The organism is Albidovulum inexpectatum (assembly GCF_002927635.1).
GTDB lineage: Bacteria > Pseudomonadota > Alphaproteobacteria > Rhodobacterales > Rhodobacteraceae > Albidovulum > Albidovulum inexpectatum.
The window spans coordinates 170,062-226,134 of record NZ_PRDS01000002.1; the positions used below are offsets into that span (position 1 = coordinate 170,062).

The window sequence follows — 56,073 nt, forward strand, 5'->3', positions numbered from 1 at the left end:
AGCGTGGCGCCGGGCCTCGCGTTCTTCTGTCCGAGATCATCCTGCCGGTCACGGCGGCCAATCAGGCCGACCAGCGCGATCTTGCCCTGCAGCTTGCCGGGCAGATCAGGACCGAGGCCCAGTTCGCCGAGGCTGCGCGCAACTATTCCGCGGCGCCATCGCGCGAAAATGGCGGACGCATCGGATGGATCCCCCTGACCAACCTGCCGCCGCAGGCCCGGCAGGTGATACTGCAGATGGGCAACGGTCAGGTCAGCCCCCCAATTCCGGTTGGCAATGCCATCGCGATCTTCCGGCTGCGCGGCATACAGAACGGCGGCAAGATCGCACCGGGCGCGATCAGTGTCGAATACGCCCAGGCACTGCTGCCCACCGACGGCTCCGCGGTTCGCATCGCGGGCGCTGTCGATACCTGCGACGACCTGTATCGTGTGCTGCCGGCCGAATCCGTGACCCGGCAGACCGTGGTCCAGACAGCGTTGCCCCGCGATATCGCCGACGAACTGGCAAGCCTGGACGACAACGAGATCTCGACCCGTTTGCGGCGCGGAAACGCGACGGTTCTGTTGATGCTTTGCCGCCGTTCGGCGACGCTGGCCATGGGTGAGGAGACAGGCATCCCGGTTGCGGCACCCCGGCCGGATGCGCCGGCGGTCAATCCGGAGCTGGGCTTTGGCCAAGGCCCCAGCCGCGATCAGGTACGCGAGGAGCTGACTAATCAGCGCCTTGCCGCCCTGGCAGCGGGGTATCTGGAGGAACTGCGCGCCAATGCCATCATCGTGCGCAACTGAATGCCGATGCCGGACCTTCCGATAGCGCTGACCTGCGGCGAACCCGCGGGAATCGGCCCCGAGATTGCCTGGAAGGCGCGCCTGGAACTGGGCGCGCGATTGCCCTTCTTCTGGATCGGCGATCCGGGACACCTGCCCCAGGCGGCGAAATGGCGCGAGATACGGCGCGCTGCCGAGGCGATGACGCTGCCTGCCGACACGTTGCCCGTACTGCGCCACGATTTTCCCGCCGCCCGCATACCCGGCCAACCGGACCCGGCGAATGCGGCGGGTGTCGTCGCCGTGATCGAAAGGGCCGTCCAGCTTGTGCGACGCGGCGAGGCCGCCGCCCTGTGTACGGGCCCGATCAGCAAGAAGGCGCTGATCGAAGGCGCAAACTTCGCCTTTCCCGGCCATACCGAGTTTCTTGCCCATCTTGCCCAGGTCGATCGTGTCGTGATGATGCTGGCCTGTCCCGGGCTGAGGGTGGTTCCGGTGACGATCCACGTCCCGCTGGCAAGGGTCCCGGGCGCGCTGACCCCTGACCTGCTGCGCGACACGATCCGCATAACGCATGATGCGCTGCGCCGCGATTTCGGCCTGACATTGCCGCGGATCGCGGTTGCCGGACTGAACCCCCATGCAGGTGAAGGCGGCGCCATGGGGGACGAGGAAATCCGCATCATCGCTCCCGTCCTAGAGGAATTGCGCGCCGACGGTCATGCGATCCGCGGCCCGCTTTCTGCCGATACGATGTTTCACAAGGACGCTCGGGACGGGTATGATGTGGCAATCTGCATGTATCACGATCAGGCGCTGATCCCGATCAAGACGATCGACTTTGCCGGCGGCGTGAATGTCACGCTGGGCCTGCCCTTCGTGCGGACTTCACCCGATCACGGCACGGCGCTGGACATTGCCGGCACCGGCCGCGCCGATCCCGCAAGCCTGATTGCCGCGCTGCGCATGGCGGCCGACATGGCCAGCCGCAGGGGGACGCCATGGCAGGCATAGACGACCTTCCGCCCCTGCGCGCGGTGATTGCCGAACACGGAATCGCCGCGAAGAAGTCGCTGGGGCAGAACTTTCTGCTGGATCTGAACCTCACCGCCCGGATCGCCCGCGCAGCCGGCGACCTTACACAATGCGATGTGCTCGAGGTCGGCCCCGGTCCCGGCGGCCTGACTCGCGGCCTGTTGGCCCAAGGCGCGCGCAAGGTCCTGGCGATAGAGAAGGATGCCCGTTGCCTGCCCGCCCTGGCCCAGATTGCCGACGCCTATCCGGGCAGGCTGGAGGTTCTCAATGCCGATGCACTGGAGGTCGATCCGCTTCAATATCTGACCCCGCCAATACGCATCGTGTCCAACCTGCCCTACAATGTGGGAACCGAGCTGCTGACCCGCTGGCTGTCGCCCCCGGACTGGCCGCCTGTCTGGGAAAGCCTGACGCTGATGTTCCAGAAGGAGGTCGCACAACGCATCGTCGCGCGTCCGGGTGACAAGGCCTATGGGCGTCTGGCGATCCTGGCGCGGTGGCGCACCGATCCGGCCATCGTTCTGACCCTGCCGCCGGAAGCCTTTACCCCCGCACCCAAGGTCCATTCGGCGGTCGTCCATCTGAAAGCGCTGCCTGAACCTCGGTTCCCTGCGGACCCGAAGGTTCTGAATCGCGTCGTCGCCGCCGGGTTCAACCAGCGCCGCAAGATGCTGCGGTCGTCTCTGAAAACGCTGGGGCCGGATATCGAACAGAAGCTGAGCGAAGCGGGAATCCCCCCGACGGCACGGGCCGAGGAGATCGATCTGGAATCATGGTGTCGGCTGGCCCGGGTAATCGCCCGCCAAGACTGATGCGATGGTTCTTCGAATACGCCGCAGCACCAGGCGGCCGACATGAAAAACGGGGCGCAGCAGCGCCCCGTTCGTCATTCATCCAACATGGCCCCTGCCGTCACTCGGCCGCGTCAGCGGGCGTTTCCGGCGAGGCGTCGGGCTTGCCGTCGGAACCTGCGGACTCCTCTGCCTGATCGGACTTGCGCGTACGCGGCTTGCGCGGGCTGCGCTTGCGCACGGGCTTGGCCTCATCGGCTGGCTGATCATTCTTCGCGCCGTCGTTTTTTCCTTCGTCGCCCACCGGCGCAGCAGAGGTCGCGGATGCCTGATTTTCATCGATCTTCGATTCCGGCGTTTCGACCAGAACCTCGTCATCGTCCTTTGTCGAGACGCTTGGCAAAGCGTCATCACGCTGGCGCGAGTCGCGGTCATTGCGGCGACGGTTGCGGCCCCGGTTTTCCTCGCCCGAACCGCCCTGCTGCTGGCTGCCGGATTCGCCCTGCCCGCCCGCGTGCTGATTTTGCTGGTTCTGCTGCTGGTTCTGCTGCTGAGCCTGCCGCGCTTCCTGTTCACGCTGCATCTCACGCTGAGCATCGCTCAGCAAGCGCGTGTAATGCTCGGCATGCTGCAGAAAGTTCTGTTCGGCAACGCGGTCGTTGGACAGCTGAGCATCACGCGCCAGCGCCAGATACTTGTCGATGATCTGCTGCGGCGTGCCGCGTACCTTGCCCTCGGGGCCCGAGGACTCGAACACCCGGTTCACGATATTGCCGAGCGGACGCTGCCTGTTCGATTTCGAGCGCGAACGGTTCTTGGAAGATCTCATAATGCTTTCGTCTGTTCAGGCCATAGGGCTGTAGGTTTCTTGCCCGGCGTCTGTGCCGCACCTGTCAAGTTCGGCTAATCTGCGGTCGTTTTGTGCAGGGCAAACCAGTTCGGGGCTGGGTCAAATCACCGCCCGGAACGGCCTCTTTAATGCACGGCGCCGCGCTGTGAGCAAGCGGAAATTCACCGCATTCCGAAATTGTGGTGGATTTCCGCAACAGTATGTCAGATCGCTGCCCCGATGCGCAAGAACCCGCTGCCCGGTCCGCATCACGATTGCGCGCAGACAACCCGGTCCCGGCCGTCAAGATCGCGCAGCACCTCGATGCCGTGCAAATCCGCATCTGCAAGGATCCTGCAGACATCCGCGGCCTGTGTCGGGCCAATCTCGAGCAGGACCCGCCCTCCGGGCGCAAGAACCCGGCCGATTCCTGCCGCGATCGCGCGATAGGCCTCCAGCCCGTCACCGCCGGGCGTAAGCGCCAGATGCGGCTCCCATTCGCGGACCTCTGGGGACAGCCGCGCCATTTCATCCAGCGAAATATAGGGTGGATTGGAAACGACCAGGTCAAATCGGCCCTGCACATTGGTGAGCCAATCGGACTGAACGAATTCCGCCCTGTCCGACAGGCCAAGGGCCGCGGCATTTTTCCTGGCGACCTGCAGCGCGGCCGGGGAAACATCCACCCCAACCCCTTGGGCCGCTGGCCGATGGAACAGACAGGACAGCAGAATACAGCCGGTCCCGGTTCCCAGATCCAGAACGCGCTGGAACGGTCGCGCCAGGGCGGCTTCGACCAGCAATTCGGTTTCCGGGCGCGGGTCCAGCGTGTCGCGCGTCACGCAAAAGGAAAGGCCAAAGAATTCCCGCCGGCCAAGGATCTGGCTGACCGGTTCCCGCGCGGCGCGGCGCGCGACCAGGCCGCGAAAGGCGTCCGCCTGATCGTCTACCAGATCCTCGGACAGTAGCAGGGTCACGCGGTCGGGCGCCACTCCAGCGGCATGGGCGAGAAGCCGGCGCGCATCCCTTTCAGGCGTGTCGATCCCGGCCGCCCGCAGGGCCCGCACGGCTTCGGCTAGCAGACGCGATGCGCGCTCGGCCACTATGATTGGCCTTCCATCTCGGCCAGCCTTGCGGCCTGGTCGGCGGCGATCAGGGCGTCGGTCACCTCGGTCAGATCGCCCTGCATGATCTCGCCCAGCCGATACAATGTCAGCCCGATACGGTGATCGGTCATCCGGCCCTGCGGGAAGTTGTAGGTGCGGATGCGTTCCGACCGGTCGCCTGTCCCGACCTGGGCCTTGCGTTCGGCCGCACGCTGTTCGGCGGCCTTTCGACGCTCCATGTCATACAAACGGGCGCGCAGGACGGCCATCGCATTGGCGCGGTTCTGATGCTGGGATTTCTCGGAACTGGTGACCACAATCCCGGTCGGAATATGCGTGATCCGCACCGCCGAGTCGGTCGTGTTCACATGCTGCCCACCCGCGCCCGATGCCCGCATCGTATCGATGCGAATGTCGGAGTCGGGGATCTCGATCTCGACATCCTCTGCCTCGGGCAGAACGGCGACAGTCGCGGCCGAGGTATGGATGCGTCCACCCGCCTCGGTTTCCGGCACGCGCTGGACCCGATGCACGCCGGATTCGAATTTCAGTCGGGCGAAGACGCCCTCGCCCGCGATCCTGGCAACGACTTCCTTGATCCCCCCCAGCTCCGTTTCGGACAACTCGAGGATTTCGAAGCGCCATCCCTGCCGTTCGGCGAATTTCTGATACATGCGCAGAAGGTCCGCGGCGAACAGCGCGGCCTCCTCGCCGCCCGTTCCGGGACGGATCTCGAGGATCGCAGGCCGGGAATCGGCCGCGTCCCTGGGCAACAGCGCCAGCTTCAGTCGCTGCTCCATCTCGGGGATACGGGCCCGCAGGGCCGGGATCTCTTCCTCGGCCAGCGCGCGCATTTCGGGGTCTTCCAGCATGGTTTCGGCCTCGGCCAGGTCGGACAATGCCTGACGATAGGCCCGAATTTCGGCCACGACGGGCTTCAGCTCGGAATATTCCCGGCTCAGGCGCGCAATATCCGCCGGATCGGCGCCGGCAGACAGTCGTGCCTCGAGATATTCGAGTCGCTGTACGATCTGGTCGAGCTTGTCATGCGGTATCATGGCGCGGGTTTGGCGTCTGGGGCGTTCCGGGTCAAGGGGTCAGGCTTGTGCATCCGCCAGCCGGGCCAGCCAGTCACGCAGCCGCGCGGCGTTCACGCCCATGTCGCTGTACCCAAAGCGCAGCCGGGCGTGGATCGTCACGATTGCCCCGCCATCCGCAGCGCGCGCCTCGGCGGTGGTGTAATCGGGAAATCCAAACAGGCGCGACCGCGTGATCCAGGTGATCCGCCCCTGCGCGGGATCGCCCGCAAGCCGCACTGTCCGCGGCGTGGACCGCGCGATGGCGTCAAGTTGCGCAAGGGCTTTCTCGGGGGTCACACCCTGCAGTCGGATCAAGGCATGGGCGCCGCCGGTCTGTGGCAGAACGGCCTCTGGCCCCGGCGGCTGCGGGGCAAGGTCGGCCGGCAATCGCGGCGCCACATGCCAACGCGTAGGATCAGAGGGCGCAAGGCGAATCCATGCAAGACCCGCGCCCACCAGGGCAACGACAACTATCAGGACCGGTTTCACGTGCTTCTCCGCATCCACAGATACAGGCAGATCAGTTCATGCGCGACATGGGCACCCGCGATGGCCGTCGCCCCGGTCGTGTCATAGGCCGGAGAGACCTCGACCACGTCGCCGCCCACCAGCCGAACACCCGCGATGTCGCGCAGAATGGCAGCCGCCTGCCACGAGGCAAGCCCACCCCAGACGGGGGTTCCCGTCCCCGGCGCGAAAGCGGGATCGAGACAGTCAATGTCAAACGTCAGATAACAGGGATGGTCACCCACGATCCGGCGGATGCGCCGCGCAACCTCGGCCGCGCCCTCTTCGTGCACGCTGCGTGCATCGATCACGTTCATGCCCATGAAGTCGTCATTATGCGTGCGGATGCCGATCTGAACAGAACGGGCGGGGTCGATCAGACCCAGCTTGATTGCCTTGTAGAACATGGTGCCATGATCGATCCGGCTCATGTCGTCGTCGGGCCAGGTGTCGGAATGGGCGTCGAAATGGATCAGCGACAAGGGCCCAAACCGTTCCGCATAGGCCCGCAGGATCGGAAACGTCACATAGTGATCGCCGCCAAGGGCAATCGTTCCGGGGCCAGCCTGCAGGATGGTACGGACATGATCGGTCAGACGGTCGGGAAAGGCCGCGACATCGGCATAGTCGAAAGCCAGGTCGCCATAGTCGACGATGTCGAATTCATCGAGCGGCGAGAAGCCCCAGCCATAGGGCGGGTCGAATGGCTGCAGTGTCGAAGCCTCGCGGATCGCGCGCGGTCCGAAGCGCGTGCCCGGCCGATTCGTGACGGCCTGATCAAACGGAACACCGGTTACGACCAGATCGACCCCCGACAGATCCTTGGTATAGCGCCTGCGCAGGAAACTGGTCGCGCCGCCAAAGGTATTCTCGAAGGCCAGTCCACGCCGCTCGGGTCGCGTGAAGGCCAGATCGACCTGACGCTTCGCGTCTTCCAATGCCATCCGATTGCTCCGTCATCTGGATGCCCCATCCGTGTGGGGCGGCCGCACCGCCTTGGCCGACCTTTGTCACTGGCGTCATTCGTGCCGGAGACGCCACCGATCCGGTGCGCCAAGCCAAGCGCCGACCGCATTGATTCGTCAAGCCAAAGACACGTTCAGCCGACCCGGTGGACTTCGGCCAATCTGTCGGCTTAGCTGCCGCCAAGATATGCAACAGGAGACAGCAGATGTCTGACAGCAGAAAGACCCCCGGCAAGGAGGCGTCCGATCGTCTGGTCCATGACCCGCAGGGCGGCATCGCCCGGCTGGTCGAGATCATGGCGCGCCTGCGCGACCCCGAGACTGGCTGCCCCTGGGATATCGAACAGACATTCGACACGATTGCGCCCTACACGATCGAAGAGGCCCACGAGGTCGCCGATGCGATCGAGCGTCGTGACTGGCAAGACCTGAAGGGCGAACTGGGCGATCTTCTCTTCCAGTCCGTCTATCATGCGCGCCTGGCCGAAGAGGCCGGCTTGTTCGATTTCGACGCGGTCGTGCGCCTGATCTGCGACAAGATGATCGCCCGCCACCCGCATGTCTTTGGCGATGAGAGTCGTGACAAGACAGCCGAACAGCAGACCCGAGACTGGGAACGTATCAAGGCCGCCGAGCGCGCCAGCAAGGCAAATGCCGGGGTTCTGGACGGTGTGGCCCTGGGCTTGCCGGCCCTGACCCGTGCGGTCAAGCTGCAGTCACGCGCCGCACGCGTCGGTTTCGACTGGCCGGCAACTGATCAGGTACTGGACAAGATCGCCGAAGAGACACGCGAACTTGTCGAAGCCCGGCAGAACAAGAGCCAACAGGACGTCTTCGAGGAGTTCGGCGATCTGTTGTTCGTCATGGCAAACCTTGCGCGCCATCTAAAGATTGACCCGGAAGCTGCTCTGCGTGCGGCAAATTCCAAGTTTACGCGCCGTTTCAAGGCGATCGAGGCCGAACTTGCCCGGCGCGGCAAGACCCCCAGTGACAGCACCCTGGAAGAGATGGACGCGATCTGGAACCAGGTGAAGCAGACAGAGAAGCAGCACCATTCGGACGAGGTCGCTTCCACACCCTGAAAATTTTTCCGATTTTTTTTGTCGGGTATTGACGGGGGAATCCGGCTCGGCAATAACGCCGCCATAACCTGACAAAAGGAGTCGTGAATTATGACCCGCATGCCCATCTTTGCCCTGGCGCTTGCCGCAATTGCCACCCCGCTGGCCGCCGAAGAGGTGAACGTCTATTCCCTGCGGCAGCCCGAACTGATCCAGCCGCTCTTCGATCGCTTTACCGAAAAGACCGGGATCGAAGTGAATGTGGCCACGATCGACAAGGGCATGGTCGAACGTCTTGTCAACGAAGGCGACCGCAGCCCGGCCGATCTGGTCATGACCGTGGACATCGCGCGCCTTGCCGAGGTTGTCGATGCCGGCGTGACCCAGCCTGTCGAGTCAGAGGTCCTGACCGCCAACATCCCCGCGGAATTCCGCGATCCGGGCAACCAGTGGTTCGGCCTGACGACCCGTGCGCGCGTCGTCTATGCCAGCAAGGAACGCGTGGCCGACGGCGAGGTAACGACCTACGAAGACCTGGCCGATCCCAAATGGAAAGGACGCATCTGCACGCGTCCGGGCACCCATGACTACAATCTTGGCCTGACGGCCGCGATGATCGAACATCACGGCATCGACTATACCCGCGAATGGCTGAAGGGCCTGAAGGCGAACCTGGCCAAGAAGCCCGAAGGCAACGACCGCGCGCAGGTCAAGTCGATCTGGGCCGGCGAATGCGACATCAGCCTGGGCAACACCTATTACATGGGCAAGATGCTGGAGGATCCCGAGCAGCAGGAATGGGCGAACTCGGTCCGCATCATCTATCCGGTCTTTGAAAATGGCGGCACGCACATGAACGTCTCGGGCGTGGCCATGACCAAGGCCGCCCCGAACCGCGAGGCCGCGTTGAAACTGATGGAATTCCTGGCCTCGGACGAAGCACAGCAGATCTATGCCGAGCTGAACTACGAATTCCCCGTCAAGCCCGGCGTAGCGCTGTCGCCCGTGGTGGCAAGCTGGGGCGAATTCACGCCCGACACGCTGAACCTGATGGATGTCGCGCGTTCGCGCCCGGCGGCCCTGAAGCTGATGGAAGAAGTGAACTTCGACGGCTAAATTGCCAAAATATTGACTTTTCGGCTCCGGGGGTCACCCCGGGGCCGTTTGTGTCTTCTTGATGTGCCGGATCCGACGATCTTCGACTGGACCCGTGGACAATTCCCCGCACTCGGGGCAGCCTTCGCGCAAATCGACGACAGATACGGGAAACAAGCCACATGACGCGCCCACGCAAGATCATCATCGACACCGATCCCGGTCAGGACGATGCCGTGGCCATCCTTCTTGCGCTCGCTTCGCCCGAACTGGAGCTTCTGGGCATCACGGCCGTTGCGGGCAACGTGCCGCTGGCCCTGACCGCGCGCAATGCCCGGATCGTCTGCGAACTGGCCGGCCGCACGGATATACGGGTCTTTGCCGGCTGCGACCGGCCGATGAACCGCGATCTTGTCACCGCCGAATATGTCCACGGAAAGAGCGGCCTTGACGGGATCGCCCTGCCCGAACCGACGATGCCCCTGGCCGAGGGGCACGCCGTGGATTTCCTGATCCAGACCCTGCACGACGAGCCCGAAGGAACCGTTACGCTGTGCCCGATCGGGCCGCTGACCAATATCGCAACGGCCTTTCAGCGCGCGCCCGGCATCGTCCCGCGCGTGGCGGAAATCGTTCTGATGGGCGGGGCGTATTTCGAGGTCGGCAACGTCACCCCCGCCGCCGAATTCAATATCTATGTCGATCCAGAGGCCGCGCGCATCGTCTTTGGCTCGGGTGTGCCGCTGGTCGTAATGCCGCTGGATGTGACGCACAAGGTCCTGACCACGCGCGCGCGGGTCGAGGCGTTTCGCGCCCTGGGCACGCGGGTCGGCCATGCCGTGGCCAGCTGGACCGATTTCTTCGAACGCTACGACATGGCGAAATACGGTTCCGAAGGCGCGCCGCTTCACGACCCCTGCACCATTGCCTATCTTCTGCAGCCGGACCTGTTTTCCGGCCGCCATCTCAATGTCGAGATCGAGACCGAAGGCCGTTTCACCACCGGCATGACGGTTGCCGATTGGTGGCGCGTAACCGACCGTCCCGCCAACGCCATGTTCATGCGCGACGTGGATGCGGATGGATTCTATCGCCTTCTGACCGAGCGGCTCGCACGCCTGTGACGCCTTTGGCCTTTGTTACGGCCGCGATGGCGCCTATCTAGGCTGCATGACCCTGAATATCGCCTTTGACAATTCCTATGCCCGCCTGCCCGAGCGTCTGTATGTGCGCCAGCGCGCCACCCCCGTACGCGCGCCGCAACTGATCGCCTTGAACGATGACCTGGCCCGGCGGCTGGGGCTTGAACCCGGGGAACTGCGCAGCCCTGAAGGCATCGCCTTCTTGTCGGGAAATGCCGTTCCCGAAGGCGCCGAGCCGCTGGCACAGGCCTATGCCGGTCATCAGTTCGGCGGCTGGGTGCCACAACTTGGCGACGGGCGCGCGCTGCTTGTGGGCGAAGTCGTGGCGCCCGATGGCGCGCGCTTGGACATCCAGTTGAAAGGATCGGGTCCGACGCCGTTCTCGCGGCGCGGCGACGGGCGGGCCTGGCTGGGGCCTGTCTTGCGCGAATATGTCGTCTCCGAGGCGATGGCCGCGCTTGGCGTGCCCACGACCCGCGCCCTGGCGGCATTGTCGACCGGCGAAACCGTCTGGCGCGAAACCGGTCTGCCCGGCGCGATCCTCGTGCGCGTGGCCTCCAGCCACATTCGCGTGGGTACGTTCCAGTACTTCGCCGCGCGCGGCGATACCGAGGCCCTGCGACTGCTGACCGACCATGTCATCTGCCGGCACTATCCCGATGCGGACGGCCCCCTGCAACTGATCGTTGCCGTGGCCGAGGCGCAGGCGCGACTGATCGCGCGCTGGATGGCACTGGGCTTCATTCACGGCGTGATGAATACCGACAACATGGCCGTATCGGGCGAGACGATCGATTATGGCCCCTGCGCCTTCATGGACGTCTATCACCCGGAACGGGTCTTTTCCTCGATCGACCAGTTCGGCCGCTATGCCTATGGCAACCAGCCGCAGATCGCGCTGTGGAACCTGGCCCAGTTCGCGTCCGCGCTGCTGCCGCTTCTGGGTCCCGAGGATCAGGCGATCAAGGATGCGACCGAGGCGATCAACCGCTTTACCCCCGTCTATCAGTCCGAATGGCTTCGGCTGTTCGGCGCCAAGATCGGGCTGGAGAATCCCGAACCGGATGACGCGGCATTGATCGGCGATCTGCTCTCGATCATGGCGGCGCAAGAGGCCGACTTCACGCGTGTGTTCCATGGTCTGGGACATGACACCGCCGCGGGGGAATTCCGCGACCCTGCCCCGTTCCATGAATGGCGGCGGCGCTGGCGCGCGCGGCTGGCGCGGCAGGGTGCCGATCCCATGGCCATCATGCGCGCATCGAACCCCGCGATCATCCCGCGCAACCACCGGATCGAACAGGCCATCAAGGCCGCGCTGGAGGGCGACTTCGCGCCATTTCATCGCCTGTGCGAAGCCACCAGACGCCCCTATGCCCCGCACGAGGAGGACCACGATCTCATGGCCGCGCCGCAGCCGGACGAGATCGTGCGCCGAACCTTTTGCGGCACTTGACGAAAATTTTAGCGTCGAAAGCGCCGGAACTTGTGACGGTTGCGCTGGATGAAGTCCTTGATGAAGAAGGTCAGCCCGCCCAGTTCCTTGCCCTTCAGATAGGCAAACCCGGACATCGCCCCGATCGCAGCCCCGATCGTGTCCACGATCAGGTCGCCCATCGTGTCCATCAGGCCCGACTTCTGCATGTTCGTGCCGAATGTCTGGTCCATGGCGAATTCGAAGATCTCCCACAGGGCGCCTATGGACAGGGCGAAACAGAACCCCATGAAGGCAACGGCCCATGGCGGCGCGGCATAGCGGTCGCCCTCGAACAGCATCAGCATGAAAAGGAAACCGATCAGGCCAAAGCCCAATGCCGATCCGCCATGCAGGGCGATATCCCACCACCAGAACCGGTTGTAGAAATCCATTGCCTCGCCCAGGAAGATCGTCGCGAAGACGAACACGACGATGGCCGCAAAGAAAGACGTCGGCAGGCGGATTCCGAAACGCTGCGTAAAGAAGACCGGCAGCAATGACAGACCAAAGGTCGCCACGGAAACGAATGCAAGCGACCACCGAAACTCCACCAATGCGGCAAGAAAGGCCACGGCAAGAACCGCCCAGATAACCTGGACCACAAGAGGCTGGCGGCGAAGTCGCTTGTACCACATGCGCCCCATCTAGGGGCAGAGCCGGAGATCTTCAACATTCATCGCCGAACGACTAAGTCATTGGCATGCGCCTGCGGCTTGCCTCATACAACCTTCACAAGTGCCTCGGCATGGACCGCAGGCGCAAGCCTGCGCGCAACGCCAAGGTCATCGCGGCGCTGAACGCCGATATCGTCGCCCTGCAGGAAGTGGATCACCGCCTGGGTCAGCGTCCGGCCGCCATGCCCATGGGCTTGCTGGAACGCGCGACGGGCCTGCGGGTGCTGGCTTTCGCGCTGGACGGGCCCAGCCTGGGCTGGCACGGGCAGACGATTCTTGTCCGCCCCGAGATCGCGCCCATCGCGCTGCGCCGCATCGTCCTGCCGGGGCTGGAGCCGCGCGGCGCGGTTCTGGCCGAGCTGGAAACCCGCGCGGGCCCCTTGCGCGTGATCGGCGTGCATCTGGGCCTTGTCAAGCGCAGCCGGGTGATGCAGCTGGCGGCGATCCGGGCCGCGATCAGCCACAGGCCCGTCATGCCGACCGCGATTCTGGGCGATTTCAACGATTGGTCAGCCTCGGGCTGCGGCGAACATCTGGCGCCGGACTTTCGCCTGCACGCCCCGGGCCGCACCTTTCCGGCGCCCGGCCCGATGGGCGCTCTGGATCGCATCGCCGTCGGGTTCGGGTTGCATCTGATCGATGCCGGAACGTTCCAGGCACCACCGGCGCGGATCGCATCGGACCATCTGCCCATCTGGGCCGATGTCTGGATCGGCAGTCCGGATGACTGACCCTCTTGCACGAAGTCATGAGCCGCGATAATGAACGGCCCAGAGGCGGGTGTAGCTCAATGGTAGAGCAGCAGCTTCCCAAGCTGACGACGAGGGTTCGATTCCCTTCACCCGCTCCATCACCCCAAGTCTTTCCAATTGCTCATGTGGTGGGCTTGCGTTCGGCCTCGACCATGACGCACAGGATTTCGAACAAGAGCGATGCCGCCAGCCAGGCCGTTCCCCCCGTGGGATCAAGCGGCGGAGAAACCTCGACGAGATCGGCCGCGACGATGTTCAGACCACGGCATTCGCGCACCACGCACATCGCGTCATAGGCGTTCGGCCCGCCCCATTCGGGCGTGCCCGTGCCAGGCGCGACCGAGGGATCGACGAAATCAATATCGTAGGACAGATAGGCAGGGCCGCTTCCGACGATTTCGCGCGCCTCTGCCATCACGTCAGGGATACCGCGATCAAACATCTCTTCGATCGTGACGATGCGAATGCCGTGGTCGCGCGCGAAATCGCGATCGGCGCTGTCATACATCGTACCCCGAATGCCAATCTGGACCATGCGGCCGGGATCCAGCAGCCCCTCCTCGACCGCCACGCGAAACGGGTTGCCGTGCGTCAGGGCCGAGCCGCCGAAATAGGGTGGAAACAGATCGGTGTGGCTATCGAAATGAACCAGTCCCAACGGGCCATCCGCAGCCAGAGCGCGCAGGATCGGCAAGGTGCACAGGTGGTCGCCACCCACGGCGATGGGCCGAATGCCCCGCGCGCGCAGGCCGGCGAAATGGTCCTGAAACCGGCGCAACGTATCGCCATTGTCAACCGGATTGGGGTTCACGTCGCCCAGATCGGCGCAGTTCACGGCCTCGAACGGGCGCAGGCCCGTGACCGGGTGCTGAGCCCGGACCATAGTGGACAGGTCGCGAATCTGCCTTGCGCCGTGCCGCGCGCCGCTACGGTTCGTGACGCCGCCATCCCAGGGAAGTCCGACAAAACCGATCTGGACATCCCCGATACGCGGATGATCCATGCCCAGATGGGGCAGCCGCATGAAGCTGGGCACACCCGCAAAGCGCGGAAGATCCATCCCTGAAACCGGCTGAAAGAACCGATCGACCATGTGTCCCCCTTTGGCGTTGGCCAGCATCCCCCCGAATGCATACGGCAACGCCGGGAAGCAGATTCAGGCCTCGAGCTCGGCATCCCAATACAGGAAGTCCGTCCAGCTTTCGTGCAGATGGTTTGGCGGAAAACGCCTCCCGATCCTTTGCAGATCCTCGGCCGTCGGGCGATAAGGTTTGCGACGCAAGGTCAGGCCTGACCGCTCCAACGGTTTGTTCGCCTTGCGCAGATTGCAGGGCGAACAGGCGGCGACGACGTTTTCCCAGCTTGTCACACCGCCCAGCGACCGCGGCAGAACGTGATCGAACGTCAGATCGCCCTTCGAGCCGCAATACTGACAGGAAAATTCGTCGCGCAGAAAAAGATTGAAGCGCGTGAAGGCCACGCGCTTCTTGGGTTTCACATAATCCTTCAGAACAACGACCGAGGGTATCCGTATCGCCATCCTCTGCGACCGGACGACCCTGTCATATTCCGCAAGGATCGTCACGCGGTCCAGGAAGACCGCCTTGATCGCCTCTTGCCACGGCCATAGGGACAGCGGGAAGTAGGAAAGCGGCCGAAAATCGGCATTCAGGACAAGTGCCGGATAATGCCGAATGGCGGCGGGATCCCGTACGAATTCGGTTCTGAAGTCCTGATGGGCGCCATCTTGCAGCATGGCATCGTCCTCGTCTGCGCGGGCAGCGGGGACGGACCGGTTTCAGCCGTCCCGGCAACAGCCCTGGGCGGGTTGTCCGAACGGCCCCGGCGGGCGGGTCCGCCCAACTTATCCACAACTATATATGGCGTATGGCGTCTGACAAGCCCCGCCATCTGCGCTATGCTTCTATTCCATGCAGATCACGGGAAGATGACACGATGCCTAGGGTAACCGGAACGCTGGAGGCCGCCCTTTATGCCACCGATCTGGATCGGGCCGAAAGGTTCTACACCGATATCGTCGGACTGACGGTCATCGCGCGCAAGCCGGGGCGGCACGTCTTTTTCGCCGTCGGCCGGTCGGTACTGCTGGTCTTTGATCCCCGCGCAACCCTGTCCCCGCCCCGCCCGGACGCGGCTTTGCCCGTTCCCGCACATGGCGCAACCGGCCCTGGGCATTACTGCTTTCGCGTGGACAGGGACGAACTGGATGCCTGGCGTTTGCACCTGGAACGCCACGGGATCGCGATCGAAGCCGAAATCGCATGGCCGAACGGCGCCAGATCGATCTATGTCCGCGACCCGGCGGGCAATTCGATCGAATTCGGAGAAGAGGCGCTGTGGTTCAGCCCCGGTGCGACAGATGCCCCGGATGACGGCGATCGCTGACGCGCACGGGGACCGGCTGGCTGACCATAGGCGGTAGAGACGCCACGATCCCCGCCCCCACCAGAATGGCTGCGAAAGCGGTCAGCGCGACTAGCAACATTCTTCCGTCTCCCTCAACGTTCTGGTTCGAAAGTTAAGCATCGCCCAGGGGGTTTCAAGCCCCAATTCAGCCCTGCGGCAATTTCTGGCGCAAGAACCCCAGCGCGGCCGACAATCCGTCCGGAGATATGCCATGGCCCGTGCCCTTCATGACATGGGCGTAGGTCTCGAACCCCGCCTGGGACAGCGCCTGCCCCGCGACCTGCATGTCGGCAAAGGGAACCATCGGGTCCTGATCGCCATGACACAACAATACCGGCGGTTTGCTGACGGCTTCCTTTTCAAGCAGTTCGGGGTCAAGCAACCGCCCCGAGAACCCGACGATCGCCGCGACCGGTTCGGGCCGCCGCGGCAGAACATGCAGCGCCATCATCGTGCCTTGCGAGAACCCGACCACGGCAAGCTGATCGGGAGTCATTGCCTCTTCGGCCAGCCGTGCATCGATAAAGGCATTCAGATCATCGACCGATTGACGAAAGCTTGCGCGCGATTCCTCTTCGCTGGAACCGTCCAGCCAGGGAATGGGGAACCACTGATACCCGAAAGGGTTGTTGCGGCACTTCTCGGGCGCGTCCGGTGCGATGAAGACCGTGTTGGGAAGATGCGGCGCCAAGGGATCGGCAAGGCCCAGAAGATCCGCGCCATCCGCCCCATAGCCGTGCAGGAAAATCACCATTGCATTGGCCTGCCCCGACTTTGCCGGCCGGCGTCCGAAACGCAATTCACGAATCATCTGCATTGTCTCCTTGCCTATGCGCGCCCATGGTTTAGGCAAGCGGGCCGTTCGCCGCAACCATGCCCCAAGGGCGGTCTAGACCGGAAGATCGCCCGGCGGGTTCGGCAGCAGCCGGGCCATGACGTCCAGCGCACGCGCAAAATCGGGCTCGGGCACGGCCCCGTTCAGCGCGATCCGCACCGCGTTGGGCGCGTGACCGTCCACCAGCGCGAATTCGTCGGCCGAGCGCACCAGAACGCCCCGCGCCTCGGCCTCACGCGTGAAGGTCGAGGCCCGCCAGCCCACCGGCAGACGCAGCCACAGAAATGCCAGCCCCTTTTGCCACGACAGATCATAGGCCCCCAGCGCGTTGACCGCCATTTCCAGCCTGCGCGCATATACACGGTTCACCCTGTCGCGCAATTCGGTCGCCTCGCCCGTCTCGAACAGAGCCTCGACGATATCGGCCACGGGGCGGGCAAGACCGAAATAGGCGTGTTGCGCGGCCAGCCGCCCCGCTTCGCCCAGGCCCGTCGGACAGACAATCGCGCCAAGACGCAGACCTGCAACCACCGATTTGGAGATCGAGCTGACATGCCACGTGCGCTCGGGCGCCAGAGCGCGCAGCGACGGATCGGTCGAACGCTCGACCGAATAGCAGTCATCCTCGATGATCTGCAGGTCGTGCCTGCGCGCGACTTCGACCAGGGCGGCCCGCCGATCCGAAGACATGCGCACCGCCGTCGGGTTTTGCGCCTCGGTCGTCACCATCACGATCCGTGCGCCCGTGCGGCGGCAGGCGACGTCCAGCGCGTCCGGGCGCATCCCATCACCATCCAGCGCCACCGGAACAAGCTCTGCCCGGTTCAGCCGTGCCGCATGGCGAAAGCCGGGATAGGCCAGTTCTTCGCAAATGACATGAGGCCGCGCACCCTTCAGGCAGCATTGCAGGGCGACGTTCAATCCGTTTTGCCCACCATGTGTCAATACAATATCCTCGGGGCCGATCTGCCCCAGGATGCGGTCGCTCAACCATTCCACATACAATTCGCGCAGCCTGTGATCGCGTCGCAAGCCGGCATAGCCCAGATAGTCCTGACACTTCGCAGCACCCAGGGTCGAAAGGATGTCGGCGATCGCCTGGGCCTGACCGACATCGGGAATCTGCGGCGAGCGAAGTTCGACCACCATTGGCAGATCCGGCCGCGGATCCAGCATAAGCGGTTGATCCGCGCCAAATTTCGGCCGCGTTGAGGCCACATAGGTCCCACGGCCGACGGCGGCCTCCAGAAGCCCCTCTTGCGTTGCGATCTGATAGGCGCGTGCCACGGTTCCAGGCGTAATCCCCAGCTTCCATGCCAGATCGCGCACCGGTGGCAACCTGTCGCCCTCGCGCAACTGACCGTCACGCACCGCTTCACGCAGGGCGCGGGCCAGCGCCAGATATTTCGGGCCTTCGTGACCGGACAGGTCCGGCAACCATATTGTATCAGCCACAATAAACCTCTGGCGCAGAATTTCGTGTCATTGTAGCCTTTCGATACCAATCAATTCACATTGTATCAATACACAGGTTTGCCATGCCTGCTTATGCCAGACACGTCACAGCCCCGATGGGCAGAGTGGGTTTGAACGGCCTTGTGCGATCCATCGCACGGACCCTGTCTCATTGGGCCGCACGCCGGCGTACCCGACTGGCGCTTGCCGATCTGGACGAGACCCTGCTGCGTGACATCGGCATCGACCCCCTGACGCGCGACCGCGAAATCCGCCGTCCCTTCTGGCAATAGGTCAGGTTCCCGTTATCCCCGCGGAACCTCTTCCTGGCCGGGCCCGCGCCCGGCCTTTTTTCGTTTGCACCGAGGCCCGCGGACGCCCACATTGAACCCAGGGAGAGAGCAGATGAAACACCTGCTGGTGATACTCGCGCTTGTTTTCGCGGCAGCGTCGCTGACGCTGCTGGCCGCGTCGCAACTGGTGCCGAACGCAATGGGCGCAGGCGCGATCCTTCCCTTGCTTATTGTTGCACTCGCCATGCGCGCACTGGCCGGATACAGGCAATGACGGACACTCTGCCCGACGACACCACATTGACCGAAGCCGGCCTGCGGGAAACCGGCAAGGGCCGGATCCTGCTGATCGCATGCGGGGCCCTTGCGCGCGAGATCCTGGACCTGAAGAGCGCCAATGGCTGGGACCATATGGACCTGACCTGCCTGCCCGCAAAACTGCATCTCTGGCCCGACCGCATCACCGAGGCGGTCACCCGCGCCGTCGAACAAAATCGCGCCCGCTATGAAACGATCTATGTCGTCTATGCCGATTGCGGAACGGGCGGACAATTGCAGCGGCGCTGCGAGCAGCTGGGCGTCCAGATGGTGCCGGGCCCGCATTGCTACTCATTCTTTGAAGGAAACGAAATCTTCGCGACGCGCGAGGAGGCAACGGCCTTCTACCTGACCGATTTCCTGGTGCGCCAGTTTGATGCCTTTGTCTGGCGACCGATGGGCCTGGACCGCCACCCCGAGCTGCGGGACATGATGTTCGGCAACTACGAAAAGCTGGTCTATCTGGCCCAGACCGACGACTCGGACCTCGATGCAAGGGCGCGCGAATGCGCCCAGCGTCTGGGGCTGGCCTATGAGCGACGCCTGACAGGCTATGGCGATTTGCAGCGGGAACTGGCGCGCGTCGCGCAACGCGACGGCGCGGACGCGACAGCCACGGACCGGGGCACCGATACCGGCGGAACATGAAAGGGCCGCGCCCTTGGCGCGGCCCCCTGAAACCGTTCCAGCAGACGATCAGATCTCGTCCAGGGCCTCGACGGCCTTCTGCAGGTCGTCCTTGCTGACTTCCTTGTCGGTCACCTGAGCATCGGCGACGATGGCGTCGACGACCTTGTCTTCGAAGATCGGCGCACGCAGCTGCTGCTGAATGGCAGGGTTCTTCTGCACGAACTCGAAGAACGCACGTTCCTGACCCGGATATTGACGCGCCTGGTTGATGACGGCCTGGGTCATCTCGGCATCCGTGACTTCGACATTCTTCTTCTGACCGATTTCGGCCAGCAGCAGCCCCAGGCGCACGCGGCGCTCGGCCAGTTTCACGTGCTCTTCGGTCGGCTCGATCTTCTCGTGATCGTGGCCCTGATGGTCGGGATGCTCGTCATGCCACAGCTGATGCGCGATCTGCTCGGCCTCGGCCTGAACAAGGCTTGGCGGCAGTTCGAACGACACCATGCTGTCCAGCTGGTCCAGCAGCGCGCGCTTGAGAACCTGGCGCGAGGCATTGGCGTATTCGGCCTCGATCCGCTCGCGAATCTGCGACTTCAGCTCTTCCAGGTTCTCGGCGCCAAAGCGCTTGGCCAGCTCGTCATCGATCTCGGCGGGTTTGGGCGCCTTGACGGCCTTCACGGTGCATTCGAACACCGCTTCCTTGCCGGCCAGGTGCTTGGCACCGTATTCCTCGGGGAAGGTGACCTTGACTTCGACTTCGTCGCCGACCTTGGCGCCGATCAGCTGCTCCTCAAAGCCGGGAATGAACGCGCCCGAACCAAGCTCCAGCGGGTAATCCTCGCCCGAGCCGCCTTCGAACGGCTCGCCGTCGATCTTGCCGACGAAGTCGATGACGACCTGGTCGCCTTCCTTGGCCTTCGCCCCCTTGCGGCGGTCCTCGAAGTTCTTCGCGCTCTTGGCCAGGCTCTCCAGCGCCTCGTTCACGGCGTCTTCCTCGGCCTTGACCACCAGGCGCTCCAGCTTGATCGCCGACAGATCGACCTCGGGGATTTCGGGCAGGGCCTCGTAGGACATTTCGACCACGACGTCGTCGCCCTTCTTCCAGGTCTCGCCGTCCTTCATCTCGACCTTGGGTTGCAGGGCGGGACGATCACCGGTCTTTTCGAAATGCGTGCGCATCGCCTCGTCGATGGCTTCCTGCATCGCGTCGCCCAGCAGTCGGTCACCGAACTGCCGCTTCAGCACCGCCATCGGGACCTTGCCCTTGCGGAAGCCCTTCATCTCGATCTCTGGCTGGGCTTCAAGCAGCTTTTCGTTGACCTTGGCGTCAAGATCCGCAGCCGGCACGGTGATGGTGTAGCTGCGCTTCAGACCTTCCTTGAGGGTCTCGGTGACCTGCATTCCTTCGTCCTTTTTTTCCATGGTGCGGGTGGAGGGACTTGAACCCCCACGCCTTGCGGCGCCAGAACCTAAATCTGGTGCGTCTGCCAATTTCGCCACACCCGCAATACCTGAGAGCGGCCGCTGACCGACCGCCCCCGAAATCCGCGTCCTTCTAACAAGTCTGGTGACGCGATGCGAGGGGAAAAACGCACCTGAATGGCCCGCCTGACAGCGCAATTTTGCCTCAATTCAGTGCCAGACTTGTCGTGAACCATTGGCACGGAGACATGACATGACCCATGCAAGCCAGGAACAGTTCCAGCGCGAGACACATTTCGCTGCCCGCGACCTGCCGCAGGGAATCGCCTCGGGGACGTTCGTGATGACCGATGCCGGCGCCCTGCCCGTGGACTTTCTGGAACCGGGAATGACGGTGCTGACCGATGATGGACCCATGACATTGCGAAAGGTCGAAACGCGGCGATTCTCGGGCCCATGCGTCACCGTGGCGGCAGGCGCGCTTGGTCCCGACCTGCCCGACCAGGCGCTGGAGCTGCCCGCGCATCTTGAGGTTCGCCTGCCTTCCTCTGGCGCCCGGGTTCGCCTGGCCGATATCGTGGATGGCGTGGCCTTCGTCCCCACGCAAGGGCTTTCGCTTCGCCTTTACCGGCTGCATTTCGATGCCGAAACCATGGTAGAGGCCGAGGGCCTTTCCTTACCCTGCACGGCTGCACGGGACGGCGCCGCTCAGGCCGCCTGAGCCAGAAGGCGCCGCAGCACGCAGGGCAGCGTTTCGGGAAGATCCTCGGCGATCAATCCGGGGCCGAATGCGCGCCCGGCTTCGACATGCAGCCATGCGCCCGCGCAGGCAGCATCGAAGGGATCGAAACCACGCGCCATCAATCCCGTAACGAATCCGGCCAGAACGTCGCCCGACCCCGCCGTTGCCAGCCATGGCGCCGCGCGCCCGTAGCTGGCCGAATTGATCCGGCACCGGCCCGAGGGATCGGCAATGATCGTATCCTCGCCCTTCAGCAGCACCACGCAGCCGGCGCGCCGCGCGGCTTCGCGGGCGGCCTCCAGCCGGGAATAGGCAGGCCCCTGTTCGGGCAAGGCGCGCAGCCTGTCGGCAATGTCGGGAAACAGGCGTGCGAACTCACCTTCATGCGGCGTAAGAACGCAGTCCGGGCGCAGCGCGGCGAAATTTCTCCCGTCGGCGGCCAGAATCGTCAGCGCGTCGGCATCCAGCACAAGCGATGCCCCGCGATGCGCAAGCGCTGCCGCCACAAGCGCCCTTTCCCGCGCGCCCGTTCCCAGCCCCGGCCCCACGCACAGCGCGTTGATCCTTGGGTCTTCCAGCAGCGCATTCAGTTCGACCGCGTCCTTGACGGGTCGCAGCATGACGGCATCCAGCCGGGCGGCATTTTCGGCCATCGCCTCGGGTGGACTTCCGATCGTGACCAGCCCCGCCCCGATCCGCAGGGCGGCGCGCGCAGCCAGGCGGGCCGCCCCGCCCCGCCCCGCCGGTCCGCCCAGGATCAACGCGTGACCGTGCCGGTACTTGTGCCCCGAAGCCTTTGCCAGACCACCTGGCGGCACCGTCAGGCGGATGCCGGGTTCCGGGTCGGGTTGCGTCTCCAGCCCGATCGGTTTCACGACCAGCCTGCCGCAGCTTTCCGGCCCTTCGGCAAGGAAATGGCCAAGCTTCGGACGATGGAAGGTCACGGTCAGATGGGCGCGCCGGCCCACCGGAACCGCGCGGCCCGCGCGCCGCAGGATGCGCCCGCTATCGGCACAAAGGCCGCTGGGGATATCGACCGCGACCACCGCGATGCGCTTGCCGGGCCAGTGATCGGATTCTCCGGCAGGAATGTCGCGCGCAGCCACCTGCGCGATCTGCGCAAGGCCGTCGAACTCGAACGGGCGTGAAAGGCCAGTGCCAAACACGGCATCGATGACGACATCGACCCCGCCCAGGTCGAGTTTCGCGGAAAGGTCCAGCCGCCCCACCGGCCCAATCCTTGCCCACCTGTCATGGTTGACGCGCGCATCGGGCGGCAACCGATCAGGGCTGCCCAGCAGCAGCAGATCAACCGCCCAACCCCATTGCCGCAGTATCCGCGCAATCACGAAACCATCGCCGCCATTGTTCCCCGGGCCGCACAGGACCAGCGTGCGGAACGAAGCGCGGGCAAGCGCGGGCCATTGATCGAACATGGCTTCGACGACGCCCCGGCCGGCGCGTTCCATCAGGTCAAGTCCGGTGACGGCTCCGCTTGCGATGGCGGACTGCTCGATCCCGCGCATTTCCGCGGTGCCGAGAAGGACGCCGAAGTCGACTGATTCACTCACCGTCTTGCCTCGCGTTTCAAATCTGACCATTTGGCGGGCTGTTTGCCTGTTTTTTGTGCAATCGCCCCATTTTTCGCCATGCGTCGCCCGCCTCCGAATGCTAGCCGATTGTGCGCCATGCGCGAAAGTGGTCACACGGAACCGACCGCGTCACGCGGACCAGACCGGACCGGGGAGCAATCGCGCATGAAGAAGATCGAAGCCATCATCAAGCCCTTCAAGCTGGACGAGGTGAAGGAAGCCCTGCAAGAGGTCGGCGTTCAAGGCCTGTCGGTAATCGAGGTCAAGGGATTTGGCCGCCAGAAGGGCCATACCGAGCTGTATCGGGGCGCCGAATATGTCGTGGACTTCCTGCCCAAGGTGAAGATCGAGGTCGTCCTGCCCGACGACCTGGTCGAAGCCGCCATCGAGGCGATCATCTCGGCCGCGCGCACCGACAAGATCGGGGACGGCAAGATCTTCGTCACCCCCGTCGAACAGGTCATCCGCATCCGCACCGGCGAGACCGGCGAGGACGCGATCTGAAACCCAGTGCGGGGCCGCTGCCCCGACCTGACAGGCACAACCACAAGCAAGGGAAACCCGGAACATGAGCGCCAAGGACGTTCTGAAACTGATCAAGGACGAGGAGGTCGAATATGTCGACGTCCGCTTCACCGATCCGCGCGGCAAGCTGCAGCATGTCACGCTGATCTCGGATCTCGTCGACGAGGACTTCTTCGAGGAAGGGTTCATGTTCGACGGCTCCTCGATCGCCGGCTGGAAGTCGATCGACCAGTCCGACATGAAGCTGATCGCGGACCCGAAATCGGCCTATATCGACCCGTTCTATGCCGAGAAGACGCTGTGCCTGCACTGCAACGTGGTCGAACCCGATACTGGCGAACCCTACAGCCGCGACCCGCGCGGCACCGCGGTCAAGGCCGAGGCCTATCTGAAATCGACCGGCATCGGCGATGTCGCCTATTTCGGGCCCGAGGCGGAATTCTTCGTCTTCGACGACGTGCGCTATTCGGTGACGCCGCAGAAGGTGGGCTATCAGATCGACGCGGTCGATGCCGCCTGGAACACCGATACCGAATACGAGATGGGCAACCAGGCCCACCGCGCGCCGCACAAGGGCGGCTATTTCCCGGTCAACCCGATCGATGCCGGACAGGATCTGCGCTCGGAGATGCTGTCGACCATGAAGCGCATGGGGATGAAGGTCGACAAGCACCACCACGAGGTGGCCAGCGCCCAGCACGAGCTTGGCCTGATCTTCGGCACGCTGACCGAACAGGCCGACAACCTTCAGAAATACAAGTATGTCATCCACAACGTCGCCGCGGCCTATGGCAAGACCGCGACCTTCATGCCCAAGCCGATGAAGGGCGACAACGGGTCGGGCATGCATGTCAACATGTCGATCTGGAAGGACGGCAAGCCCCTGTTCGCGGGCGACAAATACGCCGATCTCAGCCAGGAGGCGCTGTGGTTCATCGGCGGCCTGCTCAAGCACGCCAAGACGCTGAACGCCTTCACCAACCCCTCGACCAACAGCTACAAGCGGCTGATCCCGGGCTTCGAGGCGCCGGTGCTGCGCGCCTATTCCGCCCGCAACCGCTCGGGCTGCGTGCGCATCCCGTGGACGGAAAGCCCCAAGGCCAAGCGCGTCGAGGCCCGCTTCCCCGATCCCTCGGCCAACCCGTATCTGGCCTTTGCCGCGCTGCTGATGGCTGGCCTTGACGGCATCAAGAACAAGATCGATCCGGGCCCGGCATCGGACAAGGACCTGTACGATCTGCCGCCCGAAGAGCTGGCCGAAATCCCGACCGTCTGCGGCAGCCTGCGCGAAGCGCTGGAATGCCTGGAGCGCGACCACGACTTCCTGCTGGCGGGCGACGTCTTCACCAAAGACCAGATCGAGGGCTATCTGGCGCTGAAATGGGAAGAGGTCTATGCCTACGAGCACACGCCGCACCCGATCGAATACCAGATGTATTACAGCTGCTGATCGCGGCCCTGGAATCACAAAAGGCGCCCCCTGCGGGCGCCTTTTTTTCATGCCGGTTTGGCTGAGAAACAGCCTGAACCTCAGGCAGATGTCACGTCGTGACGGTAGATCCAGTCGAACCGTCCGATCAGCCGGTCGGGCGCAACGCGGCCGATCAGCTTCAGGCCGGCATGCGCGACGTCCCGCTTCAGGCCCGACAGATGATAGTTCCGGGCATTGGCATTCGCGGCCTCGACGATCTTGCGCACGCGCGGCGCGCGTTGAGCCTGGTAGGACTCCAGCGCCTCGGTCAACGGCAGGCGCGACAGGGACTGAGCCAGGATCCAGGCATCCTCGAGCGCCATGTTCGCGCCCTGGGCAAGAAATGGCAGGGTGGGATGTGCGGCATCGCCCAGGATCACCGCGCCATGCCCATGCCAACGGCTTGCGACCGGGTGACGGAACAGCCCCCACAGGTTCGGGCGGTCGATGCGTTCCAGCCACTCCCTGACGTCGGGAAGGAAGTTCTCAAAGGCAATGCGCAGCGCAAGCGGGTCATCCGTCAACGACCAGCTTTCCTCGACCCAGTCACGGCGCTCTTCGACCGCGACGATATTTCGAAGGCGCCCGTTTCGCAGCGGATAGGTCACCAGATGGCGCCCCGGCCCCATATAGACCCGCGCGACCGGCGGCATTTCGGACTGCGCGGGAATCGTGGCGCGCCACGCCACCTGGCCCGTGAAGAACGGGGCGACCCTGCCATTCAATGCGGACCGGACCCGCGAATGCAGGCCATCGGCGCCGATCAGCAGATCCGTCTCGACAAGCGCGCCCTGTGCCGTGCGCAGCCGAGGCGCATGATCGCCCAGCTCGACCTCCTCGATACGTTGAAGAAGGCGGATCTCGACGCCCGCATCCCGGGCTGCGCGCGCCAGAAGCGCAATCAGATCGGCGCGATGCACCAGGCGAAAACGCCCACTTTCAGGATGCGCATTCAGATCCAGCCGGACGACGCGATTGCCCGTCTCGCCATCCAGCAGCTCGACAGCCTCGGCGCGCATGGACGACGCGACAAGCTCTTCGCCCAGCCCCAGAGCTTCGAGCACGCGCGCACCATTGGGAGAGATCTGGATGCCCGCGCCCACCTCTCGGATCTCGGCCGCCTGTTCCAGAACGACGGCCCGGGCGCCCGACAGCGCCAGGGCACAGGCCGCGGCAAGTCCCGCAATCCCGGCCCCGATGATGGTGATCTCGCGCCCTTTCAGCCTTCCTTGCATGACTGCTCGCCCTCTTGCCGCTTTTTCGGTTCATCGCTTTTTCGGGCAGCGTAAAGCACAAGATGGGGGCGCTCACAAGAAAACGGGCGCCAGGGGAATGCCACCCCGGCGCCCGCCGATTTCATGCGCGCCCAAGGCCGGGCGAGCGATGATCCTAGTCGTCGCGATGCACGCGTTCGCGGCGCTCGTGGCGCTCTTGCGCCTCCAGCGTCATGGTCGCGATCGGGCGGGCATCCAGCCGTTTCAGGCTGATCGGTTCGCCGGTGACCTCGCAATAGCCATATTCGCCGTTCTCGATCCGACGCAGGGCCGCGTCGATCTTGGCGATCAGCTTGCGCTGCCGATCGCGGGTGCGCAGCTCTATCGCGCGGTCCGTTTCCTCGCTGGCACGGTCGGCGAGGTCGGGAACGTTGCGTGCACTTTCGGCCAAGGCGTCCAGGGTTTCAGCCGACTGGGCCAGGATCTCTTCCTTCCATGCGATCAGCTTGCGCCGGAAATATTCCAGCTGCCTTTCGTTCATGAACGGCTCATCCTCGGCCGGGCGATAGTCGTCTGGCAGGAAAACCTCTGGTTTCATCTTCTCTCCCTCTTGCCCCTGAAACGTGCTGCTTGAATCACTTTTCGACATCCAAAACTCCCTGGCGCTGCATTAAAGCAACGCGGGCGCCATGTCACTATATCAATGCGGTTACTTGCGGCATTTTCATGTCACCGTTACAACCTGACGCATCACAATCGGGGACATGCATCGTGGTCAGGTTCGAAGGCACGGAACACTATGTCGCGACCGAAGACCTGAAGGTCGCGGTCAATGCCGCGATCACGCTGGAACGGCCATTGCTGGTCAAGGGCGAACCCGGCACCGGCAAGACCGAACTGGCGCGTCAGGTCGCGTCGGCGCTTGGCATGCCGCTGATCGAATGGCACGTCAAATCCACCACCAAGGCGGCGCAGGGACTTTACGAATACGACGCGGTGTCGCGGCTGCGCGACAGCCAGCTGGGCGATCCGCGCGTCAATGATGTGCGCAACTATATCCGCAAGGGCAAGCTGTGGCAGGCCTTCGAGGCCGACCAGCGCGTCGTCCTGCTGATCGACGAGATCGACAAGGCCGATATCGAGTTTCCCAACGACCTGCTGCAGGAACTCGATCGGATGGAATTCTTCGTCTACGAAACCGGCGAAACCATCCGCGCCAGGCACCGCCCGGTCGTCATCATCACCTCGAACAACGAAAAGGAACTGCCCGACGCCTTTCTTCGCCGGTGCTTTTTCCACTTCATCCGCTTTCCCGATGCCGAGACTCTGGCCCGCATCGTCGAGGTCCATTTCCCCGGTATCAAGCCGTCATTGCTGTCCACCGCGCTGACCCAGTTCTTCGAGATCCGCGAAACGCCGGGGCTGAAGAAAAAGCCCTCGACGTCGGAAGTTCTCGACTGGCTGAAACTGATCCTGGCCGAGGACCTGTCGCCCGAGGAGCTGAAGCGCGACCCGCACAGCCTGCTGCCGCGTCTTCATGGCGCCCTGTTGAAGAACGAACAGGACGTGCAATTGTTCGAGCGCCTGGCTTTCATGGCGCGCCGACGCGGTTGACCGGGGTGGCCGGCCTTCCATGGGCCTGCCGCACGGCCCGCGCGCAGCAGACGCTGGCCAGGGGTCTGGTCGCCTCGCTTCTTTCCGCCCTTTCGCTTGCCGCGTGCTCGGTGCCGGAGGATCGCCCGGCCGAAGGCACGGAGAATACGGCCGTTCCCCTGCCCCCCATGCGCGTCTTTGGCGAAATCCGCGCCGAGCCGCCCTCGCGCGCGAATGCCGACATGGTGCGCGATTTCCTCGACCTGTCATTTGCCCTGGAGAGCGGGCGCGCCCTGCCCGTTCTTTCGCGGTTCGAGCGGCCGATCACCATCCGCATGAGCGGCCCGGTTCCGCCGACCGCGCCGCGTGATCTGAAACGGCTCGTGTCGCGCCTGCGCAGCGAGGCCGGGCTGCAAGTGTCCCTTGGCGACATCCCCGGTGCGGAAATCACCGTCGAGTTCATACCCAGCCGCAATCTGCGACGGGCCGTTCCCTATGCGGCCTGCTTCGTTGTGCCAAATGTCTCGTCCTGGGCCGAATACAGACGGGCGCCGCGCGCGCGCGTCGACTGGGCGAATGTCACCCTGCGCGAACGCGCCGCGGTGTTCATCCCGTCGGACGCGGCGCCGCAGGAAATCCGCGACTGCCTGAACGAAGAGCTCGCCCAGGCGATCGGACCATTGAACGATCTCTATCGCCTGCCGGATTCCGTGTTCAACGACGACAACATGCACACGGTCCTGACCGGGTTCGACATGCTGATGCTGCGTGCCTATTACGCGCCCGAACTGCGTTCCGGCATGACACGCGAGGAAGCCGCACGCCGACTGCCCGCGGTCCTGGACCGGCTGAACCCGCGTGGTCGTGCCGTTCCACCGCGACCTGTGGCCCCCACGCCCCGCGCCTATGTGGACGCAATCCAGCGCGCTCTGGGCCCCGGGTCCAGTCCGGCACAAAGACGGCGCGCGGCGGCCGAGGCGGTGGCGATCGCAGCGCGCAGCGGCTGGCGGGATGGTCGCGCGGCCTTTGCCTGGCTCAGCTATGGACGGGTGGTGCTGGACAAGGATCCCGAAACCGCGTTCACGGCCTTCCTTCAGTCGGCGCGGATCGCGCGGGCCGATCCCCTGCTGGAGCTCCATGCCGCCCATGCCGAGCTGCAACTGGCGCTCTTTGCCCTGGCCAATGGCGATCCGCGAACCTCGCTGGCACTGACGGAACGCGCCATTCCACCCGCGACACGCGACCAGAACGCCGCCCTTCTGGCCAATCTTCTGATGGTCAGGGCCGAGGCACTGGAAGAACTTGGCCGCGTCAACGAGGCGCGGGCCGCGCGGCTCGACTCGCTGGGATGGGCGCGCTATGGCTTTGGCGCGCAGGTCGAAATCGCGGCGCGATTGGTTCAGCGCCCGAATGCCGACCCTACAGCCGCGACCGACCGGGCCGGGCCATGAACCATCACCGCATCAGACGAGGACATCCATGATCTTCTTCCCCGCCATCATCGCAGGTTTCCTGATCGGCTGGGTCCGCGCGGCACGGCGCGGCGGCAACCGGCTTGACCGGCTGCAATATGCGGGCGTTCACGCGATAATCTTTGCCATACTGGGGCTGTTCGCGACGATCATCATCCAGAGAATGAACTGAAGGCGATGTTCCTGCGCTTCTTCGAAACCCTTCGCAAGACCGGCGTTCCGGTCTCGCTGCGCGAATACCTTGGGTTTCTCGAGGGCGTTCTGGCCGGTCTTGTGACCTATGACATCGAAGGTTTCTACTACCTTGCGCGCACGGCGATGGTAAAGGATGAACGCCATCTGGACAGGTTCGACCGCGCCTTTGCCGAAACCTTCAAGGGGCTGGAAACGATCGGTGCCGAACAGGTCATCCAGGCGCTGGACCTGCCCGAAGAATGGTTGAAGAAACTGGCCGAAGCCACTCTGACAGAAGAGGAAAAGGCGCGCATCGAATCGCTTGGCGGCTTCGACAAGCTGATGGAAACCCTGAAGAAGCGGCTGGCCGAGCAGAAGGGCCGGCATCAGGGGGGCTCGAAATGGATCGGAACGGCGGGGACGTCTCCGTTTGGCGCCTATGGCTACAATCCCGAAGGGGTCCGGATCGGGCAGGACGAAAGCCGCCACCGCCGCGCCGTCAAGGTCTGGGACAAGCGCGAGTTTCGCGATTTCGACGACAATGTCGAGCTGGGCACACGCAATATCAAGGTTGCGCTGAGACGCCTGCGCCGCTGGGCACGCGATGGCGCGGCCGAAGAACTGGATCTGGACGCGACCATCCGCGTGACGGCCGAACACGGCTATCTTGACGTTCAGACCCGGCCGGAGCGACGCAACGCCGTCAAGGTTCTTCTGTTCCTCGACGTGGGCGGCAGCATGGACCCCCATATTCGCGTGGTCGAAGAGCTGTTCAGCGCCGCGCGGGCGGAATTCAAGCACCTGGAACACTACTACTTTCACAACTGCCTGTATGAATTCGTCTGGCGCGACAATCGCAGACGCTGGGACGCGCGGATCCCCACCTGGGAGGTGCTGCGGACCTTTGACGCGGACTACAAGTGCATCTTTGTCGGCGATGCGTCGATGAGCCCCTACGAGATCGCCATGCCGGGCGGCGCCAACGAGCACTGGAATGACGAAGCCGGTCAGGTCTGGCTGGCGCGTGCCCGGGACCACTGGCCCGCCAATGTCTGGCTGAACCCCGTGCCGCAGGCGCATTGGGACTACACGACCTCGATCGGCATGGTCCGCGAGATCTTCGAGGATCGGATGTTCCCGCTGACACTGGAAGGCATCACGCAGGCGATGAAGGTGCTGACATGAAGGATCTTCGGCTTCTGTGGCGACGCCATCGCGTCACCGTGCTGGCCTTTGGGCTGGCGCTGGCCGTGGCCCTGTTTTTTGCCGTGCGCCTGATCCTGTCGGCGATCTACTGGGCTGACCCCAGCCACCGTGACCAGCATCCGGAAGCATGGATGACGCCGGGCTATGTCGCGCACAGCTGGCATGTGCCGCGCGAAGCGCTTGTGCAATATCTTGACATTCCGCCCGAACTGAAGCGGCCCGCCACGATCGAGGAGATCGCACGGGCGCGCGGCGTCGGTGTCGATCAGGTCATCCGCGAAGTCGAGGCAGCCCTTGCCGAATTGCGCGCCAGCGCCCCGCCGCCCGGAGGTCAATGATGACCGACTGGCTGCTGGATTCGCTGACCGATTACGGGACCGCGGCATTGTTTGCGATCACCTTTGCATCCTGTCTCGCCCTGCCGGTTCCGGCCTCGTTCGCAATGCTGGCGGCGGGCGCTTTCGCGGCCTCGGGCGATCTGGCATTGCTGGCCGCGCTGCTGGCGGCTTTTCTGGGGGCCGTGGCGGGCGACCAGACGGGATTCGCTTTGGGGCGCATCGGAGGGCCGGTCCTGATCGCACGCCTGTCGCGCGGACCACGCCGCCGTGCGGCTCTGGACCGGGCGCGCGCGATGCTGCTGCACCACGGGGGCAAGGCGATCTTTCTTACGCGCTGGCTGTTCAGCCCCGTCGGCCCCTGGGCCAATCTGGCCGCCGGAGCGGGCGGCATGGCATGGGTGCGATTCACCCTTGCCGGGATCCTGGGCGAAGCGGTCTGGGTGGGGCTTTACACCGGGGCTGGCTGGGTCTTCGCCGGCAACCTGATGGCTGCCTATGACCTGATCGGCTCGACGCTTGGACTGATCGGGGCGCTGGCGGCCGCGATCCTGCTGGGCCTGTGGCTGAACGCGCTAAGACGCCGTCCATCTTCTGGCACCCTTTCTCATCCGCGCTAGCGGGCCCATATTGCAAGCATGCTGAAGTTCACCCCCATCCTGCTGGCCCTGCTTTACGGGTTTGCGATGTACCATTTCTCGGTCTGGCGCACCCGGCGCGAGCTGGATGCAAGATCGACCGATCTGGCCGATCCGCGCCTTCTGTCCGTATGTGACCGGCTGGCCCGCGCGGTGGGGGTCGATCGCATACCCGTGCGGATATACGAAATCGAACCGGTCAACGGACTTGCCGATGCCGACGGGCGGATCTTCATAACGCGCGGCTTCTATCGCAAGTTCGTCGAAGGCATCGTCACGGCCGAAGAAATGGCCAGCGTCATCGCGCATGAGCTGGGCCATGTCGCCTTGGGCCATTCCCGCCGGCGTATGATCGACTTTTCGGGCCAGAATGCGATCCGGGTCGCGCTGATGACGGTTCTGGGGCGTTTCCTGCCGGGGATCGGACCGTGGATTGCGGGGATGCTGACCTCGCTTCTGGCCGCGCGCCTCAGCCGGCAAGACGAATTCGAGGCCGATGAATGGGCCTCGGCCGTTCTGGTCAAGGCCGGGATCGGCACGGCGCCACAGAAATCGCTGTTTGCCAAGCTTGAGCGTCTGACCGGCGGCGGGGGCGGCGTACCCGCCTGGATGATGAGCCATCCCCGAACCGATCAACGCATCCGCGCGATCGAGGAAAACGAGGCCCGATGGGGACTGACGGGCAAGGAATGACCCCTCTTTTCGCGGCCCGTGTTCTGGCATAGATGGAAAGGGTCACGGGAACCGAACCATGCGCAAGACGATCCTTCAGCGCTGCGAGGCCAGGGGCCTTCGCATGACGGCGCAACGCCGCGTCATCGCGCATGTTCTGGAAACGTGTGACGATCACCCCGATGCCGAGCTTCTGTACAATCGCGTATCGGCGGTCGACCCCCGCATTTCGCTTGCAACGGTTTATCGCACCCTGAAACTTCTGGACGAAGCCGGAATCCTGGAAAAGGTCGATTTCGGAGACGGGCGTGCACGCTACGAGGATGCGCAGCGCGCGCATCACGACCATCTGATCGACGTCACCACCGGCGAGGTGATCGAATTCGTGGACCCCGAGATCGAGGAACTGCAGGAGAGGATCGCCCGCAAGCTGGGCTATCGCCTGCAGGGCCACAGGCTGGAACTGTTCGGGGTTCCGATCAAGGACGAATCGGCGGAGTAACTGATGGGCAGCGTGCGCGGCATCCTTCTGGTGCTTCTTTCCATGGCGATGTTCTCGGTCGAGGATGCCTTGATCAAGACATTGTCGCAGACCATGCCGATCGGCCAGATCATGGCCATGCTGGGGCTGGGCGGTTCGATCGTGTTCGCGGCATTTTCGCGTGGCCGGATCCGGGCCATGCTGTCGGCCCTGGCCCATCCGGTGGTCCTGTGGCGCAGCCTGGGCGAGGCGGCGGCGGCGATCACCTTCATCGCGGCGCTGTCGATGGTGCCCCTGTCCACGGTCGCGGCGGTGTTTCAGGCCACGCCGCTTGCGGTGACGGCGGGCGCGGCGCTTGCCTTCGGCGAGCGGGTGGGCTGGCGGCGCTGGCTTGCCGTCATCGTGGGCTTTGCGGGCGTCCTCATGATCATACGCCCCGGCCTCGAGGGGTTTCGCCCCGAATCCCTGCTGGTCGTCATAACGGTCTTTGCCATCGCGATGCGCGATCTGGTGACGCGACGCATACCCGAACAGATCCCTTCGACGGCCGTTTCCTTCCACGGCTTCGCGGCGGTCTTCGTGGCAGGGCTTGTACTGTTGGCCGCAGGGGATGCGCCGGTTTCGCCCACCCCCGGCGGCTGGCTGCTGATCCTGGGCGCGATCGCCTGCGGGACGACCGGATACCAGGCCATCGTCGCCGCCATGCGCGGGACCGATGCCTCGGCCCTGATGCCCTTCCGCTATGCCCGGCTGGTGTTTTCGCTGCTGATCGGCGTGACGATCTTTGGCGAACAACCCGATGTCATGACCCTGTCCGGGGCGGCGGTGATCATCGCCGCGGCCTTCTATACCTATCAACGCGAACGGTGGCTTGCGCTGCAGGCGCGGGCACGGCTGGGCACCGCATGAACGCCCTTTCCCCTGCGGCACCAAGGGCGTAAAGAACACCCGAACCCAATTGGCCTGAAGAGGGACAGCCACATGAGCACCATCATCGACATCCACGCCCGAGAAATCCTCGACTCCCGCGGCAACCCGACGGTCGAGGTGGACGTCACGCTGGAAGACGGAACGATGGGCCGCGCCGCCGTGCCTTCGGGCGCATCGACCGGCGCGCACGAGGCCGTCGAAAAGCGCGACGGCGACAAGGCCCGTTACATGGGCAAGGGCGTGCTGGAGGCGGTGGCCGCCGTCAACGGCGAGATCGCCGAAAACCTGGTCGGAATGGACGCCACCGAACAGGTCGGGATCGACCGGCTGATGATCGAGCTTGACGGCACCCCGAACAAGGGGCGGCTTGGCGCCAACGCGATCCTTGGTGTCTCGCTGGCCGTGGCCAAGGCGGCGGCGGAATACACCTCGCAGCCCCTGTTCCGCTATGTCGGCGGCACCGCCGCGCGCGTCCTGCCCGTGCCGATGATGAACATCATCAATGGCGGCGAACATGCCGACAACCCGATCGACGTGCAGGAATTCATGATCATGCCCGTCGCGGCCCAGAACATCCGCGAGGCGGTGCGCATGGGCTCCGAGATCTTCCATACGCTGAAGAAGGAACTCAAGGCCGCCGGTCTGTCCACCGGCATCGGCGACGAGGGCGGGTTTGCGCCGAATCTCAGCTCGACGCGCGACGCGCTGGATTTCATCCTGAAGGCGATCGAGAAGGCGGGCTACAAGCCGGGCGAGGAGATCTATCTCGCGCTCGACTGCGCCTCGACCGAATATTACAAGGATGGGAAATACGTTCTGACCGGCGAGGGCAAGACCCTGAGCGCCGAAGAAAACGTGTCCTGGCTGGAATCGCTGGTCAACGACTATCCCATCATCTCGATCGAGGATGGCTGCGCCGAGGATGACTGGGACGGCTGGCGTCTTCTGACCGAGCGTCTGGGCAACCGCGTGCAGCTGGTCGGCGACGACCTGTTCGTGACCAACCCCACCCGCCTTGCCGAAGGCATCCGCCGCGGTGCCGCAAATTCCATGCTGGTGAAGGTGAACCAGATCGGCACGCTGACCGAGACGCTGCAGGCCGTCGAAATGGCGCATCGGGCGCGTTACACCAACGTGATGAGCCACCGCTCGGGCGAGACCGAGGACGCCACGATCGCCGATCTCGCGGTCGCCACGAATTGCGGACAGATCAAGACGGGCTCGCTTGCCCGCTCGGACCGGTTGGCCAAGTACAACCAGCTGATCCGGATCGAGGAAATGCTGGGCGAAACGGCGGAATATGCCGGCCGTTCGATCCTGCGCGGCTGATTTGGCAAGCTGACCGTTCGGTGCCGCGCCGGGCGCGATCCCGGCGCGGCTGGCCCGGATCAGCCCCGGCGCTCCAGCGCCTTGCCAAGCCGCGGCAGGCCTGCGCGCTTCAGCAGGCCGCGCACGGGCTGCGGCGCGCCTGAAAGCCGCTCGGCGGTCGCGCGGACCTGTTCGACAGCGCCGGCGACGGCGGCCGGGGCGGAATTGTAAAGGTTCAGAAGGAACGGGTCAGGATGTTCTGCCCGCAGGCCATGCTGCTGAAGGACCCGGCCCGGGAAATCCGAAAGGTTGAAGGTCACGATCACCTCGGCCTTGCCGACGATCGCCGTCGCCAGAACATGGCGGTCGCCCGGATCCGGCAGCCACAGGCGGGCGTCTTCCTCGGCCGTCTTGGGCACGGCGGCCCGTGGCCACGCCCTGCGCAGGGCCACGACTTCACCGCGCGCGACCGTCTCGGCCCCCGGGCCAAGCTTTACGGTCGCCCGGGCCCATTCCTCGAGAATGCGCTCGGACCACAGCGGCTGATACAGGCCCGCCTGCGCAACACCGATCAGGATCTCGCGCAGGACGGTCGGGTACAGCACGCAGGCATCAAGGACGGCCCGCATCAATCCAGCCGGAAGAACAGCGCCTTGAGATAGCCGGATTCGGCCAGCTGGGGCAGTTGCGGGTGATCGGGTCCGGCAAATCCCGTGTGGATCAGTTGCGCCCTTCGCCCGCCGCGCCCGATGCCCCGGGTACAGGCCGCGCGGAACTGTGCCAGGTCCGCGGCGTGGGAGCACGAGCAAAGCACCAGCCAGCCGCCGCGGCCGACCAGCGGCGCGGCCAATCGCGCGACGCGTTCATAGGCCCTGAGCCCTGAATCAAGCGCCTGCCGCGAAGGTGCAAAGGCGGGTGGATCGCAGACGACCAGATCGAAGGACGCACCCTCGCCGGTCAGGGCTTCCATCACCGCAAAGGCGTCACCCTTGCGGGTCTGGAACCGGTCCGCAAAGCCCGACGCGCTGGCCCCCTGGCAGGCCAGGTCAAGCGCCGGGGCAGAAGAATCCACCGCCAGCGCATGTTCCGCCCCGCCGGCAAGTGCGGCCAGCGCGAATCCGCCGACATGGGAAAAGACGTCCAGCACCCTGCCCCCGCGCGCAAGCCGCGCCGCGAAGGCATGGTTGTCGCGCTGATCGTAGAACAAACCCGTCTTCTGACCTCCGGTCAGGTCGGCCATGTAGGTGGCACCGTTCATCGGCACCGGCACCGGGCCATCGACCTGACCGCGCAGGATTGTCGTTTCCTCGGCCAGGCCTTCAAGCGCACGGGCACGGCCCGTTCCGTTGCGGATGATCGTCTCGACCCCCGTCACGCGGACAAGCGCGCGGGCAAGGGCATCGACCCGGATCTCGGCCCAGGCGGCATTCGGCTGGATCACGGCGGCCGCGCCGAAACGATCGATCACCACCCCGGGAAGACCGTCGGCCTCGGCGTGGACAAGCCGGTAATGCGGCGTGTCATAAAGCTTCTGGCGCAGCTGCATCGCGCGGGTCAGACGTTCCGCGAACCAATCTTCGTCGATTTGCGCCTGCGGATCCCGGTCCAGCATCCGCGCCACGATCCTGGAATTCGGATTGACCGCGACCAGCCCCATCGCGCGCCTCTCTGCATCCTCCAGGATGGCAACCGTGCCCGGCGCGATCGCCCGCGTTCTCCGGTCCATCACAAGTTCATCGGCAAATACCCACGGAAAACCGTGCCGGATGGCGCGAGCCTCGGCCTTTGGCCGCAGGCGGATTGTTGGACGCTGTTCTGTCATGGCGGCTGGTCCTGTCTGTTCCATGCGTCCCCTGTAGAGCCAAGCGTGCAAAGTGAAAAGCCCGCCGCTTGGCCAACAGATCGGCGATGCGGTATGATTGCTTCTGCGCGTTTGGGTCTGGCCGTTTCAGGATAGGCTTGTTAGCGCTAACAACATCTGGTATCACCACTGCGGAAATTCCCACAACCCGAGGACGCCGCCATGCCACTCAACCCCCGTCTTGCCGAGATCACCGAACGGATCGTCAAGCGCTCGGCCGAGGGGCGCGCGGCCTATCTTGAGCGGCTGCGCCATTATGCCGACAAGGGCCCTGCCCGTGCGCACCTGTCCTGCGGCAACCAGGCCCATGCCTATGCCGCGATGCTGGAGGACAAGGAGAGGCTGGCCGAAGGGCGCGCACCGAATATCGGAATCGTCACGGCCTATAACGACATGCTTTCGGCCCACCAGCCCTATGAGGATTATCCCAAACTGATCCGCAAGACGGCGCGGCGGCTGGGCGTGACGGCACAAGTCGCGGGTGGCGTGCCCGCCATGTGCGACGGCGTCACGCAGGGTCAGGAAGGGATGGAGCTGTCGCTGTTCTCGCGCGACGTGATCGCGCTGGCCACGGGCGTGGCGCTCAGCCACAATTGCTATGACGCGGCGCTTTACCTTGGCATCTGCGACAAGATCGTTCCGGGCCTTGTCATGGCCGCGGCCACTTTCGGCCATATCCCGGCGGTTTTCGTGCCCTCGGGCCCGATGACCAGTGGCCTGCCCAATGACGAAAAGGCCAAGATCCGGCAGAAATTCGCAGCCGGCGAAATCGGGCGCGAAGAGCTGATGCGCGCCGAGATGGCCAGCTATCACGGGCCCGGCACCTGCACCTTCTATGGCACGGCCAACACCAACCAGATGCTGATGGAGTTCATGGGCCTGCACCTGCCCGGCGCAAGCTTCATCAATCCCGGCACGCCGCTGCGCGAGGCGCTGACGGTCGCGGCGGTCGAGCGCGCCAGCCAGATCACCGCGCTGGGCAATGATTATCGCCCGGTCGGCGAGATCCTGGACGAACGGGCCTTTGTCAACGGCATCGTCGGTCTGATGGCAACGGGGGGCTCGACGAACCTGATCCTGCACTTGCCCGCGATGGCGCGCGCGGCGGGGATCACGCTGGACCTGCAGGACTTTGCCGACATTTCCGAAATCGTGCCGCTGATGGCCAAGGTCTATCCCAACGGGCTGGCGGATGTGAACCACTTCCACGCCGCGGGCGGGCTGGGCTACATGATCGGCGAGCTGCTGGATGCGGGCCTGTTGCACGAAGACGTGCGCACGGTGGCGGGAGACGGGTTGCACCGCTATACGCAAGAGCCCGTGCTGAGCGATGGCGCGCTGACCTGGCGCGAAGGTCCGCGCCAGACGCTCAACGACCGCATCCTGCGTCCGGCAAGCGATCCGTTTGCCCCCCAGGGCGGCCTTCGCAGGCTGACCGGGAACCTTGGCACCGGGGTCATCAAGATCTCTGCCGTCGCGCCCGACCGCCATGTGATCGAGGCCCCCGCGCGCATCTTCCACGACCAGGAAGCCGTCAAGGCGGCCTTCCGGCGCGGCGAATTCACCGAAGATGTGGTTGTCGTGGTCCGGTTCCAGGGCCCGCGCGCGAACGGGATGCCCGAGCTGCACTCCCTGACGCCCATTCTTTCGGTCCTGCAGGATCGCGGCCTGCGGGTCGCGCTGGTGACCGATGGTCGGATGTCGGGGGCTTCGGGCAAGGTCCCCGCGGCAATCCATGTCAGCCCCGAAGCCGCAGCGGGCGGACCGCTTGCGCAGCTCCGCGATGGCGATATCGTGCGGCTGGATGCGGCGAACGGCGAATTGCAGGCGATCGGTGTCGACCTGGCCACCCGGGAACCCGCTCGGGCCGACCTGACGGAAAATCGGTACGGCGTCGGGCGCGAATTGTTCGAGACGTTCCGCCGCAATGTGGGCCTTGCGACCGACGGCGCATCGGTCATTCTGTAGCGGAAACTGAAAGGACAAACCGGATGACACCTGCCGAACAAAGCCGCCACGCTGCCGAAATCTGCCGCCTTGCGCCGGTCGTGCCGGTTCTCGTGATCGAGGATGCCTCGACCGCGGCCGATCTGGCGCAGGCCCTGGTTGCGGGCGGCCTGCCCGCACTCGAGGTGACCCTGCGCACGCCCGCCGCACTCGACGCGATCCGCGCCATGTCCCAGGTGCAGGGCGGCGTGGTTGGCGCCGGGACCCTGCTGACGCCCGAAGACATCCGCGCGGCCAAGGATGCTGGCGCGCGCTTTGGCGTCTCGCCCGGCGCGACCGACCGCCTGATCGAGGCCGCGATCGAAGTCGGCCTGCCGCTGCTGCCCGGCGCGGCGACGGCCACCGAGGTCATGGCGCTGCTCGAACGCGGCTATGACGTGGTCAAGTTCTTCCCGGCCGAGGCTTCCGGCGGAGCCAAGGCACTGGCGGCCATCGGCGCGCCCATTCCGCAGGTTCGATTCTGCCCGACCGGCGGCGTCAGCCCGGCCAATGTCCGCGGCTATCTTTCGCTGAAGAACGTGCTTTGCGTTGGCGGAAGCTGGGTTGCGCCGCGTGACAAGGTCGCCTCTGGCGATTGGGCCGGCATCGAGGCCCTGGCGCGCGAGGCCGCCGCATTGCGCGGCTGACGCCCGATCACGGCAGTTCCGGCGGGCGGGCGCATTGCCCGCCACTTGTCATTCGCCTTGCTGTTGCTGCAAACGCCCCACACGCCCCCCGCGACGGCCGCGCGGTGTCGGGGCCACGAGCGCCTCGGTCAGGATCCGGGTCATCGGGTGGTCCTGATTGCCGGGCATGTAATGGGCCAGAAGCACGCGCAGGGCTTCGCGCTGATCGGTTTCGGGGCCAAGGCTGAGCGCCCAGTCAAGGAAGATCGACCGGCATTCGGGCAGACCGATCCCATCGATGCGATAGGATTCGCGTATCAGCCCCTTGGGGTCTGCCAGCGACATCTCCATGATCTTCCTCGCCATCGTTCGATCCACACCGTGCTATTCGCCGGACTGCGCCCGTGCAATCGTTTCGTCCAGGCGCCGTTGGATGATCTCTTCTGCCCGCGCGGTGTGCTGGGCCAGCAGCGACGCGAGTTCCGGCAGATCCGACGCGCCACATTCGCGCAAGAGGAAGGCCCGCCCGCCCTCGCCGATCGCGCCCATGTCCAGTGCGCCTTCGGTCAACAGCCGCGCACCGGCCTGCAGGCGCCATAAAAAGCGATAGGCGCGCGCCAGAGTCTCGGCCTCGTCACGGGGGATCAGCCCGGCGCGCTGTCCGGCGCGGATCTGGGCCTCGACCCCGCGGGCGGGCGACCCGGCACGCAAGGCGCAGGACTGGGCGAAGAGTTCGATATCCTGCAACCTGCCGGGGCCGATCTTGGCCTCCCATTCGCCATCGGGGGCCTTGGCCGCGAAGATGCGCGCGCGCATGTCGGCGGTGTCGCCGGGCACGCGCGCCGCGCCTCCCTTCGCCGCGATGACCTTCAGGCGAATTCGCTCCACCTCGGCGGCCAGATCACCCGAACCGGCGATCGGGCGCGCGCGCGTCAGGGCAAGGTGCTCCCATGTCCATGCCTCTTCCATCTGGTAGCTTTCGAAGGACTGGATCGACGTCGCCACCGGCCCCTGTCGTCCGGATGGACGCAAGCGCATGTCGACCTCGTACAGACGCCCGTCGGCCATCGGGGCGGACAGCGCCGTGACCAGGGCCTGCGTCAGTCGTGCGTAATAGGCACGGCTGGCCAATGGACGGCGGCCTTCGGATTGCTCGACACCGGCCGCGTCATAGATCACGATAAGATCAAGGTCCGAGCGCGCATTCAGCCTTTCCGCGCCAAGCGACCCCATGCCGACGACAACCGCCCCGCGTCCAGGCGGAGCGCCGTGCTTGCGCGCGAATTCCGCGACGCAGACGGGCCAAAGCGCGCGCAGCACCGCATCGGCAAGTTCGGCATATTCCCGTGCGGCCTGTGCCGCATCGGACAGCCCCCGCAGGTGATGAACCCCGATCCGGAAGCGCCATTCCCTGGCCCAGGCGCGCGCCGCGCCCAGCTGCCATTCATAGTCATCCCGTTCGGCCAGACGATCGGACAAGGCCTGCGCCAATCCCTCGCGGCCCGGCCATGGGGCGAAGAAATCGCCGCCGAGGACGGCATCGAGAACCCGCGAGTTCCGCCCCAGATAGGCCGCAAGTGCCGGCGCCGTGGCACAGATATCCACCAGCAGGTCGATCAGATGCGGGTTTGCCTCGAAAAGCGAAAACAGCTGGACGCCGGCGGGCAGGCCCGCAAGAAAGCTGTCAAACTGGCGCAGCGCCTCCAGCGGATTGGCCGCGCGGTTGAGCCGCGTGAGGATCTCGGGCTGGACCCTTCGGAATATCTCGGCTGCACGGTTCGAGCGAAGCGCGGGATAGGACGGCCAGCGATCGACGATTTCCTGCATCTGCGGCGACATCTCGGGCACGTCGCGGGTTTCGCCGGGAGCGAAGAAATCCTCGGTCAGTTCCGCCACCCGTTCCAGCCGCTCAAGCAGGGCGCGACGGAACCGATCGGTATCTCCCTGCCCGCACATGCGCGCCAGCCGATCGAACCCGGCCGCATCCCGCGGCAGGGCATGGGTCTGGGTATCGCCGATCATCTGGACGCGATGCTCGATCTCACGATGCGCGCGGTAATGGTCGGTCAACTCTGCCGATACCTCTTGCGGCACCCAGCCCCGATCGGCCAGCGCGGCCAGGGCCGCAACGGTTTCCCGCGCCCGCAGCGAAGGGTCGCGTCCACCCGCGATCAACTGGCGCGTCTGGGTAAAGAACTCGATCTCGCGGATGCCTCCGGGACCCAGCTTCATGTCATGCCCCTCAAGGCGGATGGGTCCGTGCAGGCCCTTGTGCTCGCGTATGCGCAGGCGCATGTCATGCGCTTCCTGAATCGCCGCAAAGTCGAGATAGCGCCGCCAGACAAAGGGCGTCAGCGTCTTCAGAAATCGCTCGCCCGCCCCGATGTCGCCCGCGCATGGCCGGGCCTTGATATAGGCCGCGCGTTCCCAGGTGCGCCCCTCGGCCTCGTAATACTGTTCCGCGGCCGCCATCGAGATGCAGACCGGTGTCACGGATGCGTCGGGGCGTAGCCGCAGATCCGTGCGAAAGACATAGCCCTCGGCCGTAATGTCCGACAGGATCGCGGTCATCTTGCGCACGACACGGATGAAGGCGGCGCGCGCCTCCATCACGTCCGCCGGATCAAAGCGCGTCTCGTCGAACAGGCAGATCAGGTCGATATCCGAGGAATAGTTCAGTTCTGCCGCGCCCATCTTGCCCATCGCCAGCGCGACAAGGCCTGCGCCTGTCTGTGCGTCCTTGGCTGTCGCACCGGGAATTCGGCCCCGGCGGATTTCATCGGCAACCAGCGCGCGGATCGTCTGATCGACGGCCAGATCAGCAAGCCGGGTCAGCGCCCCGGTTACGGCCTCCAACGGCCAGGCCCCGCCAAGATCGGCCAGCGCCGTCAACAGGGCGACCCGACGCTTTGCCCGCCTCAGGGCCGAGCCAATTTCCGAGGACATCAGCCCGGTGACACCGGACAACGCGTTTTCGAGCGCCTGTTCGGGGCTTTGGGCCAAGGCCTGATCCAGCCAATCGGCCTCGGAGCGGATCAGACCGGCCAGATAGGGGCTGCAACCGGCAGTCCCACGCAGCAGGTCGCGGATCTCGGGCGGCTGGGCTGCGAAACGGTCGTCAATCCCTTCGGCGCGATCGGGCTCGAAGGGAATCGGGCATCGGGTAAGGCGCGAAGCAAGCGTCATGCCCGCAGACTAGCGCCCGCCATATCGACCGCAAGCGTCCTGCGAAGGTATCGTCATGTAAAATATCTTTACATCACCCCTTGAATACGCCCCGCCGCCACCCGACATGAGGGATGTGAAACACCTTCACATACCGCAGACGGAGGGAGTAATGTCTACCATCGCAACCTGGCCCGCGAGGGCCGAAAACTGGCTTGACGATCGCGGCAAGGGTGCATGGATTGCTGCCCTCGTCCTGGCCTTCATCGTCTTCTGGCCCGCCGGGCTGGCCTTGCTGGCCTACATGATCTGGAGCAAGCGACTGTTTTCCAACGGCGCAGGCTGCGCCAGGACGCGCGCGGCCCACGAAACCAGCGTGGCGCGAAGCCATGGCTTCCGCTCTTCCGGCAACAGCGCCTTCGATGCCTACAAGGCGCAAATGCTTGAAAGGCTGGAGCGAGAGCAGGAAGAATTCGAAGCCTTCCTGAAACGGCTGCGTGAAAGCCGCGACAAGGCCGAATTCGACCAATACATGGCCGAGCGCGACCGCAAGGCCGGCGGAGCGGCCAGCTCTGAAGACGACACGGAACGCCCCGCGCCCGGTGAGTACTGACCTGCCTTTTCCCGGCGGCCACGAGATCCGGTGCGGGAACATCCCCGTCCGCGGCGTGCGGTTTCGCGCGTCGCGGACGCACGACGCATGGCAGGGGGCGAATCAACGCTTGGCGCAAGGCCAAGCTCTTGTTACCCTCGGCCCTGCTTCGGTCGTCCCATCACGGATATCATGCGTCACACGCTGCCAATTGCCCCGCAGTTCTATGTAACGGCTGCACAACCCTGCCCCTATCTGGACGGCAGGCATGAACGCAAGCTGTTCACGGCCCTGCAGGGCGATACAGCTGAAAAGCTGAACAACGCCTTGTCGAAACAGGGCTTTCGCCGTTCGCAGAACGTGCTGTACCGGCCATCATGTTCGGATTGCTGCGCCTGCCTTTCGGCGCGTATTCGGGTGGCGGACTTCAAACCGAACAAGAGCCAGCGCAAGACGCTGAAGCGCAACGCCCATCTTCGCCGTGAAGCCACAAGCCCCTGGGCGACCGAAGACCAATACGCATTGTTCCGCCGCTATCTGGACAGCCGCCACGCGGATGGTGGCATGGCCGACATGGACATATTCGAATTCGCCGCGATGATCGAGGAAACGCCCGTTCGCACGCGCGTGATCGAATATTCCGAAAGAACACAGGAAGGCAGCGATCGCGGTCGGCTGGTGGGTGTCTGCCTGACCGATGTCCTGGATGATGGCCTGTCGATGGTCTACAGCTTCTACGAGCCCGAATTGCGTGCGAATTCGCTGGGCACATACATCATCCTGGACCATATCGAACTCGCGCGCGAAGTCGGCCTGCCCTATGTGTATCTGGGCTACTGGGTGCCCGGCAGCCGCAAGATGGGCTACAAGGCCGCGTTCTCGGCGCTGGAGATCTACAAGCACGGCAAGTGGCAGGATATCGGCGATCCGAACAGCCACAGCACCGAAACCCACCCTCTCGAGGTCGAACCGATCGCAGAGCAGGTTGCGCGGCTTTCATTGCCAGAGGCCACACCGCCCAGTCGGCGCGGCTCCTTCGATACTTGATTCTGGCAATGTCGCGGCGGATACGCCGCGCCCCGCGGCGCCGCTGTGGCGCCACTGTCCAACTCATGACCAAATGCAAAACGGGCGAAGCATCCCTGCCCCGCCCGTTTTCGTTTCCCACATCGCCGATCAGTTGCTGGGCAACAGGTTGGGCACGATCGTCACGATCCCCGGGAAAGCCCAGAGCAGCGCCAGACCGATGACCTGAATCAGGACGAAGGGCGCCACGCCGCGATAGATCTGGCCCGTCGTCACGCTGGCCGGCGCGACACCGCGCAGATAGAACAGCGCGAAGCCGAAGGGCGGCGTCAGGAACGACGTCTGCAGGTTGACCGTGATCATGATCGTCACCCAGCTGGGATCATAGGTCCCGCCATAGATCACCGGACCGACGATCGGCACGACGATATAGATGATCTCGAGGAAATCCAGCACGAAACCCAGCAGGAACAGAACCACCATCACGATCAGGAACGCGGTCCATTCCTCCTCGAAGGAACGCAGGAAGCTCTGGATGTAATGCTCGCCACCGAACGAGATCAGCACCAGGTTCAGCACCTGCGAGCCGATCAGGATGGCAAAGACCATCGAGGTGACCTTGGCCGTCTCGCGCACCACGGGCTTGAGCACCGAGGCGCGCAGCAACACCCAGCAGGCATAGAAGATGCCGAACATCGAGAAGAAGTAGAACCCGCGCGCCACGTAATAGGCGACAAGATCGACCGTCGTCAGGTCGGGACGGTTGATGCGCAGGTCGAAATTGATGCCCATGAGGATCATCAGGATGATGGCAAAGGACGCCATGATGATGATCGCACCCGACCGGTTCTGTTCGTGCAGCTTGCGATAGGCGGCCAGAAGAAGTGCACCGCCCGCGCCCAGAGCCGCTGCCGGGGTCGGGTTGGTGATCCCCCCAAGGATCGACCCCAGAACCGCGACGATCAGGACCAGCGGCGGAAAGACGACACGGATCAGGTCGTTATGCGCCATCGATCGCGCGGCAAACCAGACGCCGTAGCAGACCAGCGCATAGGGCAGCGCAAGCCAGGCCAGGCTTGCGGCCGGCCCCATCGTGGGCGGAATCGCGACCGCATCGACGATCAGCGCCAGGACGATCCCGATGGCTCCGACCAGCAAGGGCCGCGGATCGGCCGAGGGCGACACGCCACGCGCAATCGCAAGGACCAGCCCGGCCAGAACCAGCAGCGTGGCAACGCCAGTGCCGACCGGCGCGGTATTCGCGATCTTCTCGGCCAACGCAGCCTGCATCTCTTCGGGGCTGCGCTTGTGCGCCCGCTCAACGCCACCCGATGCGTCGATCGCGGCCTGTTCGGCCACCGCGCGGTCCCATGCCTCTTGCCCGTGCAGGGCGATCATGGATGCCTTGCACTGTTCCGAGACATTGGTGCGAAGCGACGCCGTCTGACCCGCATCGGTAAAGCTGTCGACCGTCAGGTCCTGCGAACCGATCAGGCCAACCTGCACTGCCAACAGCGCGCCTCCGATCAGCCCCAGGGGGGCCAGCGCAAACCACCGGATCGCCTCGGACCGCGTGATGATTTCGCCGCCCACGGGTTCGAGCGACACGGGCGGGGCCTTGTCGGGCCGCACCAGCGCATAGCCAAAGGCATACAGGGCATACAGCGCGGCCAGCATGATCCCCGGCAGAAGCGCTGCCTGGAACAGCGTGCCGACCGACAGCACGGCGGCCTTGCCCAGATAGGTCAGCGCATCCGAACAGCCCGCGGCCTGTGCTCGGATCTCCTGCCCCGCAGCGTAAAGATCGCCTGCCATCGTGCCCAGAAGGACGATGACGATCGATGGCGGAATGATCTGCCCCAAAGTACCCGAAGCCGCGATCACCCCCGTCGCCAGTTCCGGCGAATACCGGTTGCGCAGCATCGTGGGCAGGGACAGAAGCCCCATCGTGACAACGGTCGCCCCGACGATGCCGGTCGAGGCCGCGAGAAACGCCCCCACCACGACGACCGATACGGCCAGCCCCCCGGGCAAAGGTCCGAAGACCCGCGCCATCGTGGTCAGCAATTCATTGGCGATGCGCGAACGTTCCAGCGTGATGCCCATCATCACGAACATCAGCACCGCCAGCAGCGTCTCGATCGACTGGCCCGCGAAGACGCGTTCGTTCATGCGGTTGACGATGAACGAGATGTTGCGATCCATCGCCACTTCCCATCCCTGCGGGAAGAGTGGCTCGAAGGCGCGTGGCAGATCCGGATAGTTGAACTTCGATATCTCGATCTCGGGCACGCCCTGCGCAAGCAGCGCGCGATAGGCCTCGGATGTCGTGTCGACATATTCGTGAGTCAACAGCCCCGCGCTGTCCAGGCCGGCGATGATGGCAAAGGCGATCAGCCCCGAGCCGCCCAACGCAAAGGCCACCGGAAAGCCGGACAGGATCCCGCCAAAGAGGCACAGGAAGACGATGATCAGGCCGATTTCGACCCCGTCAAGTCCAAGAAACATTTCGGATTGTCCCCTTAATGCGTGCCTTCATAGGCTTCTTCGCCTTCGCCCAGCGTATCGCGGTCAAGATACTTGCCTTCGGATGCCGGGCCTTCGATCAGCTCGAGCAGCGAGCGGCAGAAGAAGGCATAGGCATGTATGAAGACCAGCGCGACGTAGGACAGGATCAGCAGCTTGAACAGGAAATACATGTCAAAGCCATTGGGGCTGAACCCGATCGTCTCGATGTTCCAGCGAACCGCGCGCGCCTTCAGCAGAAGCTTGTCAAGACCATCCGAAGCCGAAGGGTTCGGCACGATCATCACGCGCCAGAAGAAGAACCACGCGAAGATCCAGGTCACTATCGCCACCGGCATCATGAAGATCAGCGACCCCAGCATGTCGATCAGCTTGCGCCAGCGATAGGATACCGCGGCATAGACCAGATCTACCCGCACATGTCCGCCCTGGACGAAGGTATAGGTCACGCACAGCGCGACGATCATGGCGTTGTAGAGTTTCAGCTCTTCCGACCACCACGACAGATCGCGGGCAAAGCCGATGCCGAAGAATCCGAACTCGATCTGTGCCACGCGGAAGATGCGTTGCAGAAAGACGATGGCGATCTGCTGAATCACCATGATCAGACCGACCCAGGCCACCGTGCGGCCAATCGCGTTGGCAAAGGCTTCAAGCCCACGAACATAGGCCCACATGATCGGCCGACGGAACAGACCGATCACGGTCAGCACGATCAGGAATGCCAGGACGACGAACAGGAATTCCTTGGATGCACCGTAGTAGACGAAGCGCATCAGCGACTGCTTCACCTCCAGATCGGGCATCGGCTTGTTGATATAGGGCAGCCAGGCAAGCCACTCCCCCGGGTGGGTGATGGCATAGAAGAAATTGACGAACGCCTGAAGGATACTGCCGAAGAAGTCCGCGATGGCGCTTACCATCCGCTCCCCCCTTGCTGCGCTGGCATGGCCGCGGCCGGCGGCCAGATCAATGACGCCCCCGGTCACAGGGACCGGGGGCGCATGTCAGGCCGGGCGATCAGCCACCCAGCACGCGGTCACGCTGACGCGTATACGTGCCGTCGGACATCTTGATCCAGGCCGAGGACGACTTCATCGAGGCCATGTAGCTGTCATAGACCTTCTTGTAGATCTCGTCGCCCATGTTCTCTTCGTGGACTTCCTGCGCAGCCTTGCCGAAGGCGTCCCAGACCGAGTCCGGGAATTCCATCGTCTTGACGCCCGCCGATTGCAGCCGCGCCAGAGCAGCCGAGTTGTTCGACAGGAACTGGGCCAGGTTCCACTGGTTGGCTTCGCCCGCGGCGATCTCGATGACCTTCTGCTGGGCCGGCGTCAGGCTTTCGAAGACTTCGCGGTTGGTCGCCAGCGAAAGGCCCGCACCCGGTTCGTGGAAGCCGGCGGTGTAGTAGATCTTGGTGATCTCCTGGAAGCCCGCCTTTTCGTCGGCCCAGGGGCCGATCCATTCGGTGCCGTCGATCGCGCCCGAGGCCAGCGCCTGATAGACCTCGCCGCCCGGCAGGTTCTGAACGCTGGCGCCCAGCTTGCCCAGCGCCTTGCCGCCCAGGCCCGGCATGCGGAACTTCAGGCCGTTGAAATCTTCGGGCCCCTTGATTTCCTTGCGGAACCAGCCGCCCGCCTGGGCGCCGGTATTGCCGGCCAGGAACGACTTCAGGCCAAAGATCTGGCCCAGCTCGTCATGCAGCCCCATGCCGCCGCCGTGGTAGTACCAGTTAGCCAGTTCCTGCGCCGTCATGCCCATCGGCACCGAGGTGAAGAAGGCATAGGCGGGATGCTGGCCGACGAAGTAGTAGTCGGCGCCGTGATACATGTCCGCCTGACCCGAGGTGACGGCGTCGAAGACCTCGAAGGCGCCGACGAGCTCGCCCGCGGCCTTCAGATCGATCGTCAGCTCGCCATCGGTCATCGCGGTGATCATGTCCGCGCAGCGCTGGGCGGCGTCATGCACGCCCGCAAGGCCGCGGCCCCAGGTCGTGACCAGCGTCAGCGTGCGCTTGCCCTGGGCATACATCGGCGCAGCCAGCGTCGATGCGGCAGCCGCGGTGGCGCCACCGACGGCGGCCTTGGTCAGAAATGAACGACGATCCATGTTTTGTTTCCCTCCCTTTAAGCGATGCCCGCCTTGCGGGCGGATCGTTGATACCGATCCGGACACTAGCGACGATTTCACCGCTTGGGAATACCGAGAACTGCGTAGGCCCGGGATTGACGGCGCCCGGATCCCGGCGCAAGTACACCCCGGTACAGACGGGAAGGAATGCGAGATGGCGCGATCTTTGCCCCTTGCCGCCCTGTGGCACAGGGCGCGCCTGAATTACGGGCAAAAGATCTGGGCGGTGGCCACGCTGCCGCTGATCCTTGCAGCGACCTTCATCGCGGTGCTGATCGCCTATCAGTCCAGCGAATTGGCGCGGCGCGAGATCGCGGGCCTTGAGACGCGCCTGATCGACGCCAAGAAGGAAGAGCTGAAAAATTACATCAGCCTTGCACGAACGGCCATCGGGTTCATCTATGGCAATGCCGCCCCCGATGACCGGGATGCCAAGACCCGCGTGGCCCAGATCCTTGCCGCGATGCAGTATGGGCAGGACGGCTATTTCTTCGTCTTCGACTATGACGGAAACAACATAGTCGCGCCACGACAGACATGGCTGATCGGACGGAACTGGCGCGGGCTTGCCGATCCCGAGGGCACGCCCGTGGTGGACGAGCTGATCCGCATCGCACGACAGGGCGGCGGCTATCACAGCTATGTCTGGCCAAAGCCCTCGACGGGCAAGGAGGCCCGGATGATCACCTATGTCGTCGGCCTGCAAGACTGGCGATGGGCCGTGGGCACGGGGGTGTTCGTCGATGACATCCTTGATCGCGTAGCCGCGGCGCGCGCCGAAACCGAGGCGCGCATCGACCGCACATTCGCGTGGATCGCGCTTCTTGCGCTGGGTTCGGTCGTTGCGGTCTTCGCGTCGGCAATGGGAATCACGATCCGCGAACGCCGGCTGGCCGATGCCAAGCTGAAACGCCTGACTCAGCGCATCATCGACACGCAAGAGGAAGAGCGCAGCCGCGTGGCGCGTGAGCTGCACGATTCCATCTCGCAATTGTTGGTCGGTGTTCGATATGCGCTTGAACTTGCCCGACGGCGGCTGGGCGCGAATGACCCGCGCGCGGCCGACAGCCTGACAGCCGGGATCGAGCATCTGCATACCGCGATTTCAGAGGTGCGCCGCATCAGCCGCGACTTGCGCCCGGCCGTGCTCGACGATCTTGGGCTGGGGCCCGCGCTTCAGACCCTGCTGGAGGAGTTCGGGAAGCGAACCGGCATTGAAACGGAATTCGAAACCGTGGTCTTTCGCAACCGGCTGGATCAGGAAGCCAAGATCGCGCTATATCGCGTGGCGCAAGAGGCCCTGACCAATATCGAAAAGCATTCCGGGGCAACGCGCGTGCGGATGCTGGCACGCGGCGACAAGGCGGGCGCCCTGTTGCGGATCGAGGACAACGGCTGTGGCCTGCCCTCGGCACGCGGAAAGTCCGGGGCCGAGGCCGGCCTTGGCCTGCGCAACATGGCCGAGCGCATGGAACAGCTTGACGGAACGTTGCGCATCCTGTCTTCGACGAACGGCACCATCATCGAGGCGCGCGTGCCGCTGTCCCACATGCTGCCGCCCGACGAGCGCGCAGACGTGGACCACAGGACGCGGGCCGCAAGCAAGGGGGGGACGGGCCGATGATACGCATTCTGATCGTCGACGATCATCCGATGGTCGCGGAAGGCATCCGCGCGATCCTTGAAACATGGGAAGATATCGAGGTCGTCGATACCCTGTGCAGCGGCCAGGACGCCGTGGATCGGATCGAGGCGCTGCGTCCCGACATCGTGCTGATGGATCTGAACATGCCGCGCCTGAACGGATTGTCCGCCACCGAGATGATCCTGGAACGCTGTCCCGATTGCCGCATCCTGATCCTGTCGATGCATGACAGCCCCGAATATATCGCCACCGCACTGCGGCACGGGGCGTCGGGCTACGTGCTGAAGGATGTGCCGGTCGAGGAGATCCGCACCGCCATCGACCGGGTCATGGCAGGTGAGCGCTATCTGTGCAATGGCGCGACGGCCAGCCTGAAACCCAACACCTCGGACGGCCGCGAGCCGCTGACGGGGCGGGAACAGACGATCCTGCTAGAACTGGCCCAGGGCAAGTCCAACAAGGAGGTCGCCGCGGCGCTGGATATATCCGTGCGCACGGTCGAAACGCATCGCAAGAACATCAAGCGCAAGCTGGGCATCTCGACCACCGCCGGCCTGACCCGCTATGCGCTGGAGCACGGCGTCCTGCAGGGCACCGGCCAGCTGTGAGCGCCATTCGCCCGGGTCGCGTCCGCAACGAATGGGGGAAAATCGGGCCCAAGCCCTTGCAATCCCGCGCCAGACCACGATCTAGCCCGAAAACGAAACACGGGAGCGACGGGTGACCTATCTTCTTTTCACGATTGGCCTGACGGGCCTGTTTCTTGGCGGTGAAGTCCTGATCCGCGGCGCCGTGGGCGTGGCGCGCCATTTCCACGTCTCACCGCTGATCATCGGCCTGACCATCGTGGGCTTTGGCACATCCGCGCCCGAACTTCTGGTCGGCGTCCAGTCCGCGCTGGCGGGTGTTCCGGATATCGCGGTTGGCAATGTCGTGGGGTCGAACATTGCGAACATCCTGCTGATCCTTGGAACCGGGGCAATGATTGCCGTGGTGCCGATGCAGTTCGGGCGGATGATACGCGATTTCGTCGTGATGCTTGGGGCAACGATCCTTGTCTGGGTGCTGATGCTGAACGGCGCGCTGGGCCGCGCCGAAGGCGCCGTTCTGGTGGCGGGGCTTGCGATCTATATGTGGTTGTGTCTGCGCAACGCCGCCGGCGCTCATCCGCCAGAGATCGACGAACCGGTCCGGCCGCTCTGGCAAAGTGCGGCCATGGCCTTGGCGGGGCTGGTCATCCTTGCAGTCGGGGCCCGGCTGCTGGTCTTCAGCGCCACGGATATCGCACGCAGCTTTGGCGTGTCGGAAGCCGTCATCGGCCTGACGATCGTGGCGATCGGCACGTCGCTGCCCGAACTTGCAACCGGCATTCTGGCCGCAATCCGCAAGCATGGCGATCTTGCCGTGGGCAACGTGCTTGGATCGAACGTCTTCAACCTGCTGGGCATCCTTGGCGCGACGGCACTGGTCAAGCCTATCCCGATCGACCCGCGGTTCACGACGCTGGACCTGCCGCTGGCGCTGATCGCCTCGCTGGCCATGGCCGGTTTTGCCATCTTCGCGGGTTATATCGGCCGGATCGGGGGCGTTGCGCTGCTGATCGCCTATGCCGGCTACGTCGGCACGATGGGATCGATCTGACGCGTCGGCATTTCGCGAATATTTCGCGTCCCGGATCAGGTCTGGCAACAAACGGGCGCCGTTACCGCCCCTGCGGACACAAAGTTGCGCATTTTGGCAGTTGACGCCCGTTTCGCACATGCCTAATGTCCGCTGCACGGCAGCAGACAAGGGCGCGCAAGCGATGAACCTTATCGTAGTACTTGGGAGGAGGTGGCGCATGGGCCGGTGACGGTTGACCATGATGGTTCCCATGCGCCCCGGCAAATCCCGGGGCTTTTTGTTGCCAGGAACGGCACGGACGGAGAAACAGGACATGTCACGGCAGATGACCGGTGCGAAAATGGTGGTGCAGGCGCTGAAGGATCAGGGTGTCGAGGTGGTCTTCGGCTATCCCGGCGGCGCGGTCCTGCCCATCTATGACGAGCTGTTCCAGCAGAACGACATCCGCCACATCCTGGTGCGCCACGAACAGGGCGCGGTGCATATGGCCGAAGGCTATGCCCGATCGACCGGCAAACCCGGCGTGGTGCTGGTGACGTCGGGACCGGGCGCGACCAATGCGGTGACGGGCCTGACCGATGCGCTGATGGATTCGATCCCGATCGTCGTCCTGTCGGGTCAGGTTCCGACCTTCATGATCGGTACCGATGGTTTTCAGGAGGCCGACACGGTTGGGATCACCCGCCCCTGCACCAAGCACAATTGGCTGGTCAAGGACACGGACAGGCTGGCCGAGACGATCCACCAGGCATTCCACGTCGCCACGAAAGGCCGCCCCGGCCCCGTGCTGATCGACATTCCGAAGGATGTGCAGTTCGCCTCGGGCACCTACGTTCCGCCCAAGGCCGCGAGAACCGATCACTACCAGCCCCGGGTCAAGGGGGATATCGAGGCGATCACACGACTTGTCGAACTGATGGAAACGGCCGAGCGGCCGATCTTCTATACCGGCGGGGGCGTCATCAATTCCGGCCCGGCGGCCAGCCAGCTTCTGCGCGAGCTGGTGGATGCGACGGGATTCCCCATCACCTCGACCCTGATGGGGCTCGGGGCCTACCCGGCCAGCGGCAAGCACTGGCTGGGGATGCTGGGCATGCACGGCCTGTACGAAGCCAACATGGCGATGCACGACTGCGACCTGATGATCAATCTGGGCGCGCGCTTTGACGACCGTATCACCGGACGGATCGCCGATTTCAGCCCGCATTCGAAGAAGGCGCATGTCGATATCGACCCCTCGTCGATCAACAAGGTGATCCATGTCGATATTCCGATCGTCGGCGATGTGGGGCATGTGATCGAGGATATCCTCAAGGTCTGGAAGGCCCGTGGCCGCAAGGTCAACCACGAGGGTCTGGCCAGATGGTGGGCCCAGATCGAGGAATGGAAGAAGGTCAATTGCCTATCCTACAAGCCATCCGACAAGATCATCAAGCCGCAATACGCCCTGCAGCGGCTGGAGGCCCTGACCAAGGATCGCGACCGCTACATCACGACCGAAGTCGGCCAGCACCAGATGTGGGCCGCGCAGTTCCTGGGCTTCGAGGCGCCGAACCGCTGGATGACGTCGGGCGGATTGGGCACGATGGGATATGGCCTGCCCGCCTCGATCGGCGTCCAGATCGCCCATCCCGAGGCGCTGGTCATCAATGTCGCGGGCGAGGCCTCGTGGCTGATGAACATGCAGGAAATGGGCACGGCGGTGCAGTTCCGCGCTCCGGTCAAGCAGTTCATCCTGAACAACGAACGCCTTGGCATGGTGCGCCAGTGGCAGCAGCTGCTGCATGGCGAACGCTATTCGCAAAGCTGGTCCGAGGCCCTGCCCGATTTCGTCAAGCTGGCCGAGGCCTTTGGCTGCGGCGGCGCCAAGGTGGACAATCCGGCCGATCTGGACGACGCGATCCGCATGATGATCGACTATGACGGCCCGTTCATTCTGGACGTCCTGGTCGAAAAGCACGAAAACTGCTTCCCGATGATACCTTCGGGCAAGCCGCATAACGAGATGCTGCTGGGCGACGCCTCGACCGAAGGCGCGATCCAGGCTGGCGGCGCGGTGCTTGTGTGATCGCGCGACAAGGAGGAACGGGGCAAATGTCGGCACTGAAGATCAAGAGAGGCGCATCCAGCCATTCGGCCTATGACCTGCGCGACCCCCACGCGGAGCTGAACGAGACCCACACCCTAGCCGTTCTGGTGGACAACGAAGCTGGCGTTCTGGCGCGCGTGATCGGCCTGTTTTCCGGGCGAGGCTACAATATCGAAAGCCTGACCGTGGCCGAGGTCGATCATCAGGGCCACCGGTCGCGCATCACGATCGTCACGCGCGGCACCCCCAGCGTGATCGAGCAGATCAAGGCCCAGCTTGGCCGGCTGGTGCCGGTGCATGACGTGCATGACCTGACGGTCGAGGGCCCCGCGGTCGAACGCGAGCTGGCGCTGTTCAAGGTCGTCGGCACCGGCGAAAAGCGCATCGAGGCTCTGCGTCTGGCCGAGATCTTTCGCGCCAATGTCGTCGATTCGACCTTGCAGAGCTTCGTGTTCGAGATCACGGGAACGCCCGACAAGATCGACGCCTTTGCCGATCTGATGCGCCCCTTGGGTCTGACCGACGTGGCGCGCACCGGCGTGGCCGCTCTCAGCCGCGGCGCCTGAACCGGAATGCTTCGACAACGAAAAGGGCCCCGAAGTCCTGCTTCGGGGCCCATCGTCTTCTGCGCTATCGTCCTGACCGTTCGCCAGTGACGATATCAGTTGGGCAGAACGCCCGCTTCCTGCGCAGCGGCCAGCTCGTCGGCATCCACCTGGCCGTCACCATTGGCGTCGACGGTGGCAAAAACCTCGTCGGTCAGATCGGGATAGGCAGCGCGCAGCTCCTCGATCGAATAGGTGCCATTGCCGTCGGTGTCGCTGACAACCGTCTGCGCATTGGCCGCCACGGCCAGGATTGCTGTGCCAAGAACGAGAGCCAGCGTGTTGATCGTTTTCATTGTCGTCTCTCCTGTGTAGCGGTCCGCACCATCACAGGCTTGGATCCGCAGTCGCAAGATATGGCCCCCTGACAAACCCCTTCAAGTGGCCCAGGGGTCGCTTCCGCGCCATGCGCACGAAGTCGCAATGCCAATGCGCGGTTTGCCGCCAAGGCTGCGCAGATTTGCGCGCAAACGCCCATTCACCGAAACGGGCGCACCCCCTTGCGAGAAAGAAAGCGGGGGGCCATGGCCCCCCGAAGTTCTGGCCGTTCAGGCTCGGCCTTGGTACCGCTCGTCGCTTCTTGCCTGCGGCCTGAACCGGTGGGCGGGTCCGATCTGGCCGGGCCCGCCAGTTTCACTGTCCCATTCTCAGCTGCAGCCGCTGGTGCCGCCGCAGGTATTGCACTTCAGGCAGGTGCCATTGCGCACCAGCGTATAGTTTCCGCATTCGCCGCAGGGATCGCCTTCGTAGCCCTGCAGCTTGGCCTTGGTGCGCGCATCCATCGTCACGCTTGCCGCCGCCACCGCGGTTTCCGAGGCAACAGCGGCCACTGCCGCGGCCTGGGTCGCAATCGACGCGGCGTCCTCGACCGATGTGCCGCCCAGGCCAATCAGCTCCTGCGGCAGGCGCTTGCGCAAGTAGCCGGTCGAGGAGATCTGCTTCAGCACTTCCAGCGACTTCGATGTCTGGTCGACACTGGCCGCGGCCGTTCCCCGACCCTCGTCCGCGCCGCCGCCCAGATCATCGAAGGACGCGCCCTGCGGCTTCACATGGGCCAGATCCGTGCGGTCGAGATAGCTGATCGCCAGTTCACGGAAGATGTAGTCAAGGATCGACGTCGCCTGCTTGATCGAGTCGTTGCCCTGCACCATGCCCGCCGGTTCGAACTTGGTGAAGGTGAAGG

General features: G+C 64.3%; 57 protein-coding genes and 2 tRNA genes (2 of these 59 cut by a window edge). 35 read left to right on the plus strand and 24 right to left on the minus strand.

The annotated features are described in order from the left end of the window. The 3 genes in view from LV82_RS04125 to rsmA are tightly spaced (at most 6 nt apart) and all read left to right on the plus strand, a layout consistent with a single transcriptional unit that may run on beyond the window. A protein-coding gene (locus LV82_RS04125) for a peptidylprolyl isomerase (RefSeq protein ID WP_104069460.1) crosses the window boundary here: on the plus strand, window positions 1–791 show its 3' portion. Its footprint begins 472 nt before the window's first position; only the last 791 of its 1,263 coding nucleotides appear in the window; its start codon lies beyond the left edge, outside the window; the stop codon is at window positions 789–791. A 6-nt stretch (window positions 792–797) separates the two neighbouring features. Beyond that, window positions 798–1,784: a 4-hydroxythreonine-4-phosphate dehydrogenase PdxA gene (gene pdxA, locus LV82_RS04130; protein ID WP_104069758.1), complete on the plus strand. Its 987-nt coding sequence runs from the start codon at window positions 798–800 to the stop codon at window positions 1,782–1,784. Further along, window positions 1,772–2,617, plus strand: a complete 846-nt coding sequence (gene rsmA / locus LV82_RS04135) for a 16S rRNA (adenine(1518)-N(6)/adenine(1519)-N(6))-dimethyltransferase RsmA (RefSeq protein ID WP_104069461.1) — start codon at window positions 1,772–1,774, stop codon at window positions 2,615–2,617. The genes pdxA and rsmA overlap by 13 nt, the downstream gene beginning before the upstream one ends. A 100-nt stretch (window positions 2,618–2,717) precedes the next feature. On the opposite strand, the gene LV82_RS04140 is transcribed toward rsmA, so the two are convergent. From LV82_RS04140 to speB, 5 genes are all read right to left on the minus strand, one after another. After that, on the minus strand, window positions 2,718–3,425 hold the full coding sequence (locus tag LV82_RS04140; protein WP_104069462.1) for a DUF4167 domain-containing protein: 708 nt from the start codon (window positions 3,423–3,425) through the stop codon (window positions 2,718–2,720). Between the two features lie 269 nt (window positions 3,426–3,694). Then, complete coding sequence (gene prmC, locus LV82_RS04145) at window positions 3,695–4,528, minus strand: peptide chain release factor N(5)-glutamine methyltransferase (RefSeq protein ID WP_104069463.1); 834 nt, start codon at window positions 4,526–4,528, stop codon at window positions 3,695–3,697. Continuing rightward, window positions 4,528–5,589 carry a peptide chain release factor 1 gene (gene prfA, locus LV82_RS04150; protein ID WP_104069464.1) on the minus strand — a complete coding sequence of 354 codons (1,062 nt, stop codon included), beginning with the start codon at window positions 5,587–5,589 and terminating at the stop codon, window positions 4,528–4,530. Before prfA ends, prmC begins: the two co-directional genes overlap by 1 nt. A gap of 39 nt (window positions 5,590–5,628) precedes the next feature. Then, window positions 5,629–6,099 carry a DUF1499 domain-containing protein gene (locus LV82_RS04155; protein WP_104069759.1) on the minus strand — a complete coding sequence of 157 codons (471 nt, stop codon included), beginning with the start codon at window positions 6,097–6,099 and terminating at the stop codon, window positions 5,629–5,631. Then, complete coding sequence (gene speB / locus LV82_RS04160) at window positions 6,096–7,061, minus strand: agmatinase (RefSeq protein WP_104069465.1); 966 nt, start codon at window positions 7,059–7,061, stop codon at window positions 6,096–6,098. The genes LV82_RS04155 and speB overlap by 4 nt, the downstream gene beginning before the upstream one ends. Before the next feature lie 227 nt (window positions 7,062–7,288). Between speB and mazG the strand changes: the two genes are divergently transcribed. The 4 genes from mazG (at window position 7,289) to LV82_RS04180 (ending at window position 11,836) form a co-directional block, all read left to right on the plus strand. Next, window positions 7,289–8,164, plus strand: a complete 876-nt coding sequence (gene mazG, locus LV82_RS04165; RefSeq protein WP_104069466.1) for a nucleoside triphosphate pyrophosphohydrolase — start codon at window positions 7,289–7,291, stop codon at window positions 8,162–8,164. 90 nt (window positions 8,165–8,254) lie between these two features. Further along, the gene (locus LV82_RS04170) at window positions 8,255–9,259 is read left to right on the plus strand and encodes a Fe(3+) ABC transporter substrate-binding protein (RefSeq protein WP_104069467.1); all 1,005 of its coding nucleotides are present in this window, start codon (window positions 8,255–8,257) and stop codon (window positions 9,257–9,259) included. A gap of 161 nt (window positions 9,260–9,420) precedes the next feature. Next, complete coding sequence (locus LV82_RS04175) at window positions 9,421–10,362, plus strand: nucleoside hydrolase (protein WP_104069468.1); 942 nt, start codon at window positions 9,421–9,423, stop codon at window positions 10,360–10,362. Window positions 10,363–10,408: 46 nt separating this feature from the next. After that, the gene (locus LV82_RS04180; RefSeq protein ID WP_104069469.1) at window positions 10,409–11,836 is read left to right on the plus strand and encodes a protein adenylyltransferase SelO; all 1,428 of its coding nucleotides are present in this window, start codon (window positions 10,409–10,411) and stop codon (window positions 11,834–11,836) included. An 8-nt stretch (window positions 11,837–11,844) separates the two neighbouring features. On the opposite strand, the gene LV82_RS04185 is transcribed toward LV82_RS04180, so the two are convergent. Beyond that, window positions 11,845–12,492, minus strand: coding sequence for a DUF2238 domain-containing protein (locus LV82_RS04185; RefSeq protein WP_342750172.1), 648 nt, complete (start codon window positions 12,490–12,492; stop codon window positions 11,845–11,847). A gap of 65 nt (window positions 12,493–12,557) precedes the next feature. Between LV82_RS04185 and LV82_RS04190 the strand changes: the two genes are divergently transcribed. Together LV82_RS04190 and LV82_RS04195 are read left to right on the plus strand one after the other, a co-directional pair. Then, the gene (locus tag LV82_RS04190) at window positions 12,558–13,262 is read left to right on the plus strand and encodes an endonuclease/exonuclease/phosphatase family protein (RefSeq protein WP_104069471.1); all 705 of its coding nucleotides are present in this window, start codon (window positions 12,558–12,560) and stop codon (window positions 13,260–13,262) included. 45 nt (window positions 13,263–13,307) lie between these two features. Next, window positions 13,308–13,381: transfer RNA gene (locus LV82_RS04195), tRNA-Gly, on the plus strand. A gap of 23 nt (window positions 13,382–13,404) precedes the next feature. Here LV82_RS04195 and LV82_RS04200 read toward each other — a convergent pair. Together LV82_RS04200 and LV82_RS04205 are read right to left on the minus strand one after the other, a co-directional pair. Further along, window positions 13,405–14,376, minus strand: coding sequence for an agmatinase (locus LV82_RS04200; RefSeq protein ID WP_104069761.1), 972 nt, complete (start codon window positions 14,374–14,376; stop codon window positions 13,405–13,407). A 63-nt stretch (window positions 14,377–14,439) separates the two neighbouring features. After that, window positions 14,440–15,039, minus strand: coding sequence for an HNH endonuclease (locus tag LV82_RS04205; RefSeq protein WP_104069472.1), 600 nt, complete (start codon window positions 15,037–15,039; stop codon window positions 14,440–14,442). A 200-nt stretch (window positions 15,040–15,239) separates the two neighbouring features. Between LV82_RS04205 and LV82_RS04210 the strand changes: the two genes are divergently transcribed. Further along, window positions 15,240–15,689: a VOC family protein gene (locus LV82_RS04210; protein WP_104069473.1), complete on the plus strand. Its 450-nt coding sequence runs from the start codon at window positions 15,240–15,242 to the stop codon at window positions 15,687–15,689. A 166-nt stretch (window positions 15,690–15,855) separates the two neighbouring features. Here the strand turns inward: LV82_RS04210 and LV82_RS04215 are convergent, their stop codons facing one another. Further along, the gene (locus LV82_RS04215; protein WP_104069762.1) at window positions 15,856–16,521 is read right to left on the minus strand and encodes an alpha/beta hydrolase; all 666 of its coding nucleotides are present in this window, start codon (window positions 16,519–16,521) and stop codon (window positions 15,856–15,858) included. Window positions 16,522–16,599: 78 nt separating this feature from the next. After that, a complete protein-coding gene (locus tag LV82_RS04220; RefSeq protein ID WP_104069474.1) occupies window positions 16,600–18,000 on the minus strand; it encodes an aminotransferase-like domain-containing protein in 1,401 nt (466 codons plus the stop codon). Between the two features lie 131 nt (window positions 18,001–18,131). On the opposite strand from LV82_RS04220, the gene LV82_RS04225 reads away from it, so the two are divergent. The 3 genes from LV82_RS04225 to LV82_RS04230 all read left to right on the plus strand — a co-directional run bounded on the left by LV82_RS04225 (window position 18,132) and on the right by LV82_RS04230 (window position 19,259). Next, entirely contained in the window at window positions 18,132–18,293 is a 162-nt protein-coding gene (locus tag LV82_RS04225) for a DUF1127 domain-containing protein (RefSeq protein ID WP_245873064.1), read from the plus strand. A 112-nt stretch (window positions 18,294–18,405) separates the two neighbouring features. Further along, window positions 18,406–18,567, plus strand: coding sequence for a hypothetical protein (locus LV82_RS14845; protein WP_170063347.1), 162 nt, complete (start codon window positions 18,406–18,408; stop codon window positions 18,565–18,567). Continuing rightward, window positions 18,564–19,259 (plus strand): DUF1638 domain-containing protein, encoded by a 696-nt coding sequence (locus tag LV82_RS04230; RefSeq protein WP_104069476.1) that lies wholly within the window; start codon window positions 18,564–18,566, stop codon window positions 19,257–19,259. Before LV82_RS14845 ends, LV82_RS04230 begins: the two co-directional genes overlap by 4 nt. Before the next feature lie 48 nt (window positions 19,260–19,307). Here LV82_RS04230 and tig read toward each other — a convergent pair whose 3' ends face one another. Next, a complete protein-coding gene (tig, locus tag LV82_RS04235; protein WP_104069764.1) occupies window positions 19,308–20,642 on the minus strand; it encodes a trigger factor in 1,335 nt (444 codons plus the stop codon). Window positions 20,643–20,662: 20 nt separating this feature from the next. After that, window positions 20,663–20,747, minus strand: a tRNA-Leu gene (locus LV82_RS04240). Between the two features lie 169 nt (window positions 20,748–20,916). Here LV82_RS04240 and LV82_RS04245 point away from each other — a divergent pair. Further along, the gene (locus LV82_RS04245) at window positions 20,917–21,384 is read left to right on the plus strand and encodes a Hint domain-containing protein (protein WP_104069477.1); all 468 of its coding nucleotides are present in this window, start codon (window positions 20,917–20,919) and stop codon (window positions 21,382–21,384) included. Here the strand turns inward: LV82_RS04245 and LV82_RS04250 are convergent. After that, on the minus strand, window positions 21,372–23,006 hold the full coding sequence (locus LV82_RS04250) for an NAD(P)H-hydrate dehydratase (RefSeq protein WP_104069478.1): 1,635 nt from the start codon (window positions 23,004–23,006) through the stop codon (window positions 21,372–21,374). The two genes, LV82_RS04245 and LV82_RS04250, sit on opposite strands and share 13 nt — an antisense overlap. 156 nt (window positions 23,007–23,162) lie before the next feature. On the opposite strand from LV82_RS04250, the gene LV82_RS04255 reads away from it, so the two are divergent. Continuing rightward, window positions 23,163–23,501, plus strand: a complete 339-nt coding sequence (locus LV82_RS04255) for a P-II family nitrogen regulator (protein ID WP_104069479.1) — start codon at window positions 23,163–23,165, stop codon at window positions 23,499–23,501. A 64-nt stretch (window positions 23,502–23,565) separates the two neighbouring features. Beyond that, window positions 23,566–24,972 carry a type I glutamate--ammonia ligase gene (glnA, locus tag LV82_RS04260; RefSeq protein WP_104069480.1) on the plus strand — a complete coding sequence of 469 codons (1,407 nt, stop codon included), beginning with the start codon at window positions 23,566–23,568 and terminating at the stop codon, window positions 24,970–24,972. Window positions 24,973–25,052: 80 nt separating this feature from the next. Here glnA and LV82_RS04265 read toward each other — a convergent pair whose 3' ends face one another. Both LV82_RS04265 and dksA read right to left on the minus strand, forming a co-directional pair. Then, entirely contained in the window at window positions 25,053–26,228 is a 1,176-nt protein-coding gene (locus LV82_RS04265) for an FAD-dependent monooxygenase (protein WP_104069481.1), read from the minus strand. A 154-nt stretch (window positions 26,229–26,382) separates the two neighbouring features. Further along, entirely contained in the window at window positions 26,383–26,805 is a 423-nt protein-coding gene (gene dksA, locus LV82_RS04270; RefSeq protein WP_104069482.1) for an RNA polymerase-binding protein DksA, read from the minus strand. Between the two features lie 128 nt (window positions 26,806–26,933). On the opposite strand from dksA, the gene LV82_RS04275 reads away from it, so the two are divergent. The 10 genes from LV82_RS04275 (at window position 26,934) to eno (ending at window position 35,037) form a co-directional block, all read left to right on the plus strand. Continuing rightward, a complete protein-coding gene (locus LV82_RS04275) occupies window positions 26,934–27,821 on the plus strand; it encodes an AAA family ATPase (RefSeq protein WP_104069483.1) in 888 nt (295 codons plus the stop codon). A 5-nt stretch (window positions 27,822–27,826) separates the two neighbouring features. Further along, entirely contained in the window at window positions 27,827–29,251 is a 1,425-nt protein-coding gene (locus LV82_RS04280) for a DUF2927 domain-containing protein (RefSeq protein ID WP_245873065.1), read from the plus strand. 28 nt (window positions 29,252–29,279) lie between these two features. Then, a complete protein-coding gene (locus tag LV82_RS14850; RefSeq protein WP_170063348.1) occupies window positions 29,280–29,444 on the plus strand; it encodes a hypothetical protein in 165 nt (54 codons plus the stop codon). A gap of 5 nt (window positions 29,445–29,449) precedes the next feature. Beyond that, window positions 29,450–30,631 carry a vWA domain-containing protein gene (locus LV82_RS04285; RefSeq protein ID WP_104069484.1) on the plus strand — a complete coding sequence of 394 codons (1,182 nt, stop codon included), beginning with the start codon at window positions 29,450–29,452 and terminating at the stop codon, window positions 30,629–30,631. Further along, entirely contained in the window at window positions 30,628–30,990 is a 363-nt protein-coding gene (locus tag LV82_RS04290; protein ID WP_104069485.1) for a hypothetical protein, read from the plus strand. Before LV82_RS04285 ends, LV82_RS04290 begins: the two co-directional genes overlap by 4 nt. Beyond that, complete coding sequence (locus LV82_RS04295) at window positions 30,990–31,607, plus strand: DedA family protein (RefSeq protein WP_170063349.1); 618 nt, start codon at window positions 30,990–30,992, stop codon at window positions 31,605–31,607. Before LV82_RS04290 ends, LV82_RS04295 begins: the two co-directional genes overlap by 1 nt. An 18-nt stretch (window positions 31,608–31,625) precedes the next feature. Beyond that, window positions 31,626–32,318 (plus strand): M48 family metallopeptidase, encoded by a 693-nt coding sequence (locus tag LV82_RS04300; protein ID WP_104069487.1) that lies wholly within the window; start codon window positions 31,626–31,628, stop codon window positions 32,316–32,318. Window positions 32,319–32,376: 58 nt separating this feature from the next. Beyond that, a complete protein-coding gene (locus LV82_RS04305; RefSeq protein ID WP_104069488.1) occupies window positions 32,377–32,799 on the plus strand; it encodes a Fur family transcriptional regulator in 423 nt (140 codons plus the stop codon). A gap of 3 nt (window positions 32,800–32,802) precedes the next feature. After that, a complete protein-coding gene (locus tag LV82_RS04310; protein ID WP_104069489.1) occupies window positions 32,803–33,687 on the plus strand; it encodes a DMT family transporter in 885 nt (294 codons plus the stop codon). A 72-nt stretch (window positions 33,688–33,759) separates the two neighbouring features. Continuing rightward, window positions 33,760–35,037, plus strand: a complete 1,278-nt coding sequence (gene eno / locus LV82_RS04315) for a phosphopyruvate hydratase (RefSeq protein WP_104069490.1) — start codon at window positions 33,760–33,762, stop codon at window positions 35,035–35,037. A 59-nt stretch (window positions 35,038–35,096) separates the two neighbouring features. Here the strand turns inward: eno and LV82_RS04320 are convergent, their stop codons facing one another. Both LV82_RS04320 and LV82_RS04325 read right to left on the minus strand, forming a co-directional pair. Then, on the minus strand, window positions 35,097–35,645 hold the full coding sequence (locus tag LV82_RS04320) for an RSP_2648 family PIN domain-containing protein (protein WP_104069491.1): 549 nt from the start codon (window positions 35,643–35,645) through the stop codon (window positions 35,097–35,099). Beyond that, window positions 35,645–36,838 carry an RSP_2647 family RNA methyltransferase gene (locus LV82_RS04325; protein WP_104069492.1) on the minus strand — a complete coding sequence of 398 codons (1,194 nt, stop codon included), beginning with the start codon at window positions 36,836–36,838 and terminating at the stop codon, window positions 35,645–35,647. The genes LV82_RS04320 and LV82_RS04325 overlap by 1 nt, the downstream gene beginning before the upstream one ends. A gap of 201 nt (window positions 36,839–37,039) precedes the next feature. Here LV82_RS04325 and edd point away from each other — a divergent pair, with 201 nt between their 5' ends. Together edd and eda are read left to right on the plus strand one after the other, a co-directional pair. Further along, window positions 37,040–38,845, plus strand: coding sequence for a phosphogluconate dehydratase (gene edd, locus LV82_RS04330; protein WP_104069493.1), 1,806 nt, complete (start codon window positions 37,040–37,042; stop codon window positions 38,843–38,845). Between the two features lie 23 nt (window positions 38,846–38,868). After that, entirely contained in the window at window positions 38,869–39,510 is a 642-nt protein-coding gene (eda, locus tag LV82_RS04335) for a bifunctional 4-hydroxy-2-oxoglutarate aldolase/2-dehydro-3-deoxy-phosphogluconate aldolase (protein WP_104069494.1), read from the plus strand. A 48-nt stretch (window positions 39,511–39,558) separates the two neighbouring features. Here the strand turns inward: eda and LV82_RS04340 are convergent, their stop codons facing one another. Both LV82_RS04340 and LV82_RS04345 read right to left on the minus strand, forming a co-directional pair. Then, window positions 39,559–39,840 carry a hypothetical protein gene (locus LV82_RS04340; protein ID WP_104069767.1) on the minus strand — a complete coding sequence of 94 codons (282 nt, stop codon included), beginning with the start codon at window positions 39,838–39,840 and terminating at the stop codon, window positions 39,559–39,561. Window positions 39,841–39,873: 33 nt separating this feature from the next. Further along, on the minus strand, window positions 39,874–42,675 hold the full coding sequence (locus LV82_RS04345; RefSeq protein WP_104069495.1) for a bifunctional [glutamate--ammonia ligase]-adenylyl-L-tyrosine phosphorylase/[glutamate--ammonia-ligase] adenylyltransferase: 2,802 nt from the start codon (window positions 42,673–42,675) through the stop codon (window positions 39,874–39,876). A 151-nt stretch (window positions 42,676–42,826) separates the two neighbouring features. On the opposite strand from LV82_RS04345, the gene LV82_RS04350 reads away from it, so the two are divergent. Further along, the gene (locus LV82_RS04350; RefSeq protein WP_104069496.1) at window positions 42,827–43,267 is read left to right on the plus strand and encodes a DUF2852 domain-containing protein; all 441 of its coding nucleotides are present in this window, start codon (window positions 42,827–42,829) and stop codon (window positions 43,265–43,267) included. Between the two features lie 171 nt (window positions 43,268–43,438). Next, window positions 43,439–44,293, plus strand: coding sequence for an arginyltransferase (locus tag LV82_RS04355; RefSeq protein ID WP_104069497.1), 855 nt, complete (start codon window positions 43,439–43,441; stop codon window positions 44,291–44,293). A 129-nt stretch (window positions 44,294–44,422) separates the two neighbouring features. Here LV82_RS04355 and LV82_RS04360 read toward each other — a convergent pair whose 3' ends face one another. From LV82_RS04360 to LV82_RS04370, 3 genes are all read right to left on the minus strand, one after another. Next, window positions 44,423–46,780: a TRAP transporter large permease gene (locus LV82_RS04360; RefSeq protein WP_104069498.1), complete on the minus strand. Its 2,358-nt coding sequence runs from the start codon at window positions 46,778–46,780 to the stop codon at window positions 44,423–44,425. A 14-nt stretch (window positions 46,781–46,794) separates the two neighbouring features. Beyond that, a complete protein-coding gene (locus LV82_RS04365; protein WP_104069768.1) occupies window positions 46,795–47,721 on the minus strand; it encodes a TRAP transporter small permease subunit in 927 nt (308 codons plus the stop codon). Between the two features lie 97 nt (window positions 47,722–47,818). After that, window positions 47,819–48,907 (minus strand): TRAP transporter substrate-binding protein, encoded by a 1,089-nt coding sequence (locus LV82_RS04370; RefSeq protein ID WP_104069499.1) that lies wholly within the window; start codon window positions 48,905–48,907, stop codon window positions 47,819–47,821. A 175-nt stretch (window positions 48,908–49,082) separates the two neighbouring features. Here LV82_RS04370 and LV82_RS04375 point away from each other — a divergent pair, with 175 nt between their 5' ends. The 5 genes from LV82_RS04375 (at window position 49,083) to ilvN (ending at window position 54,851) form a co-directional block, all read left to right on the plus strand. Next, entirely contained in the window at window positions 49,083–50,552 is a 1,470-nt protein-coding gene (locus tag LV82_RS04375) for a cache domain-containing protein (RefSeq protein WP_104069500.1), read from the plus strand. Further along, window positions 50,549–51,181, plus strand: a complete 633-nt coding sequence (locus LV82_RS04380; RefSeq protein ID WP_104069501.1) for a response regulator transcription factor — start codon at window positions 50,549–50,551, stop codon at window positions 51,179–51,181. Before LV82_RS04375 ends, LV82_RS04380 begins: the two co-directional genes overlap by 4 nt. 112 nt (window positions 51,182–51,293) lie before the next feature. Continuing rightward, on the plus strand, window positions 51,294–52,214 hold the full coding sequence (locus tag LV82_RS04385; protein WP_104069502.1) for a calcium/sodium antiporter: 921 nt from the start codon (window positions 51,294–51,296) through the stop codon (window positions 52,212–52,214). Between the two features lie 295 nt (window positions 52,215–52,509). Continuing rightward, window positions 52,510–54,264, plus strand: a complete 1,755-nt coding sequence (locus LV82_RS04390; RefSeq protein WP_104069503.1) for an acetolactate synthase 3 large subunit — start codon at window positions 52,510–52,512, stop codon at window positions 54,262–54,264. A 26-nt stretch (window positions 54,265–54,290) separates the two neighbouring features. Further along, window positions 54,291–54,851, plus strand: coding sequence for an acetolactate synthase small subunit (gene ilvN / locus LV82_RS04395; RefSeq protein ID WP_104069504.1), 561 nt, complete (start codon window positions 54,291–54,293; stop codon window positions 54,849–54,851). 95 nt (window positions 54,852–54,946) lie between these two features. Here the strand turns inward: ilvN and LV82_RS04400 are convergent, their stop codons facing one another. Together LV82_RS04400 and LV82_RS04405 are read right to left on the minus strand one after the other, a co-directional pair. Continuing rightward, window positions 54,947–55,186 (minus strand): EF-hand domain-containing protein, encoded by a 240-nt coding sequence (locus LV82_RS04400; protein ID WP_104069505.1) that lies wholly within the window; start codon window positions 55,184–55,186, stop codon window positions 54,947–54,949. A gap of 351 nt (window positions 55,187–55,537) precedes the next feature. Then, window positions 55,538–56,073 carry the end of a vitamin B12-dependent ribonucleotide reductase gene (locus tag LV82_RS04405; protein ID WP_104069770.1) on the minus strand. The gene runs 3,115 nt beyond the window's last position, so only the last 536 of its 3,651 coding nucleotides appear in the window; the start codon falls outside the window, past its right edge — the gene reads right to left on this strand; it ends in the stop codon at window positions 55,538–55,540.

Coding starts and splice junctions, on each gene's coding strand:
- mazG (WP_104069466.1), top strand. CDS start 7,289: ATGTCTGACAGCAGAAAGACCCCCGGCAAGGAGGCGTCCGATCGTCTG.
- LV82_RS04215 (WP_104069762.1), bottom strand. CDS start 16,521: ATGATTCGTGAATTGCGTTTCGGACGCCGGCCGGCAAAGTCGGGGCAG.
- LV82_RS04205 (WP_104069472.1), bottom strand. CDS start 15,039: ATGCTGCAAGATGGCGCCCATCAGGACTTCAGAACCGAATTCGTACGG.
- LV82_RS04305 (WP_104069488.1), top strand. CDS start 32,377: ATGCGCAAGACGATCCTTCAGCGCTGCGAGGCCAGGGGCCTTCGCATG.
- ilvN (WP_104069504.1), top strand. CDS start 54,291: ATGTCGGCACTGAAGATCAAGAGAGGCGCATCCAGCCATTCGGCCTAT.
- LV82_RS04310 (WP_104069489.1), top strand. CDS start 32,803: ATGGGCAGCGTGCGCGGCATCCTTCTGGTGCTTCTTTCCATGGCGATG.
- LV82_RS04295 (WP_170063349.1), top strand. CDS start 30,990: ATGACCGACTGGCTGCTGGATTCGCTGACCGATTACGGGACCGCGGCA.
- LV82_RS04320 (WP_104069491.1), bottom strand. CDS start 35,645: ATGCGGGCCGTCCTTGATGCCTGCGTGCTGTACCCGACCGTCCTGCGC.
- LV82_RS04190 (WP_104069471.1), top strand. CDS start 12,558: ATGCGCCTGCGGCTTGCCTCATACAACCTTCACAAGTGCCTCGGCATG.
- LV82_RS04325 (WP_104069492.1), bottom strand. CDS start 36,838: ATGACAGAACAGCGTCCAACAATCCGCCTGCGGCCAAAGGCCGAGGCT.
- LV82_RS04380 (WP_104069501.1), top strand. CDS start 50,549: ATGATACGCATTCTGATCGTCGACGATCATCCGATGGTCGCGGAAGGC.
- LV82_RS04285 (WP_104069484.1), top strand. CDS start 29,450: ATGTTCCTGCGCTTCTTCGAAACCCTTCGCAAGACCGGCGTTCCGGTC.
- LV82_RS04265 (WP_104069481.1), bottom strand. CDS start 26,228: ATGCAAGGAAGGCTGAAAGGGCGCGAGATCACCATCATCGGGGCCGGG.
- LV82_RS04275 (WP_104069483.1), top strand. CDS start 26,934: ATGTCACCGTTACAACCTGACGCATCACAATCGGGGACATGCATCGTG.
- tig (WP_104069764.1), bottom strand. CDS start 20,642: ATGCAGGTCACCGAGACCCTCAAGGAAGGTCTGAAGCGCAGCTACACC.
- LV82_RS04340 (WP_104069767.1), bottom strand. CDS start 39,840: ATGGAGATGTCGCTGGCAGACCCCAAGGGGCTGATACGCGAATCCTAT.
- LV82_RS04365 (WP_104069768.1), bottom strand. CDS start 47,721: ATGGTAAGCGCCATCGCGGACTTCTTCGGCAGTATCCTTCAGGCGTTC.
- LV82_RS04245 (WP_104069477.1), top strand. CDS start 20,917: ATGACCCATGCAAGCCAGGAACAGTTCCAGCGCGAGACACATTTCGCT.
- LV82_RS04175 (WP_104069468.1), top strand. CDS start 9,421: ATGACGCGCCCACGCAAGATCATCATCGACACCGATCCCGGTCAGGAC.
- LV82_RS04350 (WP_104069496.1), top strand. CDS start 42,827: ATGTCTACCATCGCAACCTGGCCCGCGAGGGCCGAAAACTGGCTTGAC.
- LV82_RS04200 (WP_104069761.1), bottom strand. CDS start 14,376: ATGGTCGATCGGTTCTTTCAGCCGGTTTCAGGGATGGATCTTCCGCGC.
- pdxA (WP_104069758.1), top strand. CDS start 798: ATGCCGGACCTTCCGATAGCGCTGACCTGCGGCGAACCCGCGGGAATC.
- LV82_RS04375 (WP_104069500.1), top strand. CDS start 49,083: ATGGCGCGATCTTTGCCCCTTGCCGCCCTGTGGCACAGGGCGCGCCTG.
- LV82_RS14850 (WP_170063348.1), top strand. CDS start 29,280: ATGATCTTCTTCCCCGCCATCATCGCAGGTTTCCTGATCGGCTGGGTC.
- eda (WP_104069494.1), top strand. CDS start 38,869: ATGACACCTGCCGAACAAAGCCGCCACGCTGCCGAAATCTGCCGCCTT.
- LV82_RS04390 (WP_104069503.1), top strand. CDS start 52,510: ATGTCACGGCAGATGACCGGTGCGAAAATGGTGGTGCAGGCGCTGAAG.
- LV82_RS04255 (WP_104069479.1), top strand. CDS start 23,163: ATGAAGAAGATCGAAGCCATCATCAAGCCCTTCAAGCTGGACGAGGTG.
- rsmA (WP_104069461.1), top strand. CDS start 1,772: ATGGCAGGCATAGACGACCTTCCGCCCCTGCGCGCGGTGATTGCCGAA.
- edd (WP_104069493.1), top strand. CDS start 37,040: ATGCCACTCAACCCCCGTCTTGCCGAGATCACCGAACGGATCGTCAAG.
- dksA (WP_104069482.1), bottom strand. CDS start 26,805: ATGAAACCAGAGGTTTTCCTGCCAGACGACTATCGCCCGGCCGAGGAT.
- LV82_RS04400 (WP_104069505.1), bottom strand. CDS start 55,186: ATGAAAACGATCAACACGCTGGCTCTCGTTCTTGGCACAGCAATCCTG.
- glnA (WP_104069480.1), top strand. CDS start 23,566: ATGAGCGCCAAGGACGTTCTGAAACTGATCAAGGACGAGGAGGTCGAA.
- LV82_RS04180 (WP_104069469.1), top strand. CDS start 10,409: ATGACCCTGAATATCGCCTTTGACAATTCCTATGCCCGCCTGCCCGAG.
- LV82_RS04250 (WP_104069478.1), bottom strand. CDS start 23,006: ATGGTCAGATTTGAAACGCGAGGCAAGACGGTGAGTGAATCAGTCGAC.
- LV82_RS04300 (WP_104069487.1), top strand. CDS start 31,626: ATGCTGAAGTTCACCCCCATCCTGCTGGCCCTGCTTTACGGGTTTGCG.
- LV82_RS14845 (WP_170063347.1), top strand. CDS start 18,406: ATGAAACACCTGCTGGTGATACTCGCGCTTGTTTTCGCGGCAGCGTCG.
- eno (WP_104069490.1), top strand. CDS start 33,760: ATGAGCACCATCATCGACATCCACGCCCGAGAAATCCTCGACTCCCGC.
- LV82_RS04210 (WP_104069473.1), top strand. CDS start 15,240: ATGCCTAGGGTAACCGGAACGCTGGAGGCCGCCCTTTATGCCACCGAT.
- LV82_RS04355 (WP_104069497.1), top strand. CDS start 43,439: ATGCGTCACACGCTGCCAATTGCCCCGCAGTTCTATGTAACGGCTGCA.
- LV82_RS04185 (WP_342750172.1), bottom strand. CDS start 12,492: ATGTGGTACAAGCGACTTCGCCGCCAGCCTCTTGTGGTCCAGGTTATC.
- LV82_RS04170 (WP_104069467.1), top strand. CDS start 8,255: ATGACCCGCATGCCCATCTTTGCCCTGGCGCTTGCCGCAATTGCCACC.
- prfA (WP_104069464.1), bottom strand. CDS start 5,589: ATGATACCGCATGACAAGCTCGACCAGATCGTACAGCGACTCGAATAT.
- LV82_RS04345 (WP_104069495.1), bottom strand. CDS start 42,675: ATGACGCTTGCTTCGCGCCTTACCCGATGCCCGATTCCCTTCGAGCCC.
- LV82_RS04370 (WP_104069499.1), bottom strand. CDS start 48,907: ATGGATCGTCGTTCATTTCTGACCAAGGCCGCCGTCGGTGGCGCCACC.
- LV82_RS04360 (WP_104069498.1), bottom strand. CDS start 46,780: ATGTTTCTTGGACTTGACGGGGTCGAAATCGGCCTGATCATCGTCTTC.
- LV82_RS04290 (WP_104069485.1), top strand. CDS start 30,628: ATGAAGGATCTTCGGCTTCTGTGGCGACGCCATCGCGTCACCGTGCTG.
- LV82_RS04140 (WP_104069462.1), bottom strand. CDS start 3,425: ATGAGATCTTCCAAGAACCGTTCGCGCTCGAAATCGAACAGGCAGCGT.
- speB (WP_104069465.1), bottom strand. CDS start 7,061: ATGGCATTGGAAGACGCGAAGCGTCAGGTCGATCTGGCCTTCACGCGA.
- LV82_RS04230 (WP_104069476.1), top strand. CDS start 18,564: ATGACGGACACTCTGCCCGACGACACCACATTGACCGAAGCCGGCCTG.